The sequence below is a fragment of the Micromonospora sp. NPDC004704 genome, from assembly GCF_053601675.1.
Window position 1 is genome coordinate 227,322 of record NZ_JBSGCD010000006.1, and the last position, 57,671, is coordinate 284,992.

47 protein-coding genes (2 of these 47 cut by a window edge) are annotated in these 57,671 nt (G+C 71.0%); 21 read left to right on the forward strand and 26 right to left on the reverse strand.

Annotated elements, in window-relative coordinates:
- From ACWEFB_RS10850 to ACWEFB_RS10860, 3 genes are all read left to right on the forward strand, one after another.
- Positions 1 to 797, forward strand: partial view of a PP2C family protein-serine/threonine phosphatase gene (locus tag ACWEFB_RS10850; protein ID WP_452284382.1) — the 3' portion only. The gene continues 424 nt to the left of window position 1, outside the view; 797 of the gene's 1,221 nt are visible here — the last part of the coding sequence; its start codon lies beyond the left edge, outside the window; it ends in the stop codon at positions 795 to 797.
- Between the two features lie 157 nt (positions 798 to 954).
- On the forward strand, positions 955 to 1,839 hold the full coding sequence (locus tag ACWEFB_RS10855; RefSeq protein ID WP_452284384.1) for a 2-hydroxy-3-oxopropionate reductase: 885 nt from the start codon (positions 955 to 957) through the stop codon (positions 1,837 to 1,839).
- Between the two features lie 11 nt (positions 1,840 to 1,850).
- The gene (locus ACWEFB_RS10860) at positions 1,851 to 3,083 is read left to right on the forward strand and encodes a pyruvate kinase (RefSeq protein ID WP_452284386.1); all 1,233 of its coding nucleotides are present in this window, start codon (positions 1,851 to 1,853) and stop codon (positions 3,081 to 3,083) included.
- 25 nt (positions 3,084 to 3,108) lie between these two features.
- Here ACWEFB_RS10860 and ACWEFB_RS10865 read toward each other — a convergent pair whose 3' ends face one another.
- Positions 3,109 to 4,410 carry a molybdopterin molybdotransferase MoeA gene (locus ACWEFB_RS10865; protein ID WP_452284388.1) on the reverse strand — a complete coding sequence of 434 codons (1,302 nt, stop codon included), beginning with the start codon at positions 4,408 to 4,410 and terminating at the stop codon, positions 3,109 to 3,111.
- 229 nt (positions 4,411 to 4,639) lie between these two features.
- Between ACWEFB_RS10865 and ACWEFB_RS10870 the strand changes: the two genes are divergently transcribed.
- Entirely contained in the window at positions 4,640 to 6,010 is a 1,371-nt protein-coding gene (locus ACWEFB_RS10870; RefSeq protein ID WP_452284390.1) for an MFS transporter, read from the forward strand.
- Positions 6,011 to 6,071: 61 nt separating this feature from the next.
- Entirely contained in the window at positions 6,072 to 6,929 is an 858-nt protein-coding gene (fdhD, locus tag ACWEFB_RS10875) for a formate dehydrogenase accessory sulfurtransferase FdhD (protein ID WP_326557957.1), read from the forward strand.
- Between the two features lie 67 nt (positions 6,930 to 6,996).
- On the opposite strand, the gene sucD is transcribed toward fdhD, so the two are convergent.
- Positions 6,997 to 7,884, reverse strand: coding sequence for a succinate--CoA ligase subunit alpha (gene sucD, locus ACWEFB_RS10880; RefSeq protein ID WP_452284392.1), 888 nt, complete (start codon positions 7,882 to 7,884; stop codon positions 6,997 to 6,999).
- A gap of 5 nt (positions 7,885 to 7,889) precedes the next feature.
- The gene (gene sucC / locus ACWEFB_RS10885; RefSeq protein ID WP_452284394.1) at positions 7,890 to 9,068 is read right to left on the reverse strand and encodes an ADP-forming succinate--CoA ligase subunit beta; all 1,179 of its coding nucleotides are present in this window, start codon (positions 9,066 to 9,068) and stop codon (positions 7,890 to 7,892) included.
- Between the two features lie 264 nt (positions 9,069 to 9,332).
- On the opposite strand from sucC, the gene frc reads away from it, so the two are divergent.
- The 5 genes from frc (at position 9,333) to ACWEFB_RS10910 (ending at position 16,096) form a co-directional block, all read left to right on the forward strand.
- Positions 9,333 to 10,562 carry a formyl-CoA transferase gene (gene frc, locus ACWEFB_RS10890; protein ID WP_452284396.1) on the forward strand — a complete coding sequence of 410 codons (1,230 nt, stop codon included), beginning with the start codon at positions 9,333 to 9,335 and terminating at the stop codon, positions 10,560 to 10,562.
- A 67-nt stretch (positions 10,563 to 10,629) separates the two neighbouring features.
- The gene (locus tag ACWEFB_RS10895) at positions 10,630 to 12,798 is read left to right on the forward strand and encodes an acetate--CoA ligase family protein (RefSeq protein ID WP_452284398.1); all 2,169 of its coding nucleotides are present in this window, start codon (positions 10,630 to 10,632) and stop codon (positions 12,796 to 12,798) included.
- Between the two features lie 145 nt (positions 12,799 to 12,943).
- Positions 12,944 to 14,482 carry an Nramp family divalent metal transporter gene (locus ACWEFB_RS10900; RefSeq protein ID WP_452284400.1) on the forward strand — a complete coding sequence of 513 codons (1,539 nt, stop codon included), beginning with the start codon at positions 12,944 to 12,946 and terminating at the stop codon, positions 14,480 to 14,482.
- A 1-nt stretch (position 14,483) separates the two neighbouring features.
- On the forward strand, positions 14,484 to 15,062 hold the full coding sequence (locus tag ACWEFB_RS10905) for a hypothetical protein (RefSeq protein WP_452284402.1): 579 nt from the start codon (positions 14,484 to 14,486) through the stop codon (positions 15,060 to 15,062).
- Positions 15,059 to 16,096, forward strand: a complete 1,038-nt coding sequence (locus ACWEFB_RS10910) for a TerC family protein (protein WP_452284404.1) — start codon at positions 15,059 to 15,061, stop codon at positions 16,094 to 16,096. Before ACWEFB_RS10905 ends, ACWEFB_RS10910 begins: the two co-directional genes overlap by 4 nt.
- 7 nt (positions 16,097 to 16,103) lie before the next feature.
- Here ACWEFB_RS10910 and ACWEFB_RS10915 read toward each other — a convergent pair whose 3' ends face one another.
- Positions 16,104 to 16,310 carry a hypothetical protein gene (locus ACWEFB_RS10915; protein ID WP_326557964.1) on the reverse strand — a complete coding sequence of 69 codons (207 nt, stop codon included), beginning with the start codon at positions 16,308 to 16,310 and terminating at the stop codon, positions 16,104 to 16,106.
- A 1,185-nt stretch (positions 16,311 to 17,495) separates the two neighbouring features.
- Between ACWEFB_RS10915 and ACWEFB_RS10920 the strand changes: the two genes are divergently transcribed.
- A complete protein-coding gene (locus tag ACWEFB_RS10920) occupies positions 17,496 to 19,223 on the forward strand; it encodes a thiamine pyrophosphate-binding protein (RefSeq protein WP_326557965.1) in 1,728 nt (575 codons plus the stop codon).
- A 175-nt stretch (positions 19,224 to 19,398) separates the two neighbouring features.
- Here ACWEFB_RS10920 and ACWEFB_RS10925 read toward each other — a convergent pair whose 3' ends face one another.
- The 5 genes from ACWEFB_RS10925 to ACWEFB_RS10945 form a co-directional block, all read right to left on the reverse strand.
- The gene (locus ACWEFB_RS10925; protein ID WP_363594802.1) at positions 19,399 to 20,154 is read right to left on the reverse strand and encodes a GntR family transcriptional regulator; all 756 of its coding nucleotides are present in this window, start codon (positions 20,152 to 20,154) and stop codon (positions 19,399 to 19,401) included.
- Positions 20,155 to 20,489: 335 nt separating this feature from the next.
- Complete coding sequence (gene gcl, locus ACWEFB_RS10930; RefSeq protein ID WP_452284406.1) at positions 20,490 to 22,223, reverse strand: glyoxylate carboligase; 1,734 nt, start codon at positions 22,221 to 22,223, stop codon at positions 20,490 to 20,492.
- Between the two features lie 50 nt (positions 22,224 to 22,273).
- Positions 22,274 to 23,110 (reverse strand): hydroxypyruvate isomerase family protein, encoded by an 837-nt coding sequence (locus ACWEFB_RS10935; protein WP_452284408.1) that lies wholly within the window; start codon positions 23,108 to 23,110, stop codon positions 22,274 to 22,276.
- 108 nt (positions 23,111 to 23,218) lie between these two features.
- Positions 23,219 to 24,760: an aldehyde dehydrogenase family protein gene (locus tag ACWEFB_RS10940; RefSeq protein ID WP_452284410.1), complete on the reverse strand. Its 1,542-nt coding sequence runs from the start codon at positions 24,758 to 24,760 to the stop codon at positions 23,219 to 23,221.
- 321 nt (positions 24,761 to 25,081) lie between these two features.
- Positions 25,082 to 26,077 (reverse strand): 2-dehydropantoate 2-reductase, encoded by a 996-nt coding sequence (locus ACWEFB_RS10945; RefSeq protein WP_326557969.1) that lies wholly within the window; start codon positions 26,075 to 26,077, stop codon positions 25,082 to 25,084.
- A 231-nt stretch (positions 26,078 to 26,308) separates the two neighbouring features.
- Between ACWEFB_RS10945 and ACWEFB_RS10950 the strand changes: the two genes are divergently transcribed.
- Positions 26,309 to 27,130, forward strand: a complete 822-nt coding sequence (locus ACWEFB_RS10950) for a TrmH family RNA methyltransferase (protein WP_452284412.1) — start codon at positions 26,309 to 26,311, stop codon at positions 27,128 to 27,130.
- Positions 27,131 to 27,240: 110 nt separating this feature from the next.
- Here ACWEFB_RS10950 and ACWEFB_RS10955 read toward each other — a convergent pair whose 3' ends face one another.
- The 3 genes from ACWEFB_RS10955 to ACWEFB_RS10965 all read right to left on the reverse strand — a co-directional run bounded on the left by ACWEFB_RS10955 (position 27,241) and on the right by ACWEFB_RS10965 (position 30,532).
- Positions 27,241 to 28,398 (reverse strand): NAD-dependent formate dehydrogenase, encoded by a 1,158-nt coding sequence (locus ACWEFB_RS10955; RefSeq protein WP_452284414.1) that lies wholly within the window; start codon positions 28,396 to 28,398, stop codon positions 27,241 to 27,243.
- A gap of 177 nt (positions 28,399 to 28,575) precedes the next feature.
- Complete coding sequence (locus ACWEFB_RS10960; RefSeq protein ID WP_452284416.1) at positions 28,576 to 29,553, reverse strand: LysR family transcriptional regulator; 978 nt, start codon at positions 29,551 to 29,553, stop codon at positions 28,576 to 28,578.
- A gap of 112 nt (positions 29,554 to 29,665) precedes the next feature.
- On the reverse strand, positions 29,666 to 30,532 hold the full coding sequence (locus tag ACWEFB_RS10965; RefSeq protein WP_452284418.1) for an NmrA family transcriptional regulator: 867 nt from the start codon (positions 30,530 to 30,532) through the stop codon (positions 29,666 to 29,668).
- 80 nt (positions 30,533 to 30,612) lie between these two features.
- On the opposite strand from ACWEFB_RS10965, the gene ACWEFB_RS10970 reads away from it, so the two are divergent.
- Positions 30,613 to 31,557 carry an AraC family transcriptional regulator gene (locus ACWEFB_RS10970; RefSeq protein WP_452284420.1) on the forward strand — a complete coding sequence of 315 codons (945 nt, stop codon included), beginning with the start codon at positions 30,613 to 30,615 and terminating at the stop codon, positions 31,555 to 31,557.
- Between the two features lie 180 nt (positions 31,558 to 31,737).
- Positions 31,738 to 33,141, forward strand: coding sequence for a Si-specific NAD(P)(+) transhydrogenase (sthA, locus tag ACWEFB_RS10975; RefSeq protein WP_452284422.1), 1,404 nt, complete (start codon positions 31,738 to 31,740; stop codon positions 33,139 to 33,141).
- A gap of 8 nt (positions 33,142 to 33,149) precedes the next feature.
- On the opposite strand, the gene meaB is transcribed toward sthA, so the two are convergent.
- From meaB to ACWEFB_RS10990, 3 genes are read right to left on the reverse strand one after another with little or no spacing between them, the layout of a single operon-like run.
- Entirely contained in the window at positions 33,150 to 34,130 is a 981-nt protein-coding gene (gene meaB / locus ACWEFB_RS10980; RefSeq protein ID WP_452284424.1) for a methylmalonyl Co-A mutase-associated GTPase MeaB, read from the reverse strand.
- 8 nt (positions 34,131 to 34,138) lie between these two features.
- On the reverse strand, positions 34,139 to 36,346 hold the full coding sequence (gene scpA, locus ACWEFB_RS10985) for a methylmalonyl-CoA mutase (protein ID WP_452284426.1): 2,208 nt from the start codon (positions 36,344 to 36,346) through the stop codon (positions 34,139 to 34,141).
- A complete protein-coding gene (locus ACWEFB_RS10990; protein WP_452284428.1) occupies positions 36,346 to 38,202 on the reverse strand; it encodes a methylmalonyl-CoA mutase family protein in 1,857 nt (618 codons plus the stop codon). Before ACWEFB_RS10990 ends, scpA begins: the two co-directional genes overlap by 1 nt.
- A gap of 224 nt (positions 38,203 to 38,426) precedes the next feature.
- Here ACWEFB_RS10990 and ACWEFB_RS10995 point away from each other — a divergent pair, with 224 nt between their 5' ends.
- The 6 genes from ACWEFB_RS10995 to ACWEFB_RS11020 all read left to right on the forward strand — a co-directional run bounded on the left by ACWEFB_RS10995 (position 38,427) and on the right by ACWEFB_RS11020 (position 44,841).
- Entirely contained in the window at positions 38,427 to 39,293 is an 867-nt protein-coding gene (locus tag ACWEFB_RS10995) for an alpha/beta hydrolase (RefSeq protein ID WP_452284430.1), read from the forward strand.
- 179 nt (positions 39,294 to 39,472) lie between these two features.
- The gene (locus ACWEFB_RS11000) at positions 39,473 to 40,507 is read left to right on the forward strand and encodes an extracellular catalytic domain type 2 short-chain-length polyhydroxyalkanoate depolymerase (protein ID WP_452284432.1); all 1,035 of its coding nucleotides are present in this window, start codon (positions 39,473 to 39,475) and stop codon (positions 40,505 to 40,507) included.
- A gap of 174 nt (positions 40,508 to 40,681) precedes the next feature.
- Complete coding sequence (locus ACWEFB_RS11005) at positions 40,682 to 41,554, forward strand: ABC transporter ATP-binding protein (RefSeq protein WP_452284434.1); 873 nt, start codon at positions 40,682 to 40,684, stop codon at positions 41,552 to 41,554.
- A gap of 82 nt (positions 41,555 to 41,636) precedes the next feature.
- The gene (locus tag ACWEFB_RS11010; RefSeq protein WP_326557982.1) at positions 41,637 to 42,653 is read left to right on the forward strand and encodes an aliphatic sulfonate ABC transporter substrate-binding protein; all 1,017 of its coding nucleotides are present in this window, start codon (positions 41,637 to 41,639) and stop codon (positions 42,651 to 42,653) included.
- The gene (locus tag ACWEFB_RS11015; RefSeq protein WP_452284437.1) at positions 42,650 to 43,480 is read left to right on the forward strand and encodes an ABC transporter permease; all 831 of its coding nucleotides are present in this window, start codon (positions 42,650 to 42,652) and stop codon (positions 43,478 to 43,480) included. Before ACWEFB_RS11010 ends, ACWEFB_RS11015 begins: the two co-directional genes overlap by 4 nt.
- A gap of 113 nt (positions 43,481 to 43,593) precedes the next feature.
- Positions 43,594 to 44,841 carry an esterase-like activity of phytase family protein gene (locus ACWEFB_RS11020; protein ID WP_452284439.1) on the forward strand — a complete coding sequence of 416 codons (1,248 nt, stop codon included), beginning with the start codon at positions 43,594 to 43,596 and terminating at the stop codon, positions 44,839 to 44,841.
- Between the two features lie 104 nt (positions 44,842 to 44,945).
- Here ACWEFB_RS11020 and ACWEFB_RS11025 read toward each other — a convergent pair whose 3' ends face one another.
- Positions 44,946 to 45,656: a carbonic anhydrase gene (locus tag ACWEFB_RS11025; protein ID WP_452284441.1), complete on the reverse strand. Its 711-nt coding sequence runs from the start codon at positions 45,654 to 45,656 to the stop codon at positions 44,946 to 44,948.
- Positions 45,657 to 45,901: 245 nt separating this feature from the next.
- On the reverse strand, positions 45,902 to 46,432 hold the full coding sequence (locus tag ACWEFB_RS11030; RefSeq protein WP_452284443.1) for a TrmH family RNA methyltransferase: 531 nt from the start codon (positions 46,430 to 46,432) through the stop codon (positions 45,902 to 45,904).
- A gap of 201 nt (positions 46,433 to 46,633) precedes the next feature.
- On the opposite strand from ACWEFB_RS11030, the gene ACWEFB_RS11035 reads away from it, so the two are divergent.
- On the forward strand, positions 46,634 to 47,623 hold the full coding sequence (locus ACWEFB_RS11035; RefSeq protein ID WP_452284445.1) for an endonuclease/exonuclease/phosphatase family protein: 990 nt from the start codon (positions 46,634 to 46,636) through the stop codon (positions 47,621 to 47,623).
- Positions 47,624 to 47,673: 50 nt separating this feature from the next.
- Here ACWEFB_RS11035 and ACWEFB_RS11040 read toward each other — a convergent pair whose 3' ends face one another.
- The 9 genes from ACWEFB_RS11040 to ACWEFB_RS11080 form a co-directional block, all read right to left on the reverse strand.
- A complete protein-coding gene (locus ACWEFB_RS11040; protein ID WP_452284447.1) occupies positions 47,674 to 48,888 on the reverse strand; it encodes a low temperature requirement protein A in 1,215 nt (404 codons plus the stop codon).
- Between the two features lie 65 nt (positions 48,889 to 48,953).
- Positions 48,954 to 50,228, reverse strand: coding sequence for an enolase C-terminal domain-like protein (locus ACWEFB_RS11045; RefSeq protein WP_452284449.1), 1,275 nt, complete (start codon positions 50,226 to 50,228; stop codon positions 48,954 to 48,956).
- A 60-nt stretch (positions 50,229 to 50,288) separates the two neighbouring features.
- Entirely contained in the window at positions 50,289 to 51,164 is an 876-nt protein-coding gene (locus tag ACWEFB_RS11050) for an NAD-dependent epimerase/dehydratase family protein (RefSeq protein ID WP_452284451.1), read from the reverse strand.
- A 79-nt stretch (positions 51,165 to 51,243) separates the two neighbouring features.
- Positions 51,244 to 51,555 carry a DUF2470 domain-containing protein gene (locus ACWEFB_RS11055; RefSeq protein WP_452284453.1) on the reverse strand — a complete coding sequence of 104 codons (312 nt, stop codon included), beginning with the start codon at positions 51,553 to 51,555 and terminating at the stop codon, positions 51,244 to 51,246.
- A complete protein-coding gene (locus tag ACWEFB_RS11060) occupies positions 51,552 to 52,757 on the reverse strand; it encodes a M20 metallopeptidase family protein (protein ID WP_452284455.1) in 1,206 nt (401 codons plus the stop codon). The genes ACWEFB_RS11055 and ACWEFB_RS11060 overlap by 4 nt, the downstream gene beginning before the upstream one ends.
- A 137-nt stretch (positions 52,758 to 52,894) precedes the next feature.
- Positions 52,895 to 54,193 carry a low temperature requirement protein A gene (locus tag ACWEFB_RS11065; RefSeq protein ID WP_452284457.1) on the reverse strand — a complete coding sequence of 433 codons (1,299 nt, stop codon included), beginning with the start codon at positions 54,191 to 54,193 and terminating at the stop codon, positions 52,895 to 52,897.
- Between the two features lie 119 nt (positions 54,194 to 54,312).
- Positions 54,313 to 55,920, reverse strand: coding sequence for an MFS transporter (locus tag ACWEFB_RS11070; protein WP_452284459.1), 1,608 nt, complete (start codon positions 55,918 to 55,920; stop codon positions 54,313 to 54,315).
- Positions 55,914 to 56,609, reverse strand: a complete 696-nt coding sequence (locus ACWEFB_RS11075) for an SDR family oxidoreductase (protein WP_326557995.1) — start codon at positions 56,607 to 56,609, stop codon at positions 55,914 to 55,916. Before ACWEFB_RS11075 ends, ACWEFB_RS11070 begins: the two co-directional genes overlap by 7 nt.
- A gap of 107 nt (positions 56,610 to 56,716) precedes the next feature.
- Positions 56,717 to 57,671, reverse strand: partial view of a glycosyltransferase gene (locus ACWEFB_RS11080; RefSeq protein WP_452284461.1) — the 3' portion only. It continues 296 nt past the right edge of the window; 955 of the gene's 1,251 nt are visible here — the last part of the coding sequence; the start codon falls outside the window, past its right edge — the gene reads right to left on this strand; its stop codon occupies positions 56,717 to 56,719.

Consider the following 57,671-nt stretch of genomic DNA (forward strand, 5'->3'; position numbering starts at 1 on the left):
GCCACTTCACCCGGGACGACATTCACCTGCTCCAACTCGTGGCCGATCGGGCCGCGTTGGCGTGCCAGGCGCGCCTGGGCAACATCGACCGCGCCGCCGCACTGGCCCTGCAGCGAAGCCTGCTTCCCGCGCGCCTGCCGAACGTGCCCGGCGTCGACACCGCCGCCCGGTACGTGCCCGGCCACCAGGCCGGCATCGGCGGCGACTGGTACGACGTGTTCACCCTTCCGTCGGGGTGGCTCGGCATGGTCGTCGGCGACGTCTCCGGACACGGGCTGGCCGCGGCCGTGGTGATGGGACGGCTGCGCAGTGCGCTGCGCGCGTACACCCTGGAGTGCGACGATCCGGCCGACGCGCTCACCCGCCTCGACCGCAAGGTCCACCATTTCGAGACCGGCAACCTCGCCACCGTCCTGTACGCCATGATCAGCCCGGAGCGGGATCGGATCCACATCTCGCTCGCCGGTCACCTGCCACCCATGCTGGTGAGCCCGGGACATCCGGCCAACCTCCTGACCCTGCCCGTCGACCCGCCGCTGGGCATCGGGCGACCGCAGCGCCACCGCCGTACCACCGTGGTCGACTTTCCGCCGGACGCGGTCCTCGTCTGCTACACGGACGGCCTGGTCGAGCGCCGTGACGAGCCCATCGACGTCGGACTCGACCGGCTCCGTGCCGCCGTCGTGCCCGGCTCCGCCGAGGATGTCTGCGTCGCCGTCATGTCGACGCTCGGTGTCGACCAGCCCGCCGACGACATCGCCCTGCTGACCATGCGCCGTCACCCGTTCCTCGGGTAACCACCCCGCACCGTCGCAGCCAGCGGTCCACCCATGACCGTGTGTCCAACGCGTCCTTGACGGGCTTCCATACTGCATACAGAATCCTATGGGGTGCCCGGATGGCGTCCCGTCGCGGCGGCAGTGAGACCTGGAGCAACGTGAGGAGATCGCTGATATGACACGCGTGGGTTTCATCGGACTCGGCATCATGGGCGGCCCGATGGCCACCAACCTGGTCAAGGCCGGTTTCGACGTGATCGGCTACGACTTCAGTCCGGCGCGTACCGACGCGCTCGCCACCAGTGGCGGACGGGCCGCCGGTGGCATCGTCGAGGTGGTCCGGGAGTCCGACGTGGTCATCACGATGGTGCCCGACTCGCCGGACGTCGAGGCGGTGGCCCTCGGCGCGGACGGCCTTCTCGCCAACGCCCGTCCGGGTCAGCTCTGGATCGACATGAGCAGCATCTCGCCAAAGACCGCCCAGGGCGTCGCCGAGGCGGCCAAACCCTACGGCGTACGGGTGCTCGACGCACCGGTCAGCGGCGGTGAACAGGGGGCGGTCGAGGGAACCCTGTCGATCATGGTTGGTGGGGACGCGGCCGACTTCGAGGCCGCCCGCCCGGTCCTCGAGGTGGTCGGTGCCACCATCGTCCACGTCGGGCCGCACGGCTCCGGCCAGACCGTCAAGGCGGCGAACCAACTGATCGTCGCCGGCACGATCGAACTCGTCGCGGAGGCGATCGTCTTCCTCGAGGCCTACGGGGTGGACACCGAGGCGGCGGTCCGCGTACTCGCCGGGGGTCTGGCCGGCAACCGGATCCTGGACCGGAAGGCGGCCGGCATGCTGGCCCGGCAGTTCCAGCCCGGATTCCGGATCGACCTGCACCACAAGGACATGGGCATCGTCACCTCCGCGGCGCGCGAGGCCGGGGTGGTTATCCCGCTCGGTGCGGCGGTCGCCCAGCTCATCGCCGCGCTGAAGGCACAGGGGCACGGGGGTCTCGACCACTCCGCGCTGCTGAAGGTGGTCGAGCAGCTCTCCGGTCGTACGTCGGGCTGAGGCCGCCCCCGATGGCCCGCCGCGCGAAGATCGTCTGCACCCTGGGGCCCGCGTGCGCCGCACCGGACCGGCTGCGGGACCTGGTCGAGGCCGGGATGGACGTGGCCCGGATCGACCTCGACCACGGCACCCCGGCCGGGCACGCCGCGGCCTACCGGCTGCTCCGGGAGACCGCCGCCCGGGCCGGCCGCACCGTCGGTGTCCTCGCGGACCTGCGCGGTCCCCGGCTCACCTTCGGGCGTCCCGCGACCGGGAGCGCGTTCACCGAGCAGCTCACCGCGGACCTGCGGTTCGTCCTCGGACTGGGGGTGGACCTGGTGGCGCTCTCCGCCGTCGGCTCCCCCGAGGACGTCAAGGTCGTCCGCGACCTGATGGACGGGTACGGGGTGCGCCGGCCGGTGTTGGCCAAGCTCGACACCCCGTCGGCGGTACGCCACCTCGACGACCTCGTCGCCGCCTTCGACGGGCTGGTGGTGGCCCGTGACGACCTCGGGGTGGAACTGCCGCTGGACGAGATACCGCTGATCCAGAAGCGGGCCGTCCGCCGCTGCCGGGAGCTGGCGAAACCGGTGATCGTGGCCGGACAGCTCCTCGACTCGATGGTGGAGCAGCCCCGGCCGACCCGCGCCGAGGCCTCCGACGTGGCCAACGCCGTGCTCGACGGCGCGGACGCGCTGCTGCTCGGCGCCGAGACCGGCATCGGGGCGTTCCCGGTGCCGGCGGTGCGGATGATGGCGCAGATCCTCGGTACGGCCGAGGCGAGCGCCCCGGCCCGCCGCACGCCCTTGCGGGTCGGGGCGGCCACCAACGTCGACGCGATCGCCGAGGCCTCGGTCGAGGTGGCCGAGTCGCTCGGGGTGAAGGCGATCTGCTGCTTCACCCGCAGCGGTGCCACCGCCCGGCAGTTGGCCCGGCACCAGCCGGCCGTACCGTTGCTCGCCTTCACCCCGGACCCGGACCTGCCCGCGCGGCTGGCGCTGACCTGGGGCGTGGAGACGTTCGGTGTGCCGGTGGTCGTGCACACCGACGAGATGGTGCACCACGTACAGGACGTGCTGCTGTCGCTGCCCCGCTTCGAGGTGGGCGACCTGGTGCTGATCGTGGCGGGCAGCCCGCCGGGACTGCCCGGGTCGACGAACACCATGCGCCTGCTCCGCCTCGGTGACCGGGTCCTCGCCCGACCACCGCTTCCCGCCTCGGTACCCCTCCGACGCCCGGCCCCGCGCCCCGAACCCGTCCCCTGACCATTCCGTCGCCGGGCTCCGGCCGCTACGCCTCCGCACCAGCGGCGGCGGGCAGCCGGTCCCCGTTCCGGCCGGTCCCACCGGCAGCGACACCGGCAGCGGCAGCGGCAGCGTCGGAAGGCAGCGCCGCCGGCTGGGACGGATCGGGGGCGGCGAGCACCGGTACGGTGACCGCCTCGGCGCCGGGCAGGGCGAGCAGTTCCACCTCGGCGCCCTGCCAGGCCGGCGGTACGACCGCCAGCGCGTGCGCCTCGGCCGCGCCCCAGAGCAGTCCGGGGCGGTCGTGACCGACCGGGACCACCACCGAGCCGACCCGCGCGACCGGTACCAGCCGGGTGTCCCGGTCGAGCACCTTCACCGGTCCGGTCAGCCGGGCCGTCACCGGGGGCCGGTCCGCGCGGCCGGCGAGCCGACCGAGCAGCGGGGCGAGCAGGGTGAGTCCGGCGACGAGCGCCGCGTACGGGTTTCCGGGCAGTCCGATCACCGCCCGCCCGTCCGTCAGCGTGGCGAGCAGTTGCGGGTGGCCGGGCCGGCACGCCACCCCGTGCACCCGGACCAGCGCCGACACCGCCTCCAGGGCGGTGCGGAGATGGTCGGCGGCACCGACCGAGGTGGCCCCGCACACCACCGTCACGTCGGCACCGGGCCGGTGGATCGCCTCGACCAGGGCGGCGCGGTCGTCGGTCACCCGTACGGTCCAGGCGATCTCGCCCCCGGCCGCGTGCACCAGGCCGGGCAGCAGCGGGCCGATCGCGTCCCGGACCCGTCCCGGTGACGGCAGCCCGGCGGAGAGCAGTTCGGCGCCGGTGACCACCACCCCGACCCGGGGCCGGCGGAACACGGCGAGCCGGTCGTGCCCGAGGCTCGCGGCCAGGCCGAGCAGTGCGGGGGTGACCAGACTGCCGGCCGGCAGTACCTGCTCACCGAGGGGGCAGTCGTCGCCTCGGCGGCGGATGTGCCGGCCAATCTCGATCTCGCCGTGCATCCGGTCGGCCCGGCACCGGGCCCGCTCGTACGGCAGGACCGCCTCGGCCCCGGCGGGGACCAGGGCGCCGGTGGCGATCTCCACCGCGGTGCCGGGGCGCAGCGGGTCGACCGGGGTGGGATCCCCGGCGAGCACCCGCCCGACCACCCGCCACGGGCCGGTGCCGGCCACGGCGTACCCGTCCATCGCGGCGGCGTCGTACGCCGGCAGCGGGGAGAGGGCCACCAGTGGTGCGGCGAGGGTGGCGCCGAGCGCGTCGGTCAGTGCGACGTCGATCCGGTCCAGCGGGCTGCCGGCCGCCCGGGCGATCCGTCGGGCCTCGGGCCAGCCGATGGTGCTCACGACCGGGTCTCCCGGTCCTGCAACTGGCTCATCAGCGTCCCTCGCAGTCTTCCGGTCGGTTGCCGGGCCGGCCAGTCCATCGTGCCCGACCCGAGGGGCGGAAATCGATTGATCCTGGACAGCCGTGCGTCGCTGGTAGACACTAGTGCACGTAACATACAGTATACAATGGCCGACGACCGGGGGTTCCTGACGCGCGGCCGCACGGTGACAGGTGGAGGTGCCAGTGATGCCGGACGCCAGGAACGCCGTTCCCACGCGGGAGGTACGCGACGTGTACGGGCGCCGCTACCGCGTCGGGGAGACCGACTTCGACCTGATGGGACGCTCACGCACCTGGATGCTCCGGCTGTGCTGGGCCTCGATGCTGGCGATCAGCCTGTTCCAGTACGGCTTCGGCGCCGCGATCCCGGCCCTCGTCCGGGCCAACGGGTGGACCCTGTGGGAGGCGTTCACCGTACTGGCGGTGTGGATCGTCTGCCAGGCGGGCACCGCGCTCCCGGCGGTCTGGCTCTACCGGCGGGTCCGGGTCCGGCTCGCCGTACCGATGCTGACCGGTGCGACGTTGGGCCTGGTCGCCCTGGTCACGCTCGGGCACAGCCGGGACCTGACCACGGTGCTGCTGGGCTACTCGGTGCTCGGCGGGATCGGCGCCGGGCTGGTCTACCTGACCTGCATCGCCACCGTCAGCGAATGGTTCCCCGAGCGGAGCGCGACCATGGTCGGCGTGGTCAGCGGAGCCTTCGGTTACGGGGCGATCCCGTTTGTCGTCGTCGCCGCGTACGCGCTGGGACCGGTGAACCTCCCGGTGGTCCTGGACAGCACGGCGGTCGCCGTTTTTGCCGTGGTCGCGGTCAGCGGACTGCTGCTGCGCAAGCCGCCCCGGCACTGGTGGCCGGCGCACCTCGACCCGCAGCGGTGGGCGGTCGACCGACGGCTCAACCGCAGCATCCCGAACAACATGCCCGCCATGCGTCCCTACTCGCCCAGGGCGGCGGTCCGCAGTGGGATGCTGCCGGTGATGTTCCTCCTCGTCGTGCTGACCGCCGCGATGGCCCTGTTCGACATCGCGTACCTGGTCGGGTTCGCCCACCACCGGGCAGACCAGCCGTTCCTGGTCGTCGCCTCGATCGGCGTACTGGCCGCCGCCACCGGGGTCGGCCGGGCGGTCACCAGTTCGCTCTCCGACCGGCTGGGTCGCCGCCGTACGCTCGGGCTCGCCCTGGCGATCGGGGGAGTGGCCCAGTTCGGCCTGCTCGCCGCCGTACAGGCGGAGCAGGTGGCGGCGGTGGTGGCGTTCGCCGGACTCGCCGGCGCGGGCACCGGCGCCGGATACTCTCTGCTGGTCAGCCTGGTACGCGACTGGTTCGGCGGCGAGGCGACCCTGCTGAACTACGGCATCGTCTACACCGGCAAGGTCGTCGGCGGGCTGGTGGGCATCGGGTTCGCCGGACTGGTGATCGGCACACCCGGCGCCATCGCGGCGTTTGTCGTGGCTGGCTGTCTGGGGCTGGTCGGCGCACTGTTGACGAGCGGGATGCGGCAACCGGGCCGGCCGACGCTGTCGGTACTGCCCCGACTGCGTCCCGACGAGTACTGATCGGGCGGGCCGCCGTCGCGCCCCGCCGGTGTGGATACGAAGCGATGATGGGTGGTGGCAGATGGGACGCGTGACAAGCCGACGTCGTGTGGTGCGGGTGGTCGACGGAACGGTCACCGAGCCGGTGGACACGCTGGTGGCCGAGGAGCCGCTGGAGATCCGGGTCAACGGGCGGGCGCTGACCATCACCATGCGTACGCCGGGCGACGACTTCGACCTGGCGGCGGGGTTCCTGGTGAGCGAGGGCGTGGTGCAGCGCTCCGAGCACGTCGCCGGGATCCGCTACTGTGCCGGGGCGACCGACGACGGGGTCAACACCTACAACGTGGTCGACGTGGTGCTCGGCGCCGGGGTGCCGGCGCCGGACCCGTCCCTGGAGCGCAACTTCTACACCACGTCCTCGTGCGGGCTCTGCGGCAAGGCCAGCCTGGACGCCGTGCGTACCACCGCGGCCTGGTCGGTCGCGGAGGATCCGCTCCGCGTCACCCCGGAGCTGGTTGCCGAGCTGCCCGACCGGCTGCGCGCCGCGCAGCGGGTGTTCGACCGTACCGGCGGGTTGCACGCCGCCGGGCTGTTCGACACCGCCGGCCAGCTTCTCTGTCTGCGCGAGGACGTCGGCCGGCACAACGCCGTCGACAAGGTGGTGGGCTGGGCGTTGCGCTCGGGTCGGGTGCCGCTGCGCGGCACGCTGCTGCTGGTCAGCGGCCGGGCCTCGTTCGAACTGGTGCAGAAGGCGGTGATGGCCGGCGTACCGGCGCTCGCCGCGGTGTCGGCGCCGTCCTCGCTCGCGGTCGATCTCGCCGAGGACTCGGGTCTCACCCTGGTCGGTTTCCTGCGCGGTTCGTCGATGAACGTCTACACCGGCGCGCACCGGCTGGGGCTCGTCGACCGGGCGCCGGCCGCCGGCGCACTGTCCTGACCACGGGTACGACCACAGCCTCCCGTCCTCCCCGCGCATCAACCGGGGGAGGACGGGAGTTCGCGTGTTACCGGGTGGCCATCCGGGACAGCAGCGTCTCGCGCATCAGCCGGGCGGTCTCCGACGGTGTCCTGCCCACCCGTACCCCGACCGCCTCCAGTGCCTGCTGCTTCGCCGCGGCGGTGCCGGACGAGCCGGAGACGATGGCGCCGGCGTGTCCCATGGTCTTGCCCTCCGGTGCGGTGAAGCCGGCCACGTAACCCACCACGGGCTTGGTGATGTGGGCCGCGATGTACTCCGCGGCCCGTTCCTCGGCGTCGCCGCCGATCTCCCCGATCATCACGATCGCGTCGGTCTCCGGGTCGTCCTGGAACGCCTGGAGGCAGTCGATGTGGGTGGTCCCGACGATCGGGTCACCGCCGATCCCGACGCAGGTGGAGAACCCGAAGTCGCGCAGCTCGTGCATGAGCTGGTAGGTCAGGGTGCCGCTCTTGCTGACCAGTCCGATCCGCCCGCGTTCGGTGATGTCGGGCGGGATGATGCCGGCGTTGGACTGTCCCGGGCTGATCAGGCCGGGACAGTTCGGGCCGATGATCCGGGTCCGGTTCCCGGCCGCGCACGCGTACGCCCAGAAGGTGGCGGTGTCGTGCACCGGGATGCCCTCGGTGAGCACGACGACCAGGGCCAGTTCGGCGTCGATCGCCTCGATCACCGCGGCCTTGGCGAACCGGGGCGGGACGAAGACGACCGAGGTGTCGGCCCCGGTGGTCGCGACCGCCTCGGCGGTGCTGTTGAAGACCGGAATCCCGTCGACCTGCTGGCCGCCCTTGCCCGGGGTGACCCCGGCGACGATGTTGGTGCCGGCGGCGACCATCCGCCGGGTGTGCTTCGTGCCCTCGGTGCCGGTGATGCCCTGGACCAGTACGCGGCTGGATTCGGTCAGGAAGATTGCCATCGCTGTCATGCCCCCTTGGCGGCGAGTTGGGCGGCGAGGCGAGCCGCACCGTCCATCGTGTCCACGGTCCGTACGCAGTCGAGTGCGGCGGCGTCGAGGATCCGTCGACCCTCCTCGGCGTTGTTGCCGTCCAGGCGTACCACCAGCGGCTTGGTGATCTGCGCACCGTCGCGGGTGAGCAGTTCGATCGCCTGCACGATGCCGTTGGCGACCGCGTCGCAGGCGGTGATGCCGCCGAAGACGTTGACGAACACGCTGCGCACCGCCGGGTCGCCGAGGATGATCTCCAGTCCGTTCGCCATCACCTCGGCCGAGGCGCCACCGCCGATGTCGAGGAAGTTGGCCGGCTTCACCCCGCCGAACTCCTCGCCGGCGTACGCGACCACGTCGAGGGTGCTCATCACCAGGCCGGCGCCGTTGCCGATAACCCCGACCTCGCCGTCGAGCTTGACGTAGTTGAGGTGCTTCTCGGACGCCAGTGCCTCCAGCGGGTCGGCCGCGGCGGTGTCGACGAACTCCGCGTGTCCGGGGTGGCGGAAGCGGGCGTTGTCGTCCACGGTGACCTTGCCGTCGAGGGCGCGTACGGACCCGTCGGCCAGCTTCGCCAGTGGGTTGATCTCGACCAGGGTCGCGTCCTCCGCCTGGAACACGGTCCAGAGTCGGACCAGCACGTCCCGTACGCCGTCGTGCACGTCGGACGGCAGGTTGGCGTCGACGCAGAGTCGGGTGGCGGTCTCGGCGGTCACCCCCTCGGCGGGGTCGATCGGCAGCCGGATCAACGCGTCCGGGTTCTCCACCGCCACCTGCTCGATCTCCATCCCGCCCTCGCGGGACACCATGGCGAGAAACGATCGGTTGGACCGGTCGAGCAGCAGCGAGACGTAGTACTCGTCGGCGATGTCGCTGGCCTCGGTGACCAGCACCCGGCCGACGGTGTGTCCCTTGATGTCCATGCCGAGGATCGCACTCGCCGTGTCGTACGCCGAGTCCGGGCCGTCGGCCAGCTTGACCCCGCCGGCCTTGCCCCGGCCCCCGGTCTTCACCTGGGCCTTCACCACGACCCGGCCGCCGATCTCGGCGGCGGCCGCGCGGGCCTGTTCGGCGGTGTCGGCCACGCGGTACCTACCCACGGGTACGCCGTGTTTGGCGAACAGGTCCTGTGCCTGGTGCTCCAACAGATCCACAGAGGGCCTCCCTCTCCTTGACCTTCGTGGTGGTGGCGTCCGAGTCGAGATCCGCGGAGGGTCAACCGGAATTCGTTTTGCTACCCCCTAGACACCCCGCTGTTACATGCGCCACGATATTGCCTACCCCATACGGTATGCAATCCCCGAGGGCGCGGAGGGTGCCGATGATCCGACGGTCGGCCCGGACCCGCGCGGAGCACACCTCGGGTCTGAATCCCCTGATCAGCAACACGTGGCGTGTCACGTACAGGAGGTTGGCTCATGGGTAAGGCACTGGAGGGCATCCGCGTCCTCGACATGACACACGTGCAGTCCGGTCCCTCGTCCACACAGATCCTGGCGTGGCTGGGCGCCGACGTCATCAAGCTGGAGGCACCGGGAACGGGCGACATCACCCGCGCCCAGCTACGCGACCTGCCCGGTGTGGACAGCCTCTACTTCACGATGCTCAACGCCAACAAGCGGAGCATCACGCTGAACATGAAGAGCGAGCAGGGCAAGGAGATCTTCACCTCGCTGGTGTCCGGCGTGGACATCCTGGTGGAGAACTTCGGGCCCGGTGTGGTGGAGCGCTTCGGCTTTCCCTGGGAACGGCTGCAGGAAATCAACCCCGGCCTGGTCTACGCCTCGATCAAGGGCTTCGGACCTGGCCGCTACGCCAACTTCAAGGCGTACGAGGTGATCGCCCAGGCGATGGCCGGCTCGATGAGCACCACCGGCTTCGAGGGCGGCCCGCCGACCGCCACCGGCGCCCAGATCGGCGACTCCGGCACCGGCATCCACCTGGTCGCCGGCATCCTCGCCGCGCTCTACCAGCGCACCAACACCGGCCGGGGTCAGCGGGTCCAGGTCGCCATGCAGGACGCGGTGCTCAACCTGTGCCGGGTGAAGCTGCGCGACCAGCAGCGGCTGGCGCACGGACCGCTGGGGGAGTACCCCAACGAGAACTTCGGCGACGAGGTGCCGCGCTCCGGCAACGCCTCCGGTGGCGGACAGCCCGGCTGGGCCGTGCGCTGCGCACCGGGCGGACCGAACGACTACATCTATGTGATCATCCAGCCGGTCGGTTGGAAGCCGATCACGGAACTGATCGGCAAGCCGGAGCTGGCCGACGACCCGGCCTGGAACACCCCGGCGGTACGGCTCGCCAAACTCGACAAGGCCTTCGCGCTGATCGAGGAGTGGACCGAGAAGCACACCAAGTGGGAGGTCATGGAGAAGCTCAACGCCCACAACATCCCGTGCGGGCCGATCCTGTCGACCAAGGAACTGATCGAGGACACCACCCTGGCCGAACTCGGCTCGGTGGTCGAGGTCGAGCACCCCGAGCGGGGGGCCTACAAGACCGTCGGCAACCCGATCAAGCTGTCCGACTCGACCGTCGAGATCGAGCGGTCCCCGCTGCTCGGTGAGCACACCGTGCAGGTCCTCGGCGAGCTCGGTTACGACGAGAACCAGGTCGCCGAACTGCGTACCGCCGGTGTGATCTGACCATCCCGCTGTTCACAGGCGTCCGCCGCGACCGGCGGGGCGTTCGGTCCGAAGGAGAGACGAGGAAATGTCAGACAACGCAACCAGCTACGACCGCGAGGCGGTACGCCGGGTTCTCGACCAGGTCCGGGCCGAGGGCCGCGACTCGCTGACCGCGCCCGAGGGTCGGCTGGTCGTCGAGGCGTACGGCATCGCGACGCCCCGGGAGGGGCTGGCCACCAGCGCCGACGAGGCGGTGACCCTGGCCGGGCAGATCGGCCTCCCGGTGGTGCTGAAGATCGTCTCGCCGGACATCCTGCACAAGACCGAGGCCGGCGGCGTCCTGGTCGGGCTGAAGACGCCGGCCGAGGTCGCCGACGGCTTCCGGACCATCGTGGACAACGCCAAGGCGTACCGGGCCGACGCCCGGATCGTCGGGGTGCAGGTGCAGCAACTGCTCACCTCCGGCCACGAGGTGATCGTCGGCACGGTGACCGACAAGACCTTCGGCAAGGTGGTCGCGTTCGGGCTCGGCGGCGTGCTGGTCGAGGTGCTCAAGGACGTGACCTTCCGGCTCGCCCCGGCCGACCACGAGACCGCGCTGTCGATGATCGACGGGATCGCCGCGGCCGAGATCCTGCGCGGCGTACGCGGCGCCGAGCCGGCCAACCGCGAGGTCCTGGCCGGGCTCATCCAGCGGCTGTCCGACCTGGTCACCGACTTCCCCGAGCTGGCCGAGGTCGACCTCAACCCGGTCCTGGCGACCGCCTCCGGCGCGACCGCGGTCGACGTGCGGATCCTGGTCGACGACGAGGCCGCGAAAACGCCGGAACGGTTCTCCGAGGAGGAGATCCTGGCCAGCATGAACCGGATCATGCGGCCGGCCGCGGTCGCCGTGATCGGTGCCTCCGCCGAAACCGGCAAGATCGGCAACTCGGTGATGAAGAACCTGGTGAACGGCGGCTACCAGGGCGAGATCTACCCGATCAACCCGAAGGCCGACGAGATCCTGGACCGCAAGGCGTTCAAGAGCATCGCCGACGTACCCGGCCCGGTGGACGTCGCGGTCTTCGCCATCCCGGCGAAGTTCGTGCCGCAGGCACTCGAGGAGGTCGGCGCCAAGGGCGTCGCCGGGGCGATCCTGATCCCGTCCGGCTTCGGCGAGACCGGCAACCACGAGCTGCAGGACGAGGTCGTGGCCATCGCCCGCCGGCACGGCGTACGCATCCTCGGGCCGAACATCTACGGCTACTACTACACCCCGGAGAACCTCTCCGCGACCTTCTGCACGCCGTACGACGTCAAGGGTGGCGTCGCCCTCTCCTCGCAGAGCGGCGGGATCGGCATGGCGATCCTCGGCTTCAGCCGGTCCGCGAAAATGGGCGTCTCCTCGATCGTCGGTGTCGGGAACAAGGCCGACATCGACGAGGACGACCTGCTGACCTTCTTCGAGACCGACCCCAACACCCAGTTGATCGCGATGCACCTGGAGGACCTCAAGGACGGCCGGGCCTTCGCCGAGACCGCCCAGCGGGTGTCGAAGACCAAGCCGGTGCTGGTGCTCAAGGCCGGCCGGACCGACCAGGGCGCCAAGGCCGCCAGCTCGCACACCGGCGCACTCGCCGGCAACGACAAGGTGTACGACGACATCCTGCGGCAGAGCGGCGTGATCCGCGCCCCCGGCCTCAACGACCTGCTCGAGTACGCCCGCGGCATCCCGCTCCTGCCGACCCCCCAGGGCGAGAACGTCGTCATCATCACCGGCGCGGGCGGTTCCGGCGTACTGCTCTCCGACGCGTGCGTCGACAACAGCCTGCGTTTGATGGAGATCCCCCCGGATCTCGACGAGGCGTTCCGCAAGTTCATCCCGCCCTTCGGCGCGGCCGGCAACCCGGTGGACATCACCGGCGGCGAACCGCCGTCGACCTACCGGAACACCATCGCGCTCGGCCTGTCCGACCCCCGGATCCACTCGCTGATCCTCGGTTACTGGCACACCATCGTCACCCCGCCGATGGTCTTCGCCGAGCTGGTGGTCGACGTGGTCGAGGAGTTCCGGGCCAAGGGCATCCACAAGCCCGTCGTCGCCTCGCTCGCCGGCGACGTGGAGGTCGAGCAGGCAAGCGAGCACCTGTACCGGCACGGGATCGTGGCCTACCCGTACACCACGGAGAAGCCGGTCGCCGTACTCGGTGCGAAGTACCGCTGGGCCCGGGCCGCAGGCCTCGTCGGGGCCGACCCGAGCACCGGCGGCTGATCCGAGAAGACCCGCGGCACCGGTCTTGCCGAGGGGAAACCTGCGACAGCGACCGCTGCGCGGCCAGGAGGCGAACAGGACATGACGTCGGGGTCTGGTTCCGTCCCCCAGACCCCCCAGCCACTAGGTCCCGAGGAGGTCCAACGTGGACGCTTCAAACGATCCTGCCCCCCGTCCCCAGGGGGGAAGTGCCACGGCACCACCCAGCACCACCACGTCCATCCCCACACCCCGGTCCGGCGAACAACGCGTCTGGCGGGCCGGCAAGCTCGAACCGATGCCGATCCGGGAACTGCCGGACGCACCCCCCTCCGTCCACCTGCTCGGCCCCACCGTGTTCCTCGTCGCGCTCGGCGTGGGCATGGGCGAGGCGTACATGTGGCCCCGACTGGTCCTGGTCTTCGGCCCGGAGATCCGGTGGCTGTTCCTCATCGGTGTGACCCTCCAGGCGTTCGTGATGCTCGAGATGGCCCGGTACGCCATGGCCACCGGCGAGAGCATCTTCTTCGGCGCCGCCCGGGTGTTCAAACCACTGATGTGGTTCTTCTTCGGGGTCGCGATCCTGGTCTACATCTGGCCGGGCCATCTGTCCACCGGCGCCGCCGCCTTCGAGGAGGTGAGCGGCGTACCCTGGGTCGTCACCGCGTGTATCGGCCTGATCCTGGTCGGCATCCTGTTCAGCCTCGCCTCGGTGATCTATCCCCTGCTCGAGAGCCTGCTCGGCATCCTGATCGGCGTGCTGGTGGTCGGCACCTCGGTGGCGGCCTCGCTGGTCGGTCAGTGGAGCGACGTCACCGCCACCCTCGGCGGGATGTTCCGGTTCGGCTACCTGCCGGACGAGGCGATGTCGGCGGCCTGGTTCCCGGTCCTGGTCGGCGCGATCGCGTTCGCCGGACCGTCCGGCATGCAGCAGATGTGGTACACACTGCACCTGCGTGACTCGGGTGCCGGCATGGGCGCGCACATTCCGAAGATCCGTGGACTCCGGTCGGCGGGTGCGGAGGACGAGATGCCGTCGCGCGGGTTCATGTTCGACACCGACAACCCGGCCGAGATGCGCAAGTGGAAGGGCTGGCGCAAGTGGGTGACCTTCGACGCGGTGCTGCTCTTCTGGGGCATCACGATGCTGGTCACCATCTCGTTCACCGTGTTGGCCCAGACCGCGGCGCGGGAGAGTCCCAACGTCGCCGGCCTGATCCGCGACGGTGACCGGGAGGTCGCCCTGACCGCGATGGCGGACGCCTTCGCCTCGGCCGGCGCGCCGGTGCTGCGCGGTATCTTCCTCGGCTTCATCGCGCTGATCGGTCTGAACGCCACGCTGGGTCTGTTCGACTCGTTCTCCCGTGGCCAGGCGGACATGAGCTACCACTTCATCCGTGGGGCGAAGAAGTTCGGCATGTCGAAGCTCTACGCCGGCTTCCTCTGGGGTGTGATCACGTTCGGGATCCTGATCCTGCTGTTCGGCCCCGCCGACGGTCCGGGCGCGATCCTCGACGTACTGGCCTTCCTGTCCACGTTCGCCATGGGCACCTACTGCGTGGTGCTGCTCCTGGTGAACAACCGGATGCTGCCCAAACCGATCCGCCCGGGGATCGTGCAGAACCTGGTCATCGGGTTCGGTGCGGTGTTCTACCTGGGCATGTTGGTCTACAGCCTGGTCCGATTCGGCGTGGTGGTGGGTTGAGATGACCACCACGCGGATGAGAGATCTCGGTCAGATCGCGATCCCCGGCGCCGGTATCGGGGCCAGCGCCGGACTGGCGGCACTGGGACTCGCCCTGATCGTGGGCCAGCCGATCGGCTGGGCGGTGGCCACCGGTGTCGCCCTCGGCCTGCCGCTGGCGCTGCTCGGCGGCGGGTTCGGCGCACTGCTCGGGGCGGGGATCATCACGTGCGGGGTGTTCGCGCCGGCCGGGCTCTACTGGTTCGTCGGGTTCCCGGTGGCCAGACTCGTCCACGAGGTGCTGGCCGGTCTGCTGATCGCGGGCCGGCCGGCGCTGCCGCCGGACGTGCTCGGTTTCCTCGCCTACCAGGCGATGATCAGTCTCGGGTTCGCCATCGGGTTCAGTTGGCTGCACGAGCGGTTCGCACCGGGCTGGCTGCGCCGGATCGCGCCGGACAACCCGCCCGCCGACCGGCTGTACGGCTTCTACGTCCAGCACGCGCAGGCGCAGTGGCAGGCGCGGGAGAACCGGCGGCGCAACCGCGGCGCCGGGCAGGGGTTGGGCCGGCTGATCCGGCCCCGGACCGGAGGTAGGGCATGAATCTGCCCGGCTGGGTGTGGGCGGTGACGATCATCGCCTTCATCGTGATGATCGCGATCGACTTCTACCTGGTGGCCCGCAATCCACGCGACCCGTCCTTCCGGGAGTGCGTGACGTGGGTGAGCTTCTACATCCTGGCGGCGGTCGCCTTCGGCCTGGTCCTGACCGGGACGGCCGGCGCCACGTACGGCGGGCAGTTCTTCGCGGGTTGGCTCACCGAGTACTCGCTCAGTGTCGACAACCTGTTCGTGTTCGTCATCATCATGAGCCGGTTCGCGGTGCCGGTGCAGTACCGGCAGAAGGTGCTGCTCATCGGCATCGTGATCGCGCTGCTGCTCCGGGGCGTCTTCATCGCTGCGGGGGCCCAGGCGATCACCCGGTTCGACTGGCTCTTCTACCTGTTCGGCGCGTTTCTGATCTACACCGCGTACAAACTGGTCGGGCCGCAACAGGAGGACGAGTTCTCGGAGAACGTCGCGCTGCGTACGGTCCGCCGGGTGCTCCCGACGACCGAGTCCTACCACGGCGCGTCGGTGTTCGCCCGGATCGACGGTCGGCGGATGGTGACCCCGATGCTGATCGTCATGGTCGCCATCGGTACCACCGACCTGCTGTTCGCGCTCGACTCCATTCCGGCGATCTTCGGCCTGACCCAGGAGCCGTACCTGGTCTTCACCGCGAACACGTTCGCGTTGATGGGCCTGCGGCAGCTCTACTTCCTGATCGGTGCCCTCCTGGACCGGCTGGTGTACCTCAGCAAGGGGCTGGCGCTCATCCTCGCCTTCATCGGCGTGAAGCTGGTCCTGGAGGCACTGCACCACGACGGTGTCGGGTGGGCGCCCGAGGTGCCGATCCTCGTCTCGCTCGGCGTCATCCTCGGTACGCTGCTGGTCACCACGGTGGCCAGCCTGTTGAAGACCCGGCGGGACGGACGACGGGCGGCAGAACCCGCCGCCGTCCCGGCCGGTGGTGCTACGGACGACGATCAGCCACGGGCTCCGGAAGTCGCCATGGCGGAACGTGATGCGTCCTGATCGGTTGTCACAACTTTACGAGGTCGTCCTCGGTGTGCTCGTTGAGCAGCCGTGCGATCTCCTCGTCGGTCGGCCGGGTGGCTCGCCGCTGGGATTCCAGGGCGAGCGCCAGGCCGAGCCCGAGAGTACGACCGTCGGCGTTGAATCCACGCGGGAGGTTGAGCCCGCGCTGGATCCGGTTGAGGAAACGTTGGAACTCTCCTTGGGTTGCCATGACCTCTTCACCTCGTCGGTTATAGGCGTTCCCGTGGGACGACGCCCCGCGGGAGGGTGCGTACCGGCCGCGCGTCCAGGGCTGGGTGCCGCGTTGCTCCCAGCGGGACGGGCGCGTCTGCTCGATGTGGTCGCCGAGGGTCCGAGCTGGCAGGCTCGGGCCCTCCGGCGTCCCGGTGATGGCCGGGGTGTGCCGCCCGGTACCGGATCCGGCCCGGCGGCTGGTTGCGGTCACCTCGGAGGTGGGGGCTCCCAGGTGCGGTCCGGGGCGCGACTCGCCGGACCGGGGTTGGCCCGTCCTCGGCGCTGATTCGCCGGTGCGGGCCGTCCATGGTGGTGCGGGGGTTCGAGGACGGTGCGTGGTCGTCGGTTGGTACGGCTCCCCGTGTCGGTGCCGGGTGGTGGTGTCCCGGCCCGTCGTGGGGGAGAGGGTTCCGTTCACCGTAGACCTGCTTCGTTGGCTCGATTCCCGTGGGCCTGGCTCCAGCATACAGGCTTTTGTATGCAAAGTTTGATCCAGTGACCAAGGCCACCACCCCACCGACCGGACCCGGACCGGTTCCCGGGTGGACCGGCGACGCCCGCGCGCTTCCTCCGGGCGGCCGCCGGTGGCCGAGCTGCTCCGCTACTCGCGGTGAGGTCCATGCCGGACACCTCGGCGGCCGCTCTGGTGTAGATCCAGCTCCGCAGCACCGCAGCGGATGGTTCGGGATCGAGGGAAGGGGAAGCGTGCGAGCTGAGCGTGATCCGCTTCCCGTAGCCGCCGTCGAGGCGTACGGGGAGGGGTGGGTGCTGCTTCGGCGGAAAACCTGCCGCTACCCCCTAGACACCCCGCTGTTACATGAGCCACGATATTGCCTACCCCATACGGTATGCAATCCTCAGGGTGGCGGAGGAAGCCCATGACTCGTCAGCGACATCGAGCCTGTGCCGCGACCACCGCCGGCGCCACATTTCACCCGCGATCCGTGCCGCCCGGCCCGTCCCGGCCGACGGCGTGCGACCGTGCCCACCCGTGGACAGGGGAGGTTGCCCTGGTCGAGCAGCCGATGTGGAGCCGTGCGCCGAGCGCGCCCGCCGCGCCGCGCCCGCACGCGTCCCGGAGCAGTTTTCCAGCCCAACACCGCCGGACCCGCCGCATCCGTGCACGCAGGTCTCCGGTGGCGACTCAAGGGAGTTGAGAAACATGGTTCAGACCGCGAGGGAATCCGCCGTGGACCCGATCCTGGCCGAGCCGAGTCGCGACCCGGAGCGGATCTCCGGTGGACACCTGGTGGCCAAGGCGCTCAAGGCCGAGGGCGTCGACGTCATCTTCACGCTCTGCGGTGGCCACATCATCGACATCTACGACGGTTGTGTCGACGAGGGCATCGCGGTGGTCGACGTACGGCACGAGCAGGTCGCCGCGCACGCGGCCGACGGTTACGCGCGGGCCACCGGCAAGCCGGGGTGCGCGGTCGTCACCGCGGGGCCCGGCACCACCGACGCCGTCACCGGGGTGGCGAACGCTTTCCGGGCGGAGAGCCCGATGCTCCTGATCGGCGGTCAGGGCGCGCTCAACCAGCACAAGATGGGGTCGCTGCAGGACCTGCCGCACGTCGACATGATGACGCCGATCACCAAGTTCGCCGCCACGGTGCCGCACACCGCCCGCGCGGCCGACATGGTCTCGATGGCGTTCCGCGAGGCGTACAACGGTGCTCCGGGCCCGTCCTTCCTGGAGATCCCGCGTGACGTGCTCGACGCCGAGGTGCGCCTGTCCGACTGCACCATCCCGCAGCCCGGTCGCTACCGCGCCTCGACCAAGAGCATCGGTGACCCGGCGGCCATCCAGCAGCTCGCCGACATCCTGGTCAAGGCCAAGAAGCCGACCGTGCTGCTGGGCACCCAGGTCTGGACCGCGCGGGGCAGTGACGCCGCGATCGACTTCGTCCGGACGCTCAACATCCCCGCGTACATGAACGGCTCGGCGCGGGGCACGCTGCCGCCCGGCGACCCGCACCACTTCCATCTGTCGCGGCGGTACGCGTTCAACAACGCCGACGTCATCATCATCGTCGGCACGCCGTTCGACTTCCGGATGGGCTACGGCCGGCGGCTGCCGAAGAACGCGACCGTGGTGCAGATCGACCTGGACTACCGCACCGTCGGCAAGAACCGCGACATCGACCTCGGCCTGGTCGGCGACCCGGGTGCGATCCTCGCCGCGGTGGCCCAGGCCGCGTCCGGCCGGATCGACAACGGTGCCGCGGGCCGCAAGCCCTGGTTCGCCGAGCTGCGGGCCGAGGAGACCGCGGCGTACGAGAAGCGGCTCCCGCGCCAGCTCTCCGACGCCAGCCCCATCCACCCGCTGCGGCTGGCCCACGAGATCAACGAGTTCCTCACCGAGGACTCGATCTACATCGGCGACGGCGGCGACATCGTGACCTTCTCCGGTGGTGTGGTGCAGCCGAAGTCGCCGGGACACTGGATGGACCCCGGTCCGCTGGGCACCCTCGGCGTCGGCATCCCGTTCGTGCTCGCCGCGAAGTACGGCCGGCCGGACAAGGAGGTCGTCGCGCTCTTCGGCGACGGTGCCTTCAGCCTCACGGGGTGGGACTTCGAGACCCTGGTCCGGTTCAACCTCCCGTTCGTCGGCGTGGTCGGCAACAACTCGTCGATGAACCAGATCCGCTACGGCCAGGCGCAGAAGTACGGCGCCGCCCGTGCCCGCGTCGGCAACACCCTGGGCGACGTCCGCTACGACGAGTTCGCCCGGATGCTCGGCGGGTACGGCGAGGAGGTGCGCAACCCGGAGGACATCGGCCCGGCCATGCAGCGGGCCCGGGAGTCCGGGCTCCCCTCGCTGATCAACGTCTGGGTCGACCCCGACGCGTACGCCCCGGGCACCATGAACCAGACCATGTACAAGTAGCGGTCTCGGAGCTTGCACTGCCGGCCAGTGGGGATTGGCCGGACCGGCGTCGACCGGCGCGGCGGGAGCCGTACCGGTCGACGCCGGCGTGTGTGGACCCGGCCGTCCGGGGCCCTCGACGCGGATACCCGCCACCACCCGACGAGGGGTGGTGACGGGTACCGGTCGTTGTCGGTCAGGCCAGAGCTTCCCGCTCAGCGGCCTCCTTGCGCCGCTTGTGGTAGCTCTCCCGGGTCCGTTCGGTGTGCCGGCGCATCATGTCGCCCGCGCGCTTGCCGTTGCGGCTGGCGATGACCTCGATCAGGGCCGCGTGCTCGTCCCACGCCTCCCGGCCGCGTGACCGCGCGATCGGCAGGTAGTACCAGCGCACTCGGCGGTCCACCAGTGCGATCAGCTCGGCCAGTACGTTGTTGCCCGACATCGACACCACGTACGCGTGCAGGGCGGCGTTCGCGGCGACCATGCCCTCCTGGTCGTCGTCGCTGAGCGCCTTCTCACCGGCGCGCTGCAGGCTCCAGAGATGCTCGATGTGCTCCGGGGTGGCCCCACGCGCGGCCAACCGGGCCGACTCGGTCTCGAGCAGCGTACGGGCGGCCAGGAGCTGGTCCGCCTCGGCCTCGGTCGGCACGTGGACGAACGCGCCGAGAGCGGGGCGCAGGTCGACCCAGCCCTCGCTGTGCAGCCGTTGCAGCGCCTCGCGTACCGGTTGCCGGCTCACTCCGAGCTGGGCGGCCAGCTCGTTCTCGACCAGGTGCTCACCCGGTTGCAGCTCCCGGTTGATGATCATCTCGGCGATCACGTCGTAGACCGCCTGGCGCAGGGGTGCGGGACGCTCCAACGGCTGGCGTACGGCCCGAGCCTCGGCTCGTGCGGCGGCGAGCCGTCGTCCACCGCTGGCGGCGGCTGGCGGGCTCGAGTCCCAGTCCGTCATGGAAACCTCCGGCTCTGTTGGATCGATCGGACGCTACGCCGCCCGAATGTGTTCATAGCATACAGTCGCCGAGATGCAATGGTTCTTCGCGCTTGCGGCGAGCCTGGGCTGCGTCGATGCGCTGGCAGTGCCGACGGCTGTGCCCGTACGTGTTCGGGTAACCGCCGGCGCACGTCCACGGGGGTGGACGTGCGCCGGGTGCCGGCGGCCGACCGGGGCGGGTCGGCGGTCCGGCGGGCAGCGCGGTCCCCGCTCGGGTGCCGCGGGCCGCGACGCCCGCGGGTGCCGGGACCGGCCGCCGGATGGGATCGGGCAACCGGTTGGGAGCGGACCGGTCAGTCGGCGCTCGCCTGCGCCGGCACGCTCTCGGGCACCGGCTCGTACTCGTTGACCTTTGCGATGGAGAGGCCGTGTGCGGTGTTCGCCTCACGTTCGACCATCACCTCGACCAGCACCGGTCGGCTGGTCCGCCTGGCCTCCTTGCTGGCCCAGGCGAGCGCGTCGCCGATCTCGCCCGGCTCGGTGACCCGGCGACCGGAGCAGCCGTACGCTTCCATGATCTTGACGTTGTCGGTGCCGTACTCGTCGTAGTGGATGTCCACCTCGAAGTTCATGCCGTAGCCGATCTCGGCCTGCCGGATCAGGCCGAGATACTCGTTGTTCAGCATCACCAGCACGAACGGCACGTTGTACTGGGCGGCGACCGCCAGCTCCTCGACCAGGAACTGGAACGAGTAGTCGCCCACCACGCCGACCACCTCGGCGTCGGGCCTGGCCGACTTCACCCCGATCGCGGCCGGGATCTCCCAACCGAGCGGCCCGGCCTGGCCGCAGACCTGGTAGTGCCGGGGCTTGAACACGTTCTGGAACTGCCCGGACCAGATCTGGTAGAGCCCGATCGCGGTGACGAAGTACGTCTCCGGACCGAAGAACTCGTTGATCTCCCGAAAGACCCGGGGAGCCTTGATCGGCACCGAGTCGAAGTCGTCCCGACGGGTGAGCGTCCGGCGCAGCGTACGCACCCGCGACACCCACTGCCCACGGTCGACCTCGGCGCCGCGGCGCCGGACCGCGTCGAGCAGTGCCGCCAGGAACGCGCCGGTGTCCGACACGACACCGAGGTCCGGGCCGAACACCTTGCCGATCTGGGTGGGCTCGATGTCGACGTGGATGAACTTCCGGTCGCCCCGGTAGGTCTCCAGGTCACCGGTGTGCCGGTCACCGAACCGGGCGCCGAGCGCGAGCACCAGGTCGGACTCCAGGAAGGACGCGTTGCCGTAGCGCTGCGTGGTCTGGATCCCGGTCATCCCGGCGAACAGGTCGTGGTCCTCCGGCAGCGAACCCTTGCCCATCAGGGTGACCTGGACCGGGATGTTCAACGTCTCGGCGACCTCGCGCAACAGATCGGTGGCCTCGCCGAGGATGACCCCGCCACCGGCCAGGATGAGCGGACGCTCGGCGGCCAGCAGCAGGTCCAGGGCGCGCTCCACCCGCGGCGGGTGCGGTTCGACCCGGGTGACCGGCAGCGGGGCGTCGATGGTGGCGTCCCACTCGATCTCCTGGCGTTGCACGTCCAGGGGCAGGTCGATCAGGACCGGGCCGGGGCGCCCGGACCGGGCGATCCGGAACGCCTCCCGGAAGATCCAGGGTGCCTGCGCGGCCTCCTTCACCTGCACCGCCCACTTGGTCACCGGCTTGGCGATCTCGACGATGTCCACCGCCTGGAACGCCTCCTGGTGCAGCTTGGTGGTGGGCGCCTGCCCGGTGATGCAGATCATCGGGATCGAGTCCGCCTGCGCGGTGTAGAGCCCCGTGATCATGTTGGTCCCGGCCGGGCCGGAGGTGCCGATGGCGACACCGACCCGCCCGTTGGTACGGGCCCAGCCGTCCGCCATGTGGGTGGCGCCCTCCTCGTGCCGGACGATGAGGTGCCTGATGTCGCTGTTTTTCAACGCGGCGTACAGCGGCAGGATGGCGGCGCCGGGACAGCCGAACGCGATGTCCACGCCCTCCGACCTGAGTACGGCGACCACCGCTTCCATGCAGGGGATCTTGGCCATAGTTTCCATACCTCTCGAATGGGCGGGGAAGACGCTCGGCAGTGGACGGACGGTGGTGGTCAGAGCCGGGCCGACGAACGGCGTTCCCGGGGAAGCCACCCGAAGCTGTCCGCGCTCGGCCCGAGCGGCTTGTACTCACAGCCCACGTAGCCGCGGTAGCCGGCCCGTTCGAGCTGGGCGAGCAACCCGTCGAGGTCGAGCTCACCGGTGCCGGGCTGGTTGCGTCCCGGCGCGTCGGCGATCTGTACGTGACCGATGTGGCCGGTGTGGGTGGTGATCACCTTTTCCAGGTCCTCACCGTTGCTGGCCAGGTGGTACAGATCGCAGAGCAGCCGTACGTTGTGCTGCCCGGAGCCGACCCGTACCCGGTCGATCACCGCGCGTACGTCGGCTGCGGTGGCCAGCGGGTAGGCCGGGTTCTGCGCGCTGTTCAGCGGCTCGAGCAGCACGATCGCCCCGGCACCGGCGGCTGCCTCGGCGGCCAGCGCCAGGTTCTCCGCCGCCAGGTCGTCCTGCTCGGCCGGATCGACCCCGTCGACCCGGTTGCCGTACAGCGCGTTCAGGGCCCGGCAGCCGGTCGCCTCCGCGATCCCGACCGCCGAGGCGATGTTGGCCCGGAACCGGGCCGAGTTCGCCGGCTGGGAGAGCAGACCGCGGTCGCCGGCGGCCATGTCACCGGCGTCGAAGTTCAGCCCGACGAGCCGTACCCCGGCGTGGTCGAGCGCGTTGAGGAAGGCCGTGACGTCGCGGTCGGCCGGGACCGGCTCGGCGAACGGCCACCAGAACTCGACCGCGTCGAAACCGGCCGCGGCGGCCGCCGCCGGCCGTTGGAGCAGCGGAAGTTCGGTGAACAGGATGGAGAGGTTCACGTCGAACCGGAGGTCGTGTGCCGTCATGCGCGGGAACTCCTTGCGGACCGGGCCGGTGGGCCGGCAGATGGGGGTGGACCGGTGCCGCCGCCCGCGCCGGTCGCGACGGCACGGGCGGCGGCTGGCGGTGGGGACTCACACCGCCGGATACCGGGCGTGCGAGGGGAAGTTGCCGTACAACCGCTCGTCGGCGGGTCCCTCGGTGACCGCGTGGACGAGCAGCGCGCCGCCGACGAAGGCGCCCCGCCAGGACGCGCCCTTGCCGCCGAAGACCTCCTGCCGGTCCCCGCGCGAACGGGGCCGGTTGACGCCGACCTTGAACGCCTGGAGTTCGGCGCCGAGCCGGTACGCGGTCGCTTCGTCGTCACAGGCGATCGAGGCGACCAGCGCCCCGTTGCTGGCGTTCATCGCGGCCAGCAGTTCCGCCTCGGTGTCGACCAGGACGATGGTGTCGATCGGACCGAACGGTTCGGCGTGGAACAGCGGCGAGGACGGCGGTGGGGCCAGGATCGCCGTCGGCGGGAGGTACGCCGAGGTGTCCTGACCCGGCAGGAAGCTCCCGCCGTCCAACGAGCCCCGGTAGATCGGTACGCCGCCCTTGTCGATCGCCTCGTTCACCGCGTCGTTGAGCTCCTTGACCTTGGCGTCCTTGATCAGCGGGCCGAAGTCGAGCTCGGGGAAGTCCTCCTGACCGGGCTCGATCGCCAGCGGGTGCCCGAACCGCACCCCGCGCACCGCGGGCAGGTACGCGTTGAGGAACCTGTCGAACAGCGACCGCTGCACCACGTACCGGGGGTAGGCGGTGCAGCGCTGCTTGGCGTACTCGAAGGACTTGCGGACGTTGGCGGTGAGCAGGTCCCAGTCGCTGAACTCCCACACCCCCCAGCAGTTGAGTCCCTCCTGTTCGAGGACGTGCCGCTTGTCCGAGTCGACCAGTCCGGCGGCCACCTGGCCGCCGACGTCGCGACCGCCGACGAAGAAGACGCAGCCGATCTCCGGCGCGGCGACCAGGACCGAGGAGAGTTCGGCGCCGCCGCCGCTGATCAGGGTGAACGGCAGCCCGTGCCGGGCGGCGATGGCCACGGCGAGGGTCAGGCAGCTCACCCCTCCGTCGGAGGGTGCCTTGGCGATCACCGCGTTTCCGGCGAGCGCCTGGACCAGCATCGCGTGCACGATGACGCTCATCGGGTAGTTCCAGCTCGCGATGTTGCTGATCGGCCCGGCCAACGGGGTCCGCCCGTCGAGCATGTCGTCGATCTCGTCGACGTACCAGCGGACCCCCTCGATGCACCGGTCGACGTCGGCCCGGGCCAGCCGCCAGGGCTTGCCGATCTCCCAGACCAGGAGCAGGGCGAGCAGGTCACGGTGCTCCGCCAGAGCGTCCAGGGTGGCGCCGACCCGCGCCTTGCGTTCGGCCAGCGGCAGGGCGGACCAGGTTCGGTGGGTGTCGAGTGAGGCCCGGACCGCGGCGGTCGCGGTTTCCCCGGTCACCCGGGGCGGGCCGGCGATGGGCGTCCCGTCCACGGGGGAGGTGGCCAGGGCGGGCACACCGTCGGGTTGCCACCGGCCGTCCCAGTAGTTGCAGAGGCGGCCGTCGAGGAACGCCTCGGGCGCCACCGTCCGGCAGCGGGCATAGACGTCTGGCCAGGCGGTGCCAGGCTTGAGGATCAGGGGCACGGGAGCCTCCAGGGCGTCGGGTGTCCTGCGAAGGTGCTGGCGGGCCGGGTCGCGTCAGGCGTCTGGTACGCCGAGGACGCCGGCGTCGCGCCGCTGGCTGGCCGGCACCGGATCCCGGTGTGCACGGCTGGAGCCAATCGGCGTACTGCATACAGTATGCTGTTCGTGGATCCAGTGCAAGCTTCCCGTGCCGGACAACAGCTTCTGGCGTGCGGTTTTGTGCCAGTCCCGGTGGCCGGTCGACCGCACCGGTCGGATGTGGAGCGATGATGCGGGGTTCGCCGGGGGCGAGGCCGGGTCCCGCGACAGGCGGCCGGTGGATCAGGCCGCCGTGGGTACTGCCGCCCGCCGGGCCACGGACCGGGCCAGCAGATCGGTGGCGGCGTAGACGGTACGGAGGGTGGGTGCCGGGGCACTGGTGATGTCGGCCATCTCCACCACCGCCGCGACGATGGCGTCGAGTTCCAGTTCCTTGCCCGCCTCCAGGTCCTGCAACATGGAGGTCTTGTGGTGGCCGACCCGCTGCGCACCGTCGATCCGCTTGGCGATGGAGATCTCCGGATTGCTGCCCACCCGGGCGGCGATGTCCAGCGTCTCCTCCATCATCTGCGCGACCACCTGGCGGGTGCCGGGGTTCTCGCAGATCTCGATCATCGTGGCCCGGGTCAGGGCACTGATCGGGTTCAGCGAGACGTTGCCCATCAACTTGATCCAGATGTCGTCCCGCAGCCGGGGTTCGACCGGGCACTTCAGGCCACCGGCGATCATCGCGGCGCTGAACTCCGTACAGCGTCGCGAGATGGTGCCGTCCGGTTCCCCGATCGAGAACCGGGTGCCCTCCAGGTGGCGGATCACCCCGGGTGACTCGATCACGGTGGCCGGATAGACCACGCAGCCGATCGCCCGCTCCGGCTCCATCACCGCCGAGGTCTGGCCGTCCGGGTCCACCGCCTGGATGCGCTGGTTCTCGTACGGCCCGTCGAGCTTGTGGAAGTACCACCACGGGATGCCGTTCTGGGCGGCGATGAGCGCGGTCTGCGGCCCGAGCAGGGGAGCGAGCAGCGGCCCCGCCGAGGCGTAGGAGTGTGCCTTGAGCCCCAGGAACACGTAGTCCACCGGGCCGACCGCGGCGGGATCGTCGGTGGCGTGCGGATGTGCCGAGAAGTCCCCTCGGGGACTGAGGATCCGGACTCCGTTCTGTTGCAGGGCGGCCAGGTGCGCACCGCGGGCGATCAGGTGAACGTCCACTCCGGCGCGGCAGAGGGCCGCGCCAACGTAGGCGCCGATGGCGCCTGCTCCGAGCACTGCGACTCGCACGGGCTGCTCCCTTCGAGCGCACACAAAAAGACCAGGCTTCTGTATGCGTTATGGGGAGTACAGTATGCAATAGGGGTTCGTCACTGACAAGCCTCGACGACCAGCGCCCGGAACGGGCGCCGGTGACGCCTTGCCGCGTACGGTCCGCTGTAGGGTCTGCCTCTGACGCCTCCCGACGCACCCAGCAGGGACGCGGCCGGGGGCGGGTGGCGAGGAGGGTTGTTCCACAGCGTGGCGAAGACGTTGAAGATCACCAGCAGGAACGCGAGCTACCAGCAGTGGCAGGCGTTGCTGACCAACCGCACCAAGCGCCAACGGGCGGGCGAGTTCCTGGTCCAGGGCGTACGACCGATCACCCTCGCGGTGCAGCACGGGTGGACCATCCGCGCCCTGCTCCACCCGTACGGCCAGGGGTTGTCGAGGTGGGGGCGGGACCTGCTCGACCAGGTCGACGCCACCCGCGTCCTGCTCGCCCCGGAGCTGATGCGCGAACTCGGCGGCAAGGACGACGAGTCACCCGAGATGCTCGCCGTGGTGGAGCTGCCCGAGGACCGACTCGATCGGCTGCCCGAGCGGGCCGACCTGCTGGTGGTGGTCTTCGACCGGCCGACCACGCCCGGCAACATCGGCACGCTGGTCCGATCGGCGGACGCGTTCGGGGCCACCGGAGTGGTGATCACCGGACACGCTGCCGATCCCTACGACCCGAAGGCGGTCCGGGCCAGCACCGGGTCGCTGTTCGCCACCCCGGTGGTCCGGGTCGCCACCCACCGCGAAGTGGTCGACTGGGTGAGCGACCTGCGCGTCCGGGACCTGCCGGTGGAGATCGTCGGGACCGACGAGCACGGCGACGTCGACGTCGCCGACTACGACCTCACCGGGCCGAGGGTGGTGCTCGTCGGCAACGAGACCCACGGCCTCAGCGCCGCCTGGCGGGACGCGGCCGACCGGACCGTCCGGATCCCCATCACCGGTGCCGCCAGCTCGCTGAACGCGGCGGCGGCCGGGACGGTCGTCCTCTACGAGGCCGCCCGCCAGCGGGCACGGGGGTAACCGGGCTCGGCGCGACGGGCGGCGGCACGGTGCAGTGAACGCCCTCGACGGCGCAGGCCGGCGGGGGGACCACCGGACTACGCCGTCACGGGGCGGTACAGCGCGGGGGACTACGCCGCGCTGTACGAGTGCTGGCCCGTCCCGGCCAGACTCCCGCCGTCCACGATCAGGTACTCGTCCCGGATCGGCCGACCCTGGAAATAGGACTCCAGGATCTCCCGGGTACCGGCGGCGTAACGTGCCTGCGCCGACAGGGTGGTGCCGGAGGTGTGCGGCGTCATGCCGTGGTGCGGCATCGTCCGCCACGGGTGGTCGGCCGGCGCCGGCTGCGGGTACCAGACGTCGCCCGCGTAGCCGGCGAGCTGGCCGGACTCCAGGGCACGTACCACCGCGTCCCGGTCAACGATCTTCCCACGGGCGGTGTTGATCAGGTACGACCCGCGCCGCATCTTGCCCAGCAGCGCCTCGTCGAACATGTTCTCGGTCTCCGGGTGCAACGGGCAGTTGATCGTCACCACGTCGCAGACCCGGACCATCGACTCCGCGTCCGGGTGCCAGGTGAGGTTCAGCTCCGCCTCGATCTCCGGGGCGAGCCGGTGCCGGTCGGTGTAGTGCAGCGCGACGTCGAACGGCTTGAGCCGGCGCAGCACCGCCAGACCGATCCGGCCGGCGGCGACCGTACCGACGGACATCGCCTCCAGGTCGTAGGCACGGGCCGAGCAGTCGGCGATGTTCCAGCCGCCGTCGCGTACCCACTGGTGCGAGGGGAGGTAGTTGCGGACCAGCGCCAGGGTCATCATGACCACGTGCTCGGCCACGCTGATGCTGTTGGAGTAGGTCACCTCGGCGACCGTGATGCCCCGGTTGATCGCGGCGGTCAGGTCGACGTGGTCCGAGCCGATGCCGGCGGTCACGGCCAGCTTCAGGTTCGGCGCCTTCGCGATCCGCTCCGCCGTCAGGTACGCCGGCCAGAACGGCTGGGAGATGACAATCTCGGCGTCGGCGAGCTCCCGCTCGAAGGCCGAGTCGGGTCCCTCCTTGTCCGAGGTGACAACGAGGGTGTGGCCCAGCGATTCGAGATAGGACCGCAGTCCGAGCTCACCGGAGACACTGCCGAGCAGCTCACCCGGCGTAAAGTCGATCTTCTCCGGGCTCGGTACGGTCTGACCGCCGGGGTAGTGGTTGATCTGCGGCACACTGTCCCGGGCGTAGGAACTCGGGTATCCGGTGACCGGGTCGTCGTAGAGCACGCACAGCACTTTCGCCATGAGCGGTTCCTCTTCTCATTGCGATTGGGACGGACGGCGGTCCGGAAATGGAGAGGGCAGTAAGAATGTCGCCCCGTGGTGGGTGGATTTCCGTGGCCGCTTCCTGAACACTTCCCAGCCTGCGCCGCGTACGCGCCGGTCACAATGAGCAGTTCCCGAACGGCCGATCGGCGGAACCTATCGAGACAGGTCGGTGCCGTCGTCGGCGACGAAGGTCGATCCGGTGGCCGCGAAGGTCCCGGCGGGGACCAGGTCGTCCAGGCTGCGTTGCAGGTTGAGGCCCTCCGCGACGTGCAGCAGCGCGCTGGCCACCAGCGGGGGCGGGTCGCGGTCGAGCACGACCAGCCCGACGGTGCTGGTCGCGGTCGGTCCGGTCAGCGGCAGCACCCGGGTCCCCGGTGGCACCCCGAGCAGGCAGAGCCAGGCCTGCGGGATCACGCTCGCCCAGCGCCCACCGCGTACGTGCGAGCAGAGGGTGGAGATCGAGTTGGTCTCCATCCGGGGAGTCACCGTCACCCCGGCCCGGTGGAACAGTCCGTCGAGGATGCGCCGGTTCTGCATGTCCGGGGTGAGCAGGCACAGCGGTAGCCGGGCCACCTCGGCCCAACCGACCTCGGATCGGCCGGCGAAGTCGCCGTTCTCGCTGGTGAGCAGGAGGTAACGCTCGTCGTAGAGGGGTACGGCCCGGAAGCCGGTCAGCGGTTCGTCGGTCAGATAGGTGAGTCCGGCGTCGAGTTCGAAGTCGGTCAACCGGCGCAGGATCTCGTCCGAGGTGAGCGACAGCACGGTGAGGCCGGTCCCCGGATGGCGGTCGCAGAACGGGCCGGTGAGCAGGGAGACCGGTGGCAGCGAGGCCGGTACGGCGCCCAGGCGCAACTGTCCGGTCAGGCCCTCGTGACTGGTCCGGCCGAACTGGGCCAGTAGCTGTTCCCGGTCGGCGAGCACCCGCCGGGACCAGGCGAGCAGTTGCTCACCCTCCGGGGTGAAGCCCTCGAAGCGGTTTCCCCGTCGTACCACCGCCACGCCGAACTCGGCCTCCAGCTTGCGGATGCCGTCGGACAGGGTGGGCTGGCTGACCCAGCACGCTGCCGCCGCCCGTCCGAAGTGACCTTCCCGGGCGAGCGCGGTGAGGTATTCCAGGTGCCGCAGAAACACCGTGTACCAACCCCTCGGTGTGCCGGTGGTGCGCCGCAGCAAGCATGGCACCACCGGCGCCCCCGCTCCGTCATCAGTTCGTGCAGGGGTGCGATCGCCCCGAGAGCACGGCTCAGTCTCCGGTCCCGGCATCCCAGATGCCGGTGTGGGCGGTGTCGCGGACGTAGTCGCGGAAGTCCCTCGGTGCCCGCCCGAGCGCCCTTTGGACGCCGTCGGTGGTGGCGGCGTTGCGGCCGTCGAAGAGGGCGGTGAACAGGTCGGCGACGAATCCGGCCTCCTCGACCGGCACACCGGCCTGCACCATGCTGGCGGCGAACTCTTCGGTCGTGACGGGCTCGTACCGCACGGATCGACCGGAGGCGGCCGCGACCTCGGTGACCGCCTCGGCGAAGGTCAGGGAGTGTGGTCCCGAGACCTCGTAGACCTGCCCGGCATGGCCCTGCTCGGTGAGGGCGGCGGCTGCGACGTCGGCGACGTCCTCGGCGTCGACGAACGGCTCGGCCACGTCGCCGGCGGGGACGGCGACCAGGCCGCTGCGGACCGGCCCGAGCCAGAACGCCTCGCTGAAGTCCTGGTTGAACACCGAGGAGCGCACCACGGTCCACTCCCACGGACAGCTCTGCACCACCTTCTCGCAGCGCTGCGCCATCGGCTCGTTCCGCCCCGACAGCAGCACCACCCGTCGGACTCCCAGCCCGGTCGCGAGGTCGCCGAAGGCGGTGATGTCGTCGGCGGCCTGGGGTGCGCCGATGTCCGGGAGGTAGGCCAGATAGACGGCGTCGACGTCTGCGAGGGCGGCGGCCCAGGTCTTGCGGTTGGACCAGTCGAACGGCGGGTCGCCGGCCCGCGAGCCGACCCGAACGGGAAGGCCTCGATCGGTCAGCCGCTGCACCACGCGGCGACCGGTCTTACCGGTGCCGCAGGTGACGAGGGTCAGTCGCGGGTGCGGTGTGCTCTGTTGCTGTGAGTGGAGGTTCATGCATCCAGTGAAGTCTCACCACGCTGGAGTCTCCATGGTCAAGGGCCTCGAATACATGCGTACGCGTCTAGGCTCGGTGGATGGATGCGTTGACGCGCCTGCTCGATGGGCCACGGGGCGGTGGGGCGTACCTGGTGCGGGCACGGATGGAGCCCCCGTGGGGTGTGCGGATTCAGGATCGGGCGCCGGTCGGTCTGATGGCGGTGCTCCAGGGCACGGCGTGGGTCTCGGACCACACGGGGGAGTCGGTGGCCCTGCGGCAGGGCGACGTCGCGGTGCTCCGCGGACCGGACGAGTTCACGGTCGGCGACGACCCCTCGACCCAGCCCCAGGTCGTCCTCCACCCGGGACTGCGTTGCACCAGCCCCGACGGGGAGGAGATCACCGACCGGTTCACCCTCGGTCCGCGTCTGTGGGGGAACAGCGCGGGTGGCTCGACCACCCTGTTGCTGGGCTGCCAGCAGCTCCGCGGCGAGGTCAGCAAGAGGCTCCTCACCGCGCTGCCGACGATGCTCACCCTCCCCGAGGCCGAACTCGACCCTCCGTTGATTCCGCTCCTGGCCGAGGAGATGGCCAAGGACGGCCCCGGCCAGGGTGCCGTGCTCGATCGGCTCTTCGACCTGGTCTTCGCCGCCGTCCTGAGGTCGTGGTTCTCCCGCGACGTGGCGCAGGGACCTGCCTGGTACCGGGCGTACGGAGATCCCGTCGTCGCCCACGCGCTGCGGCTGCTGCACGATGAACCCGCCCGCCCGTGGACCGTCGCCCACCTCGCCGCGTGCGTCGGTGTCTCCCGGGCGGCCCTGGCGAAGCGGTTCGCCGAGACCGTCGGCGAGGCGCCCATGGCCTACCTGACCGGGTGGCGCCTCGCCCTGGCGGCGGACCGCGTACGCGACCGTGACGCCACCCTGGAGGCCGTGGCCCGCGAGGTCGGTTACGGCAGCGGCTTCGCCCTCAGTGCCGCGTTCAAACGGGAACGCGGCATCAGTCCCAGGGAGCACCGCGCTCGAATGACCAGGACAACCTGAACGTCGCGGGCGACTCGAACGGGCGCTGCCGCCTTCGTTCCGTAAAATCTAGCCTCCTAGGACGCTTTAGGGGTGGTGCGTCCGGCCACCCGAGGCAGAAGTGCGCCGGTCGGGGCGACAGGTGAGAGTCGTTCGCGTACCGCATAGTCAATAGAAACCTGATCTTGAAAGACTGTAGCGGTGTATGACTTCGATCTCCTCGTAATCGGCTCCGGTCCGGGTGGACAGAAGGCGGCGGTCGCGGCGGCGAAGCTCGGCCGGCGGGTCGCCGTCGTCGAGCGCGTCGACATGGTCGGCGGCGTCTGCATCAACACCGGAACCATCCCGTCGAAGACGCTGCGCGAGGCCGTGCTCTACCTGACCGGCCTCAGTCAGCGCGAGACCTACGGCCAGAGCTACCGGCTCAAGGACGACATCACCGTCGCCGACCTCGCCGCCCGTACCCAGCATGTGATCCGGCGCGAGATCGACGTCATCCGCAACCAGCTCTCGCGCAACCGGATCCGGCTGATCGGGGGGACCGGTCGGTTCGCCGACCCGCACACCATCACGGTCACCGACCACAACGGACGCGAGTCGTCGGTCACGGCCGCGAAGATCGTGATCGCGGTGGGCACCCGTCCGGCGAGACCGGCCGGGGTCGCGTTCGACGAGCGTACGGTGGTCGACTCCGACGGCATCCTCAACCTCGAACAGGTCCCCAACTCGATGGTCGTGGTCGGCGCGGGCGTGATCGGGATCGAGTACGCCTCGATGTTCGCCGCGCTCGGCACCAAGGTCACCGTGGTCGAGCGACGCGACCGGATGCTCGACTTCTGCGACCTGGAGATCGTCGAGGCGTTGAAGTACCACCTGCGCGACCTCGCCGTCACGTTCCGGTTCGGGGAGGCGGTGGCGTCGGTGGAGCGGCACCCGCGCGGCGCGATCGCCGTACTGGAGAGCGGCAAGCGGATCGCGGCGGACACGGTGATGTACTCCGCCGGGCGGCAGGGCACCGCCGACGCCCTGGCACTGGAGAAGGCCGGACTGAGCGCGGACGCGCGGGGGCGGATCAAGGTCGACGAGTGGTTCCGCAGCGACGTACCGCACATCTACGCGGTCGGTGACGTGATCGGCTTTCCCGCGCTCGCCTCGACCTCGATGGAGCAGGGCCGGCTGGCCGGACACCACGCCTGCGACGAGCCGGTACGGGAGCTGTCCCAGCAGCAGCCGATCGGGATCTACTCGATCCCGGAGATCAGTTTCATCGGACGGACCGAGGACGAGCTCACCGCCGCCCGGGTGCCGTTCGAGGTGGGCGTCGCCCGCTACCGGGAACTCGCCCGGGGACAGATCATCGGTGACTCGTACGGCATGCTCAAACTGCTGGTGTCGCCGTCGGACCGGAGCCTGCTCGGGGTGCACATCTTCGGCACCGACGCCACCGAGCTCGTACACATCGGACAGGCGGTGATGGGCTGCAACGGCAGCGTCGACTACCTGGTCGACGCGGTGTTCAACTACCCGACGCTGGCCGAGGCGTACAAGGTCGCCGCGCTCGACGCGATGAACAAACTGCGGCACATCGCCCAGCTACCGCAGTGAGCGGTGGTTCAGGCGCGGCCGGTGAAGGCGGCCAGCAGGCGCTCGGCGGCGAGTGTCGGGGTCAGGCTGCCGTCGAGGACCCGGCGTTCGAGTTCCGGGGCGAGCGCGGTGACCGCCGGGTGTTCCCGCAGCTCGTCGAGCAGGCCCATCCGGACCATCGCCCAGAGCCAGCCGACCTGTTGGCGACGACGTCGGGCGGCGAACTCACCCGAGGCGTGCAGGGTCTCCTGGTGCCGGACCAGTTGCTGCCACACCTCGGTCAGGCCGGTGCCCTCCAGCGCGCTGCAGGTCAGTACGGGTGGTTGCCAGCCGGCTTCCCCCGTACGCAGCAACCGCAGTGCCCCGCCGAGTTCCCGGGCGGCGGCACGGGCGTCGTTGGCATGCGGGCCGTCCGCCTTGTTGACCGCGATCACGTCGGCGAGTTCGAGGACACCCTTCTTGATGCCCTGGAGCTGGTCGCCGGTCCGGGCCAGGGCGAGGAGCAGGAACGAGTCGACCATCTCGGCGACCGAGGTCTCGGACTGCCCGACCCCGACGGTCTCGATCAGGACCACGTCGTAACCTGCGGCCTCCACCACGACCATCGCCTCACGGGTCGCCTTGGCGACGCCGCCGAGGGTGCCGGCGGTGGGGGAGGGACGGACGAAGGCGGCCGGATCGGTGGCGAGCCGGGTCATCCGGGTCTTGTCGCCAAGGATGCTGCCGCCGGTACGGGTAGAGGACGGGTCGACCGCCAGCACCGCAACCCGGTGTCCCGCCCCGGTGAGATGGCTGCCCAGCGCGTCGATGAAGGTCGACTTGCCGACCCCCGGTACCCCGGTGATCCCGACCCGGCGGGTGTTGCCCGCGTGCGGGGTCAGCGCGACCAGGAGTTGCTGGGCCAGCGCCCGGTGGTCCGGGCGTCGCGACTCCACCAGAGTGATCGCCCGCGCGATCCAGGCGGGCGCACCGGCGAGCACCCCGGCGGTGTAGTCCTCGACGTCCGGCATCGATCGCGTCATGCGACGGTCGGGTGGCCGAGTCGCTTGGAGAGTTCGGTGAGCAGGTCGAGCGCGGCGTCGGGGATGACGGTTCCGGGCGGGAAGATCGCGGTGGCACCGGCGGTCCGGAGGGTGTCGAAGTCCTGTTCGGGGATGACTCCACCGACGATGATCATGATGTCGGAGCGGCCGAGCGCGGCGAGTTCGTCGCGCAGCGCCGGTACGAGCGTGAGGTGTCCGGCGGCGAGGGAGTTCACGCCGACGATGTGGACGTCGGCCTCGACCGCCTGCCGGGCGACCTCGGCCGGGGTCTGGAACAGCGGGCCCACGTCGACGTCGAAGCCGAGGTCGGCGAAGGCGGTGGCGATGACCTTCTGCCCCCGGTCGTGCCCGTCCTGGCCCATCTTCGCCACCAGGATGCGGGGCTGGCGACCCTCGGCGTCGGCGAACGCGGCGGTGGCGGCCCTGGTCTGCTCGACGGCGGTGCTGTCGCCGGCCTCGTTCCGGTACACACCGGTGATCGTACGGATCTGCGCGGTGTGCCGGCCGTAGACGTCCTCCAGCGCGTCGGAGATTTCCCCGACGGTGGCCTTCGCACGGGCGGCGTCGACGGCCAGGGCGAGCAGGTTACGGCTCAGGTCCCCCTGCCCGGCGGGACCGGCGGCAGCGGCCCTGCGCAGGTTGTCGAGGGCGGCGGCCCACGCCTGCGGGTCACGTTCGGCGCGCAACCGGCGGAGCTTGTCGACCTGCTCGGTCCGTACGGCGGTGTTGTCGACGCGGAGGACGTCGATGGGTTCGTCGGTGGCCGGCCGGTAGGTGTTGACGCCGACGACGGGCTGCCGCCCGGAGTCGATCCGGGCCTGGGTACGGGCCGCCGCCTCCTCGATCCGCAGCTTGGGGATGCCGGCGTCGATCGCGGCGGCCATCCCACCGGCGGCCTCGACCTCCCGGATGTGCTCCCAGGCGCGGGTGGCGAGGTCGTGGGTGAGGCGTTCGACGTAGGCGCTGCCACCCCAGGGGTCGATGACCCCGGTGGTCCCGGATTCCTGGGCGATGACGAGTTGGGTGTTGCGGGCGATCCGGGCGGAGAAGTCGGTGGGCAGGGCCAGTGCCTCGTCCAGGGCGTTGGTGTGCAGGGACTGGGTGTGGCCCTGGGTGGCGGCCATCGCCTCGACGCAGGTACGGATGACGTTGTTGAACACGTCCTGGGCGGTCAGCGACCACCCCGAGGTCTGGCAGTGCGTCCGCAGCGACAACGACTTCGGGTTCGTCGGCTCGAACTCGCGGACCAGTTTGGCCCAGAGGAGCCGGGCGGCGCGGAGCTTCGCCACCTCCATGAAGAAGTTCATGCCGACGGCCCAGAAGAACGACAGTCGCGGGGCGAAGGCGTCGATGTCCAGCCCGGCGGCCCGACCGGCGCGCAGGTACTCGATGCCGTCGGCGAGGGTGTAGGCGAGTTCGAGGTCGGCGGTCGCCCCGGCTTCCTGGATGTGGTAGCCGGAGATGGAGATCGAGTTGAACCGGGGCATCCGGGTCGAGGTGTAGGCGAAGATGTCGGAGATGATCCGCATCGACGGTCCGGGCGGGTAGATGTAGGTGTTGCGGACCATGAACTCCTTGAGGATGTCGTTCTGGATCGTCCCCGAGAGTTGTTCCGGTGCCACACCCTGCTCCTCGGCGGCCACGATGTACAGCGCGAGGATCGGCAGGACCGCGCCGTTCATGGTCATCGACACGCTCATCCGGTCCAACGGGATCCCGTCGAACAGCTCCCGCATGTCGTAGATGGAGTCGATCGCCACCCCGGCCATGCCGACGTCACCGACGACCCTGGGGTGGTCGGAGTCGTAACCCCGGTGCGTCGGCAGGTCGAACGCGACCGACAGCCCCTTCTGCCCGGCGGCCAGGTTCCGCCGGTAGAAGGCGTTCGACTGCTGGGCGGTGGAGAAGCCGGCGTACTGGCGGATCGTCCACGGCTGGGTGGTGTACATCGTCGGGTACGGCCCGCGCAGGAACGGGGCGATGCCCGGGTACGTGCCCAGGAAGTCCAGTCCCTCGAGGTCGGCGGCGGTGTACAGCGGGGGGACGGTGATCCCCTCCGGGGTCTCCCAGGCCAGCGCCTCGGCTTCGGTGCCGGTCTGGTCGCGTACGGCGTCGCGCCACCGGTCCGGGTCCACGGTGGGATCCGGTGTGCCGAGTTCCAGGTTGGAGAAGTCCGGGATCATCACGCCACCCCCAGGTCACGTAGCGTCGTTTCGATTACCCGTACGGCGTCGCAGCCCGTGTACAGGTAGGAGTCCACCCCGTGGTGTTCGCCGGGTGGGCCGGCCAGCCAGATCCGTTGCGCACCCGCGACGGTCAGCGCCGCCGCGACCGGTGCGGCCAGTGTCGCGTACGCCTTGTCGGTGCCGCAGAGGCAGGCGACGGTGGCTCCGCTGGCGGTGAAGGCGGCGGCGATCTCGTCCGCGTCGGTTGCCGGGCCGCTGCGTGTCGTGGTGATCCCACCGGCGGCGAAGAGGTTCGCCGCGAACGACGCCCGACCGGTGTGCGCGGCGATCGGGCCGAGGGTGGCCAGGAACACGGTCGGCCGGGTGCCGGTGTCCGTGGTGTGGGTGTCGGCCCGGTCGCGCAGGTCCTCGAACAGTTCGGCGTACCGGTGCCGGGGCAGGCCGCCCCCGACCGGTGCCGGTGCCGGGGAACGGACCGGGCGGCGCTCCTCCAGGTTGGGGAACTCGCTGACACCGGTGATCGGATCCCGCCGGTGGGCGAGGTTGTCCGTACGCCGGTCCCAGGTCGTGGCGAGGCGGTCGGCGACCAGCCCGCTGGCCAGGGCGGCGGGAAGTCCACCGGCGCGTTCGATCTCGGTGAACCACGCCCAGGCGGCGTGGGCGAGGTCCTCGGTCAGGCGTTCGACGTACCAGGAACCCCCGGCGGGGTCGACGACCCGGCCGACGTTGGCCTCGGCCAGCAGCAGCGACTGGGTGTTGCGGGCGATCCGGCGGCTGAATCCGTCCGGAAGCCCGAGTCGGGCGTCGAACGGTGCGACGGTGACCGCGTCCGCACCGCCGACCCCGGCGGCGAAGCAGGCGAGAGTGGTCCGGAGCATGTTCACCCAGGGGTCGCGGGCGGTCATCATCGCCGCCGAGGTGACCGCGTGCTGGCGCTGGGCGCCGGCGGCCGGAACGCCGCACACCTCGGCGACGCGGGCCCAGAGCCGCCGGGCGGCGCGCAGCTTCGCGATGGTGAGGAACTGGTCGGCGGTGGCCGCGTAGCGGAACTCCACCTGGCCGAGGGCGGTGGTGGGGTCGAGACCGGCGTCGGTCGACGCCCGCAGGTAGGCCACGCCCGCCGCGATCGAGCACCCGAGTTCCTCGGCGTCGCTGCCACCGGCGTCGTGGAAGACGGTCGCGTCGACGGTCATCGCCCGCAGGCCGGGGTGGTCCGCCGCGCACCGGGCGGCGAGGGCGGCGGCGGGCCGCAGGTCGGCGACGTCACCGGTACGGGCCTGCCAGCCGAGCGGGTCGGCGCCCAGGTTGCCGCTCAGTTGCGCCGGTGCGAGGCCCGCCTCGGCGGCGAGCGCGAACAGTGCTGCCGCCGCCTGTTCGGTGGCGGGGCCGGCGTCCAGCACCAGCCCGACCAGGTCGAGGTAGACCCCGTCGAGTGCCGCCGGCAGCGTTGCCGGGTCCAGGCCGCCCGGTCCGAGGGCCAGCCAGATCGAGGTGCCGCCGTTTTCCAGGTCGGCCAGGATCGCCTCGTTGGTGGTGGCCGGATCCGGATCGGTGTGCCGTTGCCGGATGTCCCAACCCGACCGGACCGGTCCGGTCGGTTGTCCACCGCGGGTGAACGGCCACAGTCCGGGCAGGCCGGCGGGTGCCGGGGCGTCGGTGGCGGTGTGCAGGGGCGCCACGCGGATGCCGTCGTACGTGGTCCGGCCCAGTAGGTCGTGGACTGCCTCGGGGGCCGTGTTCTCGTCGGCCGCGCCGCTCTTGCGCAGTACGGCGAGCGCCAGTTCCTGCCACTGGGCCAGCGTCGCGGGTGCGAAATCAGCGGCCAGGCTCGGCTCTCCTGGTGACCGGGTCATGAACGGAGACTAAGGGTGGCGCCCGGCGGGCCGCTCACCGGTGGGCCTGCCGGTGGTGACGAATCGTGCCAGTCCGGTGCCGTCCGTCCGGATCGTCCGGTTCCTGACATGGCTCCCTGCTCGGGAAGGCATGGATCGCGGTACGGGATTGGCGGGTCAGGCGGCGGGTAAGCGGCCCGCGGCGTTCGTCCACGCGTACGCACGCGACCTGCCAGGAGGGGAACATGAGCAGCAGTCCCGCCGATCGCAGCTCGGCCGACACCATCGTGCTGATCCACGGGCTGTGGATGACACCGCGCAGTTGGGAGCAGTGGGTCGACCGCTACTCCGCCGCCGGCTTCCGCGTGCTCGCGCCGGCCTGGCCGGGAATGGAGGGGGAGGTCGAGCAACTGCGCCGGGACCCGTCGCCGATCGCGAAACTCAACGTCACCCGGATCGTCGACCACTACGACCGGATCATCCGGGACCTGGGCCGGCCGCCGATCATCATGGGTCACTCCTTCGGCGGGTCGTTCACCCAGATGCTGGCCGACCGGGGACTCGGTGCCGCCGCCGTGGCGATCGACTCCGCACCGGTCAAGGGGGTGCTGCGGGTGCCGTTCTCGTCGCTGCGGGTCGCTCTCCCGATCCTGCGCAGTTTCGGCAACCGGCGCCGGGCGGTGCCGCTGAGCCCCGAACAGTTCCACTACGCGTTCGCCAACACGATGAGCCGGGAGGAGTCCGACCGGATCTACGGGCGCTACCACGTACCCGGCGCCGGGGGAGTGCTCTGGGAGAGCGCGCTGGCCAACCTGAACCCGAGGTCGGCGATCCGGGCCAACTTCGCCAACAGCGACCGGGCCCCGCTGCTGTTCATCGCCGGCGGTGCCGACCACGTCGCGCCGCCGGTACAGAACAAGTCGAACGCCGGCCGTTACCGCCGGTCCAGGGCGATCACCGGCTACCACGAGTTCCCCGGCCGGACCCACTTCACCCTCGGGCAACCGGGCTGGCAGGCGGTCGCCGACTACGCGCTCGAGTGGGCGGTCGAGGCCACCGCCTCGCACAAGCCGGAGTACCAGCGCCAGCCGGCACCGGTGGCGGGTCAGTAGCGGCCACGGCTCTCACACCACGCGCGTCCCGATGTCCGTCGGGGCGCGCACTGGCGTGCGACCACACTCGTACGCGGTGAGACATGTCACGTACGACGGTGTCGGGGCGGCCGACGCGCTCCTAACCTCGGTGCACGCCGCGCCCCACCGCCGGCGTCTTCCCATCAGGAGGGCGTCCCATGAGGTTCCTCGTACGCACCGTCACGGCCGCTGCCGTGGCCCTGTCCCTGCTCGTCCCCGGCCCCGCCCCGGCCCTGGCCGCCGCCAACCCGTACACGAAGACGCCGGTCGCCGGCTCGCTCGGCACGTACCAGGTGTCCGGGGTGTACGTCGCCGGGGTCTCGTCCGGCGGATACCTGGCGACCCAGTTGCAGGTCGCCTACTCCAGCCGGATCAAGGGGGCGGCGATCTTCGCCGCCGGGCCGTACTACTGCGCCCAGAACAACGTCAGCCAGGCCCTGTACGCCTGCGCCGACAACACCCTGCCGACGTACCTGACCAATCTGGAGGCGTACACCCGGACCTGGGCGGCGTACGGCTGGGTCGACCCGGTCAGCCGGCTGTCCGGGCAGCCCGTCTACGTCTACCACGGCAACAACGACACGGCGATCAGGAAGTCCGTCACCGACGACCTGGTCCGCTACTACCAGCACTTCGGCGCCAGTGTCCAGTACGACAGCGGCTCGTCCGCCGGTCACGCCTGGGTCACCCCGTACGGCACCGGGGCCTGCACCGCGACGGTGTCACCGTTCCTCAACGACTGCGGTACGGACCCGCAGAACACCTTCCTGCGCAAGCTGCTCGGCTCGGTCAGCGCACCGAACACCGGCCCGCTCGGCGGCACCCTGACCAGCTTCAACCAGAGCACGTTCGCGGTGAACGGGAACGCGGCCGGGCTGAGCATGGGCGGGACCGGGTTCGCGTACGTGCCGTCGAGTTGCGCGTCCGGGCAGTCCTGCAAACTGCTGGTCGCGCTGCACGGCTGCCAGCAGGGCTACAACACCGTCGGTACGGCCTTCGTGGACCGCGCCAACCTCAACCAGTACGCCGACACCAACCGGCTGATCGTGCTCTACCCGCAGGCCACCGCCTCGGCGGTGAATCCGAACGGCTGCTGGGACTGGTGGGGTTACCTCGGCAGCACCGCCTATCCGATCAAAGGCGGGCCGCAGTTGGAGACCGTGATGAACATGGTGCGCCGGCTCGGCGGCTGAGTCGCCGGACAGCCCGTGGAGCCGTACGTCGATGCGGAACCCGGCCCTAGCCTACTCAACCGATAGGAATTATCGGTAAGGTGTGCGGGTCAGGTTCCGCATCGGGGCGCAGCAGGCGTGCCCCGGTGCCGCCGGGGCGTCGTCGGCGCCAGGGGAGGGGTCACGGTGTCGATCGTGGAGCGTCCGGTACCGGCGTCGGCGTCCACCAGCCGACCGCCGCTCACCCGACCCGCGCCCGTACGGCTGGCCCGGATCGGACGCGCGTTCGGACGGGGTACCGGCCGCCGCGTTGTGCTGCGGGACGTCACCCTCGACATCGCGGCCGGCGAGGTGGTGGCCCTGTTGGGCCCGTCCGGCTGCGGGAAGTCGACCCTGCTGCGGCTCGTCGCCGGACTCGACCGGGCCACCGAGGGCCTGGTCGAGGTGGACGGGCGGGAGGTGCGCGGGGTCGAGTCACGCACCGCCGTGGTGTTCCAGGAACCCCGGCTGCTGCCCTGGCGGACGCTGACCCGCAACGTCGCCTTCGGACTACCGAGCGGTACCGGCCGGGCCGAGGGGCGGGCCGAGGTGAGCCGCCTGCTTGCCGTCATGGGCCTGTCCGAGTTCGCCGGGCACCGCCCCCGGCAGATCTCCGGTGGCATGGCCCAACGCACCGCCCTGGCCCGCGCCCTGGCCCGTCGCCCGGGTGTGCTGCTGCTCGACGAGCCGTTCGCCGCCCTGGACGCGCTCACCCGGCTGCGCATGCAGGACCTGGTCGACGACGTGCAGCGGGCTGCCGGTACCACCGTGCTCCTGGTCACCCACGACGTCGACGAGGCGCTGCAACTCGCCGACCGGATCGTCCTGCTCGGTCCGTCGGAACCCGGTACGGCGGACGCGGCCGAATCCGGCTCGACCATCCAACTGGTGATCGACGTGCCGGTCGTACGCCCGCGCGACCGCGCGGACCCCGTCCTGACCTCGCTGCGCGCCGAGTTGCTGGACCGCCTCGGCGTGCCCCGGCGTACCGGTGCCGCCGTCGGCGGCGACGCGACCCCGTCGAGCTAGCGACCACCGGCGTCACCGACCGCCGTAGAACGTCACCCGGCCGGCACCGGCCGGGTGGTCCCCCTCACCGAAGGAATCCCCTGTGCGAAAAGTTACCGGCGTCCCGGTTCGGGTCGCGCTCGCGATGACCGCCGTGGTGGCCCTGTTGACCGGCTGCGTGGCCGGCGAGGACTCCGGGTCCGACACCCCGGACGGCACCGGGGTCGCGCTGCGGCTCGACTACGCGTACTGGAACCCGGAGAGCCTCGTGCTGCGGGACCAGAAGTGGTTGGAGACCGAGCTGGCCGACAAGCGGGTCTCGGTGACCTGGCAACTCTCCGCCGGCAGCAACAAGGCCAACGAGAACCTGCGCGCGGCGGTGATCGACATCGGTTCCACCGCCGGGGTGGCCGCGCTCGTCGCCCGGGCCAACGGCTCGCCGATCAAGACGGTCGAGGTCTTCAGCCAGCCGGAGTGGGCCGCGATCGTGGTGGCGAAGAACTCGCCGATCGCCTCGGTGGCCCAGCTCAAGGGCCGCAAGATCGCCGCGACCAAGGGCACCGACCCGTACTTCTTCCTGCTACAGGCGCTCGACCAGGCGGGCCTGAAGCCGTCGGACGTCACGGTGGTCAACCTTCAGCACGCCGACGGCAAGACCGCCCTCGAACGCGGTGACGTCGACGCCTGGGCCGGGCTCGACCCGCACATGGCACAGAGCCAGGTCGACGCCGGCTCCAAGCTGATCTACCGCAACCTCGACTTCAACACCTACGGGGTGCTCAACGCCCGTGAGGACTTCATCGCCGCGCACCCCGAACTGGTGCAGGCGGTGGTCAACGCCTACGAGCGGGCCCGTGCCTGGCTCACCGAGCACCCCGACCAGGCGGTCGAACTGCTCGCCCGGGAATCCAAGGTCTCCGCCGAGGTGGCCCGGGTCGTGCTCGCCGAACGGACCCGGCTCGCGGTGGACCCGGTGCCCGGGGCGGCGCAGCGGCAGGTCTTCGAACGGGTACTGCCGATCCTGGTCGCCGACGGCAACGTACGCAGCGCCGACGAGGCCCGTACCGCGCTGGACTCGCTGCTCGAACCGAGGTTCGCCCAGGACCGGGCCAAGCCGTGAGCGTGGCACCGGTCCGGTCCGCTCCGGCGTCACCGCCGGCACCGGCCACGTCCCGCCCTGCCCGGTCCGGCATCCGCCGGCGGCTGCTGCACGCCGGGGCCGGCCTGCTGGTGCCCCTCGCGCTGCTCGCGACGTGGCAGGCGGTGGTCGCGGCGCACGTGTACGCGCCGGCCCAACTGCCCCCGCCGTACGACGTGGTGCTGGCGCTGCGTGAACTGCTCGGCCGGGGCGAGCTGTGGCACCACGTCGCGATCAGCACCCAGCGGGTCCTGATCGGGTTCGTCCTCGGCAGCGGGGCCGGTCTGGCGCTGGGCGGCCTGGTCGGGCTCTCCGCGCCGCTGCGGGTCCTGCTCAGTCCGACCGTGCAGGCACTGCGGGCGATCCCGTCCCTGGCCTGGGTGCCGCTGCTGCTGCTCTGGCTGGGAATCGGCGAGACCCCCAAGGTCGTGCTGGTGGCGATCGGGGCGTTCTTCCCGGTCTACACCACCGTCGCGTCCGCACTGGCGCATGTGGATCCGCACTTCATCGAGGTCGGCCGGGCCTACGGTCGCACCGGCGTACGGCTGCTCGGCACGGTGCTGCTGCCGGCCGCGACCCCGCCGGTGCTCGCCGGCCTGCGGCTGGCGATGGCCCAGTCGTGGCTGTTCCTGGTCGCGGCCGAGCTGATCGCCTCCTCGATGGGCCTGGGTTTCCTGCTCATCGACAGCCAGAACACCGGCCGGACCGACGTGATCCTGCTGGCGATCCTGCTGCTCGCCCTGCTCGGCAAGCTCAGCGACACCCTGCTGGCCCTCGCCGAGCGGCGGCTGCTCGCCGGGCGGAGCTGACCGGGACCGACGGGTGGTCCGGGGCACGGGTCGTCGCTCGTGCCCCCGGATCATTGATTGATCGACAATTCCTGGTCAACCGTGGTTCAACCGGGACGCCTACCGTGCCGCCCATGACAGCTACCGCTCGACGGCTCGGTCTCGGCCTCGGTATCGGCGCGTTGACGCTCGCCGTACTCGCCGTGCCCACCGCCGCGGCCAACCTCATCGGGGCCGACCGCACCGAGGTCAACCTCACCGGGCAGGGTGGACCGGCGAAGCCGTTCCGCCAGGCCACGCTCACCAACTTCGCCGCACTGCCGGCCATGTCCTTCGTACCGGCCAGCGAGCCGTCCGGGTCGCTGCTCGGCACCGCCCCGGTCAACGGGGTCGTCGCGCCCTTCGCCGACCAGCCGGTGCAGGGCTTCAGCGGCGTGCAGCGCAACGCCGACGGCACTTTCGACGTACTCACCGACAACGGCTTCGGCAACAAGGCCAACAGCGCCGACTTCGTCCTGCGGATCCAGCGGGTCGCGCCGAGCTTCGGCACCGGATCCGTCGACGTCCTCGGCGGTCTGAACCTGACCGACCCGAACGGGCTGGTGCCGTTCGCGCTGACCCGTCCGGACCGGGTGCTCACCGGCTCCGACTTCGACATCGAGTCGATGGTCAAGGCCAAGGACGGGTCGTACTGGCTCGGTGACGAGTTCGGCCCGTACCTGCTGCACTTCGACCGGGCCGGTCGCCTGGTGCAGGCACCGGTGCCACTGCCCGGCGTACGGGCCCCGGAGAACCCGGCGGGCCAGCCGAACCTGCCCAGCAGCAAGGGCTTCGAGGGCATGGCGCTCGCCCCGGACGGTCGTTCGCTCTACCCGCTGCTGGAGGGCACCGTCGCCGGTGACCCGGCGGGTGCGCTGCGGCTGTACCAGTACGACCTGACCGCCGGCCGGTACACCGACAACTGGTGGACCTACCAGCTCGACTCGCCCGGCAACGCCATCGGTGACGCGATCAGCGTCGACAACAACCGGATGCTGATCATCGAGCGGGACAACGGCGAGGGTGCCTCCGCCCTGTTCAAGAAGATCTACCTGATCGACCGGCGGGACCGGGACCGGGACGGCAAGGTCGACAAGACCCTCGTCGCGGACCTGCTCAACATCAACAATCCGCACAACATCGGCGGCTTCGGGCCGGTGTTCCGGTTCCCGTTCACCACCATCGAGGGCCTGGTCATCCTGGACGACCGGACGCTCGGTGTGCTCAACGACAACAACTTCCCGTCGTCGAACGGGCGTACGCCTGGCAAGCCTGACAACAACGAGTTCATCACCATCCGGTTGAGCGCGAACCTCGACGCGGACAAGCGCGTACTGCCGTAACCACCGGACGATCCGAAGGTGCCCCGGCCCGCGAGTTGCGGACCGGGGCACCTTGCCGTCGGCGGTCGGGGGGAGCCGGGCCGACGGTGGTCGTACCGGAAGGCTCAGCCGAGCAGGGTGACCTTGCCGTTGTCGAGGTCGTAGCGGGCACCGACGACGCCGAGGGCGCCCTCGTGGACCTTCTCCCGGACGATCTCGCTCTGGTCGAACAGGGCCTGCACCTGGGCCAGGACGTTGGCCTTCACCGCGGCCTCGACCACGTCACCGGGGCCGCCCACCAGGGGCTCGACCACCGGGCGCAGCGCCTCGACGATGGTGCCGATGTGGCCGGGGGCCGCACCGCCGGTCTCGATCGCGTTGATGGTGGCGGAGATGGCGCCGCACCGCTCGTGGCCGACGACCACGATCAGCGGGACGCCGAACTCCTCGATCGCGAACTCGATGCTGCCGAGCAGCAGGTCGTCCACGATGTTGCCGGCGACCCGGTTGTCGAACAGGTCACCCAGGCCCTGGTCGAACAGGATCTCCGGGGAGACGCGGGAGTCGGCGCAGCCGAGGGTGATCGCGAACGGGTGCTGTCCGCTGGCCAGTTCGTGCAGGTCCTTCAGGGACTGGTGCGGGTGCCGGGCCTGGCCCTTGTAGAAGCGCTTGTTGCCGGCGATGAGCCGGTTCAGGGCGGTGGTGGGGGTGGGTGCGGGGGGCTCGGTCGGGTGGGCCGAAGCCGGGCTGGCGAGTCCGAGGACGCCGGCCACGCCGGCGGCGGTGAGACCACCGGCGGCGAGCACCGAGCGGCGGGACACGGTCTGCGAAGACAAGGGGTGTCTCCTCGTGGTGGGAACGAACGGGGAAGAGGAAGGGCTCTCGCCGGCGGGTGACCCGTGACCCGGCGAGGACCCCGCAGATACTGCGCCCACCGGCCGACCTCGCGAAACCCCGATTTCGTACGGCCGAGCAAGTCGATCGAGGCGACCTGCGCAAAGACGCCCAGTCAGAAACCTGACAGTGATCTGGACGACGACCGGACGGCACCGGCGAGTGCCGTCGTCGATGCCGTCGGTGATCAGATCAGGCCGGCGAGCTTGTAGAGGACCAGCGAACCGGCCACCGCCACGTTGAGGCTCAGACCGCTGCCGACCATCGGGATCTCGACAACCGCGTCGAGGGTGTCCAGGGCTTCGGCCGGAATTCCGGTCGACTCGTGACCGAGGAGCATCACCGTACGGCGCCGGGCGGTGGGCAGGTCCGCGAGCCGGACCGCCTCCTCGGCCAACTCCACGCCGAGGATGTGCGCGCCGCGGGCCCGTTCGGCGGCCAACCAGCGCAGCGGATCGCCGACCCGGTGCACACAGGTCGGGCGGCGCAGGGTGTTGCCCCTGTCCATCGCCCGGTCCACCCACCCGAACGGCGGTACGGCCAGGCACGCGCCGACCGCGTCGCAGGTGCGCAACAGGGTGCCGAGGTTCGCCTCGTGCATTGGCCAGAGCGGGGCCGCGATCAGATGCCCCCAGCAGCGGTGGGCTCGGGGACGGCGGACGGCACGCAGGTCGGTACGGGAGCGGATCCGGACGCTCGGCCGGTTCTCCGGCCTCATCCGACGGTGGCGGACCCGCCACTTCGGTTGTCGTTCACATGGGACGTGCTTCGCGGCGCACGCGGGCCATCGACGGGGATACCGAGTCGAGCATAGCGGGCCGCGAGCCGGCACGCCCCTCCCGGCCGGTGCCGGTGCCGGTGCCGGTTCCGGTTCCGGACGGGTCGCGGGCAGCGGCCGGGCATCGGTTACCCTCGTCCGGTGTCCGGGGCGGATAGTCGGTCGGCCGGTGTCCGCGCGGTTGCCGTACTCGGTGTGCTGCTACTGCTGGTGGCGGCGGTCGCCGGACAGGCGCTCGTCCGGCCCGGCCCGCCTCGGGCGGAGGTCGAGGCGGCGCCGGGGGTGCGGGCGTTCTGCCCGGAGGCGGGCCGGGGGCCATGCGCCGAGCTGGGCGGGTTGGATGGTGCCGTCGACCGCCACGATCCGGACCTGCCCTCGGCGCCGCCCGAGCAGGTTCCGTTCGGGGTGCTGCAACTCAACCTCTGCAACAGCGGTTTCGCCGGCTGTTACGCGGCACTCAACAACGGTAGGGCGGTCGAGGAGGCGTACGCGACGATCACGGCGCTGCGCCCGCAGGTCGTGACCCTCAACGAGATCTGTCGCGACGACGTGGCAACCACACTGCACCCGGCGATGGTCCGCAACTTCCCGGACGACCGGGTCTTCTGGGCGTTCCAGCCGGCTGGTGACCTGCCCGACGGTTCGCGGCCCTACCGGTGCCGCAACGGCGACGAGTACGGCATCGGGATCCTCGGCCGGGTACCGGCGGCGCACAGCGATGGCGTGTCGGTGTTCAACGGCCTCTACCCGGACCAGGGCGGCTACCCGGACGAGATGCGGGTATGGCTCTGCGTCGCCGCTCCGGGTGTCTACTACGCCTGCACGACGCATCTGACGTACATCTCGCCGTCGATCGCGATGCGGCAGTGCCGACGACTGCTGGACGTCGAGCTGCCTGCGATGCGGGCAACGGTCGGATCGATCGCCCCGGTGGTGGTGGCGGGTGACTTCAACCTCGCCTCCGGCGGCTCCCCGGACGTCCGGGACTGCGTTCCCGCCGGCTACCACCACACCGGCGACGGCGGCGTCCAACAGCTCATGACCAGCACCGATCTCGGCATGCCGAAGCCGAGTGCGCATCCGATGCGACACACCGACCACCCCGGCTGGTTCGCCGGCTTCCACCCCTGACCACTCAGGCGTCCGTCACCGGGCTGCTCGGGCGTCCGTCACCGGGCTGCTCAGGCGTCCGCCGCCGGGCCTCGGTCCAGGTCCTCCGGGGTGCCGCGGTCGCCGTGGTTGTCGCCCCCGGCGACGCTCGCGTCGGGATCCTGGTCGGTCCCGGAGTCACCCCCGGATCGGCGCTGGTTCACCTCTTCCGCCGCGCCGAGGCCCGCCACAACCAGGGTCAGCAGCCCGAGTCCGGCCAGCGCCGGCAGCAGGGCAGTCAGCGGCAGCAGGGCCAGGCAGGCGACGCTCGCGCCAGCCCGCCGCCAGGTGATCCTCCGGTGGATCCGCCAGTCGGTGTAGGCGAAGGTGGCGAGGAAGAGGGCGCAACCGCCGAAGAGCAGCCCCGCCTCGCCGCCGTGCAGCGGCTCGACCGGTTCCGACACCACGTGGCCCAGGCCGTCGGCGATCCCGATGATCGCCAGGCTGAACGGCACGTGCCCGTACACCAGGATCGCCCGCCGCAGGGGTGCCTGGTCGTCGGCCCGCTCCAGCGCCGACCGGAAGGCCCGTACGCCGTAGCCGAAGTAACACCACCACAGCGCGCAGACCAGGGCGTACGCGGCGGCTATGGCGGCCACCCGGATGTTCGTCAGCGGTTCGTTCACGGCCACCGCCCCGAGCTGGATCACGGACTCGCCGATCACGAGCATGATCAGCAGCCCGTAGCGGTGCGCGTAGTGCCGTGACTGCACCCGGATCCTCCCCACCGTCATCCGGGCCAACAAGGGACTCGACACGTCGATGCAGGCGGCGACCGCCCAGAGCACGATCCGGGCCGCACCCTCCAGGGCGGCGCCGGTCAGCAGCAGCGGGGCGGTCACCAGGACCACCCCGTGCGGGCCGAGGAAGAAGGCCCGCCACCGAGGTCGGCTACGCAACGTCACGAGACCGAGCAGGATGCGGCCGGACAGGGCGAGGCAGACGAAGGACAGGCCACGTTCGCCGTACGCCTCGGGGATGGTCATGGCCAGCAGCAGGCTGTCGAAGCCGAGGGCGAGGATCACCGCCCGGCCCCGGGCCATGCCGACGTCCTGCTGGTCGGTGTAGAGGACGACGCCGCCCCAGACCCAGTAGACGGTGATGAAGAGGATCAGGACCTTGCCGATCCCCGCCCAACTGTGCTCGTCATGCAGCAGGTGGGAGAACTGGGTGATGGCGAAGACGAAGGCCAGGTCGAAGAAGAGCTCCTCCCAGGTCACCCACTTCTCCGCCGGCCGGCGCCCCACCGCCACACCATACCGAGGCTCCGACCAGCGCAGACCCGCTTCGGGCCCGGTCGATCCTCATTCGCTCAGGGCGCCTCGATGCCGCCGTCGGGGCGGCGCACCCGCGCCGACCAGCGTTCGTGCTGGAGGGTGACCGGCGGATACTTCGCGGCGGCCCGCTCGTCCAGCTCGATTCCCCAACCCGGCGCGTCGTTCGGGTAGAGGTAGCCGTCGCGGGTGACCAGGGTGCCGGGAAAGACCTCCCGGGCGGCGTCGTTGTACTCGTGCCCCTCCTGGATACCGAACGCGGGCGTGGTGACGTCGAGCGCCACGTTCGCCGCCGCACCGATCGGGGAGACGTCGGCCGGCGCGTGCCAGGCGGTCTTCACCCCGGTCAGCTCGCAGAGCGCCACCAGCTTCCGGGTGGGGGTCAGCCCACCGACCGCGGTGATGTGCAACCGGAGCAGGTCCACCCCGCCGCCGAGGACCAGCCGGGTGGCGTCCGCGACCGAACTGACCTGCTCACCGACCGCGATCGGCACCGGTGAGTCGGCGCGGACCTGCGGCAGCCGGTCGTACTCCTCGGGCGCGACGACGTCCTCCAGGAAGAACAACCGGTACGGCTCCAGCGCGCGGGCCAGCAGCACCACCTGCTTCGGCGTGAGTCGGCTGTGTACGTCGTGCAGCAGCTCGACCTCCTCGCCCAGCTCGGCACGGGCGGCGGCGAACAGGGCCGGGGTGGTCCGCAGGTACTGCTGGACGTCCCAGCCGTCCGGGTACGGCTGCCCCGGATACCCACCGCCGACCGCCGGAGCGCCGTACGCGCCCAGGCCCGGCTGACCCACCTGGAGACGGATGTGTCGGTAACCGGCCGCCATGAACTCCCGCGCCTGCTCCAGGGTTTCCGCCACGGTCGCGCCACCCGCGTGGATGTAAGACTGGGCGGCGGTGCGTACCCGCCCGCCGAGCAGTTCGTAGACCGGCATCCCCGCCCGCTTGCCGGCGATGTCCCACAGGGCCAGGTCCACCCCGGCGAGCGCGTTGTTCGTCACCGGACCGTTTCGCCAGTACGACGAGAAGTGGACCATCCGGAAGATGTCCTCGATGTCGGCCGGGTGCCGGCCGATCAGCATCGGGGCCACGTGCTGTTCGATGGTGGCGACGACGGCGGTGAAGCGCTGGGTGAAGGTGGCGCAGCCGAGCCCGTACAGGCCGGGTTCGTTGGTGTCGATCCGGACCACCACCAGCGGCGGGCCCTCGGGCGCGGTGACGATCGCCCGTACCCGGGTGATCCGCAGGCCGTCCCGGGCCGGCCAGGGCGCCTGGGTCTCGGGCAGTACGGGCAGTTCGGCCTCGGTCATCGATCCTCTTCGGCTCGTACGGGCACGCCGATCAGCCGGCGGTGCGGTGGGGGTGCCCGGTCAGGGCAGGGGTGCCGGGTCGGCGACGAACCGGTGTTCCGCCTCGAAGCCCAGGACGTCGCGGGCGGCCTGGACGTCGATCGCCGAGGTCCGTCCGGGCAGTTTCGCCCGCCGGGGCACGTCGGGGTGGTACCGGTCGAGCAGTTCCTCGGTCGGGAACGGGGCGAGGATGTCGTCGGCGGCGACGAAGAGCACGTGCGCTCCCGGCCCCGGCCGGGTCAGCCCGAGCCAGCAGGCCCGCGCGGCGTCGCGTACGTCGAGGTAGCTCCAGAGATCCTTTGCGCCGGAGCCCGGGTCCTGGGCGAACTCGGCGGCCCGGCGGGCCAGCCGGTCGTCGTGCTGGCCGACGAAAGGCAGCCGGAGCGCGACGACGCTGCCACCGTGGCGGTGGGCCATCATCTCGGCGGTCGCCTCGTCGGTCTGCTTGCTCAGCGCGTACGCGTCGGTCACCTGCAACGGCAGCCGCTCGTCGACCGGCACGTACGCGGGATGCAGGTCGACGTCGGCCCAGGGCAGGCCGGTGACGGAGAAGCTGGACGCGATCACCGCGCGCCGTACCCCGGCCCGGCCGGCCTCCTCCAGCACGGCGAAGGTCGCCCGGGTGTTGCGGGTGAAGACCGCCTGCGCGGTGTCCAGGTGCGGCGCCGGGATCGCGGCCAGGTGCACCACGGCGTCCACTCCCGCCAGCGCGGCGCGGACGATCTCCGGATCTCCGGCGTCGCCGACCACCACCCGGTTCGCGGCCAGGTCGTCGGCGGCCTCCAGGACGAGTGCGGTCGCAGGTACTCCCCGGTCGGCGAGGTCGGCCAGGACCGCGCGGCCGATCAGTCCGGCGGCGCCGGTCACCAGGACCCGTTGCGGAACTGCACTGGTCACGTCTGTGGTGCCTTTCGCTGGGCGGTGCGGTCCCGGTTCCACCGTGGAGCGGGCCGAGCGGTCGGGATCGGGGCGGGGACTATTCTCCGCCCCTCGGCTCGATGCCGAGCGCGTGGCACGCTTCCCGGTACATCCGGACCACCTCCCGGCGTACCTCGGCGCGTTCGGTCAGCCGATCCCGGAACGGGATCCGGACCGGCACGATGATGCCGTCGACGGCGGCGTCGAACTCGATGCCGTCGGCGTCCAGGCCGCTGACCCGAGCACCGGTCGCGGCCGGTTGGCCGCCGAGGGTACGGCAGATGAGCAGCGAGTCGTCGGCGTGGTCGTCGTTCATGTGCCGCCCGATCGCGGCGACCACCTCCGGGCTGAAGACGTCCGTGTCGCTCATGCCGCCGTCCCGTCGGTCGCGGCGAGCCGGCGGGCGGCGAGTTCGGCGAGCAGGGCGGCCCCGTCGGCGAGGACGCTGTCGTCGAACGCGGCACGGGGGGAGTGATTGCTCGGTGCGGTCTTCGGGTCGTCGCCGGCGCAGGCGCCGAGGAAGACGTACGCGCCCGGCACCAGGTCCAGTACGCGGGAGAAGTCCTCGGAGCCGGTCATCGGGTTGGTCAGATCCTCGAACCGCTCCGGCCCGAACACGTCCCGTACGGTCGCGGCCGCGAACTCGTGCTCGGTGACGTCGTTGACCGTCGCCGGGTACTCCTGCTCGAACCGGACCTCGACCCGCATCCCGTGCGCGGCGGCAATGTGCTCACAGAGCGCGACCGCGTACTCGCCCGCCTGCGCGTTCGTGGCGGAGGAGAAGCTCCGTACGGTCGCCTCGAAGTTCGCGTCGTCCGGGATGATGTTGCGCCGGGTGCCGGCCTGGAACACCCCGACGGTCAGCACCACCGGGTCGAACACGTCGAACCGTCGGGTGACCATGGCCTGCAACGCGGTGACCATCTCGGCGGCGACCGGGATCGGGTCGAGCGTGTGGTGCGGGGTGGAGCCGTGCCCACCGGCGCCGACGACCCGGACGAACAGTCCGGCGGAGGCGGCCATCAGCGGACCGGGCCGGGAGGAGAAGACACCCCGGTCGAGGGTGCCGGAGAGCACGTGCAGCCCGTATGCGGCGGTGACCGGCCGGCCGGCGGCGCTCAGCACCCCCTCGGAGATCATGTGGCTGGCGCCGTCGAACCCCTCCTCGCCGGGCTGGAACATGAACACCACGTCGCCGGCCAGTTCGTCGCGTCGGGCGCTGAGCAGCCGGGCGGCCCCGACCAGTCCGGCGGTGTGCAGGTCGTGGCCGCAGGCGTGCATGACCCCGTCGTGCCGGGAGGTGTAGGGCAGGCCGGTGTCCTCGGCGACCGGTAGGGCGTCCATGTCACCCCGGAGCAGCACCGCCGGGCCGGGTCGACCGCCGCGCAGCACCGCGGTGATCGAGGTCAGGTCGGTCCCGGTGCTGATCTCCAGCGGCAGCGGGGCGAGCGCGGCGAGCACCCGTTCCTGGGTCCGCGGCAGGTGCAGACCGATCTCCGGGATCTGGTGCAGCTCCCGGCGCAGTGCCGCCAACTCGTCCTGCATTGTCGCGGCGTCCTCGCGCAGCCCCATCTTCTCCCCATCTCCGCCGCCGACGGGCACCGGTCCGACGGGTGCGCCGGTGCCGGGCAGCTCACCGGTCGAATCCTAACGACCTTGGAGCGCGATTTGCCCGTGCCGATCAACGGAGCTTGCGCACACGGCTGTCGTCACCGGTGCTGGCGGCGCCACGCGGTTTCCCGGGCCTCGCTCGCCAGACGCTCCTCCAGCACGGCTTCCCGGATGCTGCGCCGGGAGCCGGCGAGCAGGACGAGTTCGCTGCCGACCAGCGCGACGCTGACCGCGGCCAGCAGCCCCAGCGCCAACAGGCCCGGTACCTGGATGGCGAGCGGGATCAGCGCGGAGGTCAGCACGACGGCACCGACCCGGGTCCAGGTCACCGTGCCGAGCATGCGCAACTGGAAGCCGAGGTGGCCCAGCAGGTAGAGGATCATGCCGCCGTACAGCAGGGTGACGGCGATCGGATGCATCGGGCCGTGCGAGACCTTCGGGTCGCCGATGTGCTTGAGCGCCTCCTTGCCGCCGAGCGACAGCAGCATCAACCCGGCGATCATCGGCAGGTGCAGGTAGATGTAGGCGTCCCGGGCGAGTATCACCCGTTGGAGCCCGTGCGCGGCGTGCAGCGCCTGCTCGGCGGCGAGCGCCACGATGTCGAAGTACGCCCACCAGAGTGCGGCGGTCACCACGATGCCGAGGACCGCGGCGATGACCAGCGGCCAGGTGATCGGGTGGGGGAGTTGGGTGCCGCCCACCCCGACCGAGATGATCAGCTCGCCGAACGCGACCAGCAGGATCAGGGAGAACCGTTCGGCCCAGTGGTCGGCCGAGGCGATCCGCCAGCCGCGCGGGGCGCCCAGGTAGCCGGACCCGTACTCGGCCACGATGGCGAGCATCCAGAAGCCGATCTGGGTCCAGGTACGGGCCGACCCTTCCGGCAGGTGCGGGGGGACCAGGGCGGCGAGCAGCAGGAACGCGGTGGAGACCACGATCGTCAGGCTCACCCGGGAGAGCTGAGCACGCAGCAGCGGCTGGTCGACGACGACGTGCCACTGCAACACCACGAACAGGATCCGGATCACGAAGTAACAGCAGGCGAAGACGAGTGGCCCGGACAGGCCGCCGGGGATGTCGACGAAGGCCTCCGAAATGGTCAGCGCCACCACGAAGATCGCGGCCATGACCGTGAACAGCACCGCCGGCACCATTCCCTCGCTGGCCCGGATCGAGTTGCCGGCCCAGGCGTAGGCGATCCAGCACCACCAGAGCAGCGAGATGATCAGCAGGGCGTGCAGCAGTCCGATGCCGGTGAGGTTGTCGGTGGTCGCCCGGGCGATGTTGAAGAAGGCGTAGACGAAGACCAGGTCGAAGAAGAGTTCCAGGCGGTTGACCCGGGTGCCCTCCCCGGCGGCCCGGATCCGCAGCGGTCGCCGCGCCTCTTTCTTGCCCACCCCGCGAGTCTGGCAGCCTGTACGCCCCGAATATGGCGTCTTGCCCGACTCACCACGAGCCGACCTCGCTTACGTGCCAACCTGGCCCACGAGCGGACCCGGGTTACCGGCCGACCCTGCTACGAGCCGGCCTCGGTGGGGAGCAGGTGGCGTACCTGCGGGGGTCCGTCGGCGAGCGCCACCGCCCGCCGCTCCGCCTCCCGGTCCGTACCGGTCAACCGGCCGCCGTGCTGACGCAGGTGCTCGTCCCAGGAGGGGAGCTGGTAGACCTCGACGAAACACGCCGGGGACTCGCCCTCGCGGTACAGGCCCCACCGGGTCGCACCGGTACGCTGCCGCGAGCCCCGTACCAGCTCCATCGCGTCGACGAACTCCGCCTCGTGCTCGGCCCGCACCACGTACGTCACCAGGACCACCACCGGTCCGATCCGCGGATCGGGTTCGTGGGTCAGCCGCAGAGCCGGCCAGTACGCCTCCGGGTCCTGGTTGTTGCCGCGCAGGTCCGGCAGGGGCCACAGCCGTACCGTCACCGCGCCGAGCACCATCAGCACCGCCGCGGCGAGGTGCGCGACGACCAGTCCGGCCATGTCGCCGACCACACCCCAGGCCAGGGCGCCGACCGCCTGCCCGCCGGCGAAGACCACCTGGTAGACCGCGAGCCCTCGGGCGCGTACCCAGCCGGGCAGGTAGAGCTGGATCTCCGCGTTCAGGTTCGACAGCACGGTCACCCAGGCCAGCCCGGCCGGGACCAGCGCGATCAGCACCACCGGGAGGCTCGACACGAGCGCCACCACGACCAGCGCCAGGCCGTAGAGCAGGCCGGCGGTGAGCAGGAACTGGCCGGCGGTCAGGTGTACCCGTACCCAGGGCAGGATCAGGCCACCGGCGATCGCGCCGACACCGAGGGCGGCGAGGAGCACCCCGTACCCGCTGGAGTTCAGGTGCAGTTGCCGGTTGGCCACCAGCGGCAGCAGCGCCCACAACGCGCTGCCGGGTACGAGGAACAGCAGCGCCCGCAACAGCAGTCGGCGGACCACGGGGGAGTGGCGGACGAACCGGCCACCGGCGCGCAGGGCGGCGGTGAACCGCTCCGGTACCTCGACCGCGCGTGCGTGGTCCGTACGCCAGCGCAGCAGCGCGAACCCGAAGACGAGTACGGTGATCGCGTTGATCGCGAAGACCGGCGCCACACCCGCTCGGGCGATCAGCAGTCCGGCGATGGCCGGGCCGATCGACCGGGCCGCGTTGACGCTGATCGAGCCGAGTGCCGAGGCGGACTGCAACTGGTTGCGGGGCACCAGTTCGGGGATGATCGCCGCCCAGCACGGCAGCGTCAGCGCCTGCCCGACGCCGATCGCGAAGGTGAGGGTGAGCAGCAGTGCCGGCGGCATCCGGCCGGTCGCGGTCAGGACGGTCAGCAGCAGGCCGACCGCGGCGAGGTAGACCTGCACCGCGATCAGCAGGTGGCGCCGGTCGAACGCGTCGGCCAGCGCCCCCGCCGGCAGCGCCAGCAGCAGGATCGGCAGCATGCTCGCCGTCTGTACGAGCGAGACCAGGGTCGAGGCGTTGCGTTCGTCGATCAGCAGCCACTGCGCGCCGACGGTCTGCATCCAGGTGCCGATGTTCGCGGCGAGCAGCGCCAGCCAGAGGTTGCGGTACGCGGCACCGCGCAGCGGTGCCCAGGCCGAGGTGGACGGCTCGGCGGTCGCGGGTCCGGCGCTTACCACCTGCCGTCGGCGCGGAGGACTTCCTGGCCCGAGAGGTACAACTCGTCGGGTTCCAGGAGCAACAGCCGTACGACTTCCCGGGCCACCTGCTCCGGCTCGGCGTAGATCTCGTCGAGGAACTCGGCGCCGACCCGTTCCTGGAGCCTGGTGTGCATCGGGCCGGGGTGGATCTGCATCACCTTGATGCCGTCGCTTCCCTCGGCCTGGGCGAGTGACTCCACCAGGCTCTTGCCGAAGTTCTTGCCGGCCCGGTAGACGGGGATGCCGGGGCGGGGTTTGTCGACCGCCATCGCACCGATGTAGACGATGTTGCCCCGCCCCCGCTCGCGCATCCGGATCAGCGCCTCGCGCAGCAGGTACGCCGTGCCCAGCACGTTCACGTCGATGACCGTGCGCAGCGCTTCCGGTGACATCTCCTCCAGCGACCCGCCGGCCCACATGCTCGCGCAGTGCGCCAACCCGTCGAGCGCCCCGTACCGCCGGGTCACCTCGTCGAGCGCGTGCGCCACCTGGTCGTACGAGGAGACGTCGCAGGTCGCGCCGGCACACTCGAGCTCGCTGGTGGTGGCGGCGACCTCGTCGGCGACGTTGCCGAGCACGAACACCCGGTGGTCGGTGGTGAGCTTGCGGGCGACCTCCAACCCGAGACCGCTGGTGCCGCCGGCCACGACGAACGTCCTGGCGCCCATGCACCCTCCAGCCCTGGTCACGGTGGTGCCCCGTCTCCAGACCCTGCCATCGGAGTGCCCGGTCGTAGGCATCCGATCGGATATGTCGCCCGATCGGGGGCGCTGAGCTATCCGGCTAGGCGGTCGACCGCCCGTACCACCGCACCCGCGCCGTCCTCGGCGGCCAGGCGGGCCGCGACCACGCGGGCCCGGTCGGCGAAGGCCGGGTCGGTGACCGCGGCGCGGATCGCGGTGGCCAGCCGGGCCTGGTCGAGTCGCCCGGCCGGCACGGTGTCCGGGCTGACCCCGAGTACGGCGAGCCGGGCCGCCCAGAACGGCTGGTCGGCCATCATCGGGATCGGGATCGCCGGCACCCCGGCCCGGAGCCCGGCCGCGGTGGTCCCGCAGCCGGCGTGGTGCACGAGGGCGGCCATCCGGGGAAAGAGCCAGGGGTGCGGCGCCTCTCCGATGGTGATCACGTCGTCGGTCACCGCCCGGACGGGTTGCGCCCCACCGTCGACCTGGATCACCCCGCGTACGCCGGCCCGGCGCAGCGCGGCCGTGATCAGCGTACGGAACCGCTCGTCGCCGCCGACCATGCTGCCGAAGCCGACGTAGACCGGGGGCGGTCCGGCGTCGAGGAAGTCGACCAGGATCGGCGGTGGCCGCCAGCCGGGTGACTCCGCCGGCCACCAGTAGCCGACGACCTCCAGGCCGGGCCGCCAGTCCGCCGGTCGGGGCAGCACGCTGGGGCTGAAGCCGTGCTGGATCGGCCATCCGCGCGCCGTCGCGGCCTCGAGCAGGGTGTGCAGCCTGGTCGGGGGGAGGCCCAACCGGGTCCGCAGCCGCCGGGAGGCGTTCGCGTAGACCCGTCGGGCGATCACCTGTGCCAGCCGTGCGGCGTTCCGGTTGCCCCACCCACCCAGCGACCGTGCGCCGAGCACCATTGGCGGGAACTCCCGGGTCGGCTGGAGCGGTTGCAGGAACGCCCCCATGCTCGGCACCCCGTGCCGCTCGGCCACCGAGTAACCCAGCGGGGCCGTGGTGGTCGAGCAGAGCAGGAGGTCCACCCCGGGTTCGGCG

Bases quoted from the DNA above. Each gene is read 5' to 3' on its own strand.
- ACWEFB_RS10855 (WP_452284384.1), top strand. From the start codon at position 955: ATGACACGCGTGGGTTTCATCGGACTCGGCATCATGGGCGGCCCGATG.
- ACWEFB_RS10860 (WP_452284386.1), top strand. From the start codon at position 1,851: ATGGCCCGCCGCGCGAAGATCGTCTGCACCCTGGGGCCCGCGTGCGCC.
- ACWEFB_RS10870 (WP_452284390.1), top strand. From the start codon at position 4,640: ATGCCGGACGCCAGGAACGCCGTTCCCACGCGGGAGGTACGCGACGTG.
- fdhD (WP_326557957.1), top strand. From the start codon at position 6,072: ATGGGACGCGTGACAAGCCGACGTCGTGTGGTGCGGGTGGTCGACGGA.
- sucD (WP_452284392.1), bottom strand. From the start codon at position 7,884: ATGGCAATCTTCCTGACCGAATCCAGCCGCGTACTGGTCCAGGGCATC.
- frc (WP_452284396.1), top strand. From the start codon at position 9,333: ATGGGTAAGGCACTGGAGGGCATCCGCGTCCTCGACATGACACACGTG.
- ACWEFB_RS10895 (WP_452284398.1), top strand. From the start codon at position 10,630: ATGTCAGACAACGCAACCAGCTACGACCGCGAGGCGGTACGCCGGGTT.
- ACWEFB_RS10905 (WP_452284402.1), top strand. From the start codon at position 14,484: ATGACCACCACGCGGATGAGAGATCTCGGTCAGATCGCGATCCCCGGC.
- ACWEFB_RS10910 (WP_452284404.1), top strand. From the start codon at position 15,059: ATGAATCTGCCCGGCTGGGTGTGGGCGGTGACGATCATCGCCTTCATC.
- ACWEFB_RS10915 (WP_326557964.1), bottom strand. From the start codon at position 16,310: ATGGCAACCCAAGGAGAGTTCCAACGTTTCCTCAACCGGATCCAGCGC.
- ACWEFB_RS10920 (WP_326557965.1), top strand. From the start codon at position 17,496: ATGGTTCAGACCGCGAGGGAATCCGCCGTGGACCCGATCCTGGCCGAG.
- ACWEFB_RS10925 (WP_363594802.1), bottom strand. From the start codon at position 20,154: ATGACGGACTGGGACTCGAGCCCGCCAGCCGCCGCCAGCGGTGGACGA.
- gcl (WP_452284406.1), bottom strand. From the start codon at position 22,223: ATGGAAACTATGGCCAAGATCCCCTGCATGGAAGCGGTGGTCGCCGTA.
- ACWEFB_RS10935 (WP_452284408.1), bottom strand. From the start codon at position 23,110: ATGACGGCACACGACCTCCGGTTCGACGTGAACCTCTCCATCCTGTTC.
- ACWEFB_RS10955 (WP_452284414.1), bottom strand. From the start codon at position 28,398: ATGGCGAAAGTGCTGTGCGTGCTCTACGACGACCCGGTCACCGGATAC.
- ACWEFB_RS10965 (WP_452284418.1), bottom strand. From the start codon at position 30,532: ATGAACCTCCACTCACAGCAACAGAGCACACCGCACCCGCGACTGACC.
- ACWEFB_RS10970 (WP_452284420.1), top strand. From the start codon at position 30,613: ATGGATGCGTTGACGCGCCTGCTCGATGGGCCACGGGGCGGTGGGGCG.
- meaB (WP_452284424.1), bottom strand. From the start codon at position 34,130: ATGCCGGACGTCGAGGACTACACCGCCGGGGTGCTCGCCGGTGCGCCC.
- scpA (WP_452284426.1), bottom strand. From the start codon at position 36,346: ATGATCCCGGACTTCTCCAACCTGGAACTCGGCACACCGGATCCCACC.
- ACWEFB_RS10990 (WP_452284428.1), bottom strand. From the start codon at position 38,202: ATGACCCGGTCACCAGGAGAGCCGAGCCTGGCCGCTGATTTCGCACCC.
- ACWEFB_RS10995 (WP_452284430.1), top strand. From the start codon at position 38,427: ATGAGCAGCAGTCCCGCCGATCGCAGCTCGGCCGACACCATCGTGCTG.
- ACWEFB_RS11000 (WP_452284432.1), top strand. From the start codon at position 39,473: ATGAGGTTCCTCGTACGCACCGTCACGGCCGCTGCCGTGGCCCTGTCC.
- ACWEFB_RS11020 (WP_452284439.1), top strand. From the start codon at position 43,594: ATGACAGCTACCGCTCGACGGCTCGGTCTCGGCCTCGGTATCGGCGCG.
- ACWEFB_RS11030 (WP_452284443.1), bottom strand. From the start codon at position 46,432: ATGAGGCCGGAGAACCGGCCGAGCGTCCGGATCCGCTCCCGTACCGAC.
- ACWEFB_RS11045 (WP_452284449.1), bottom strand. From the start codon at position 50,228: ATGACCGAGGCCGAACTGCCCGTACTGCCCGAGACCCAGGCGCCCTGG.
- ACWEFB_RS11055 (WP_452284453.1), bottom strand. From the start codon at position 51,555: ATGAGCGACACGGACGTCTTCAGCCCGGAGGTGGTCGCCGCGATCGGG.
- ACWEFB_RS11060 (WP_452284455.1), bottom strand. From the start codon at position 52,757: ATGGGGCTGCGCGAGGACGCCGCGACAATGCAGGACGAGTTGGCGGCA.
- ACWEFB_RS11075 (WP_326557995.1), bottom strand. From the start codon at position 56,609: ATGGGCGCCAGGACGTTCGTCGTGGCCGGCGGCACCAGCGGTCTCGGG.